Origin of the sequence: Pseudomonas nitroreducens (genome assembly GCF_014204515.1) — a bacterium.
Lineage (GTDB): Bacteria > Pseudomonadota > Gammaproteobacteria > Pseudomonadales > Pseudomonadaceae > Pseudomonas > Pseudomonas nitritireducens_A.
Genome location: NZ_JACHLI010000002.1, coordinates 336511 through 391952, shown reverse-complemented (window position 1 = coordinate 391952; position 55442 = coordinate 336511). Strand labels below are relative to the sequence as shown.

Sequence of the window (55442 nt, the reverse complement as noted above, 5' to 3'; positions counted from 1 at the left end):
CACCGTCACGGTAGTCCGCCTCAACTTTCACCAGACCGCCTTCGATGCGCGGCTGGATGCCATAAATCAACGAGTTCTCGAGCAAGGGCTGCAGCGTCAGCTGGGGAATCGGCACGCCATCGGGCACGTCGCTCACCTGCCAGTCCATCTGCAACCGGTCGCCAAGACGGAACTGCTCTATGGAAAGATAGCGTCTGGCCAGCTCAAGTTCCTCTCCCCAGGAAATTAATGTTCCAGGTTTGGCCAGGCTGGCGCGAAAAAGATCCGAAAGATTCAGCACCGCCAGCTCGGCCTTGCCCGGATCGATCTCGATCAGGCTGGCGATGCTGTTCAGGCTGTTGAACAGGAAATGCGGGCGGATGCGTGCCTGCAGCGACTCGATCCGCGCCCGCAGCTCAGCCTGTTCCTGGCGTCGCCATTGGCTCTGGAGATAAAAGTAGCGTAGCAACAGCGTAGACATGATGAGCGCAATCAGCGCATGGCGCAGGTACAGGTTGACCTCGCCGGTACGCGACATCGGCCCGCCGAGGGAGAAGTAATCCGCCACCCAGGTGCAGGCGAGGGTCAGCAGGACCACCAGCGCGCAGCTCAGCAGCCCGGAGAGCCACGCCGGCCAGCGCGCCATGAAGGGGCGCAGCTGACACAGCAGGCCGGCCGAGAGCAGCACGATCCACTGCACGAACAGCGAGGACAGCGCCAGGCGCACCCAGTTGAAGCTGGGCGTCATCGGCTCGGCGAGCACCAGCACCAGCACCAGCAGCTCGGCGAGCAGCACCAGGCTGAACAGCGCCTCGGGCTGGCACAGTTCGGGGATGAAGAAATCGTCGTTGGGCGCCGGCTGGTCGCCGGTCTTCGTCAGTCTGGGCATCGACGCAGTTTCCGCAAGCGCCCGCGCGGCGGCAAGCGCCGCATGCGAGCAAAAGCCTGGAAATGTCGGGCAGCGCAAAGAACGGCCGCGGTCCCTGCGACGATCCACCGCCGCTCCCCTGCCGCCACCCGCCAAAGCGCCGCCGGTTTTGTCCTTCAGCCTGCTATTATCGTCGCACTTTGCCCTTCATGCAGGCCGCGCGCCGCGCCTGCCCGTTTCCGGAAGAGAGATCCATGAGCGTAGAGAAGACCAACCAGTCCTGGGGCGGCCGCTTCAGCGAACCCGTCGACGCCTTTGTCGCCCGCTTCACCGCCTCCGTCGACTTCGACAAGCGCCTCTACCGCCACGACATCATGGGCTCCATGGCCCACGCGACCATGCTGGCCAAGGTCGGCGTGCTCACCGATAGCGAGCGCGACACCATCATCGATGGCCTCAAGCAGATCCAGAGCGAGATCGAGGCCGGCACCTTCGACTGGCGCGTCGACCTGGAAGACGTGCACATGAACATCGAGGCGCGCCTCACCGACCGCATCGGCGTCACCGGCAAGAAGCTGCACACCGGCCGTTCGCGCAACGACCAGGTAGCCACCGACATCCGCCTGTGGCTGCGCGACGAGATCGACCTGATCCTCGCCGAGATCACCCGCCTGCAGCAGGGCCTGCTGGGCCTGGCCGAAGCCGAAGCGGACACCATCATGCCCGGGTTCACCCACCTGCAGACCGCACAACCGGTGACCTTCGGCCACCACCTGCTGGCCTGGTTCGAAATGCTCAGCCGCGACTACGAGCGCCTGGTCGACTGCCGCAAGCGCGCCAACCGCATGCCCCTGGGCAGCGCCGCGCTGGCCGGCACCACCTACCCGATCGACCGGACCATCACCTGCGAACTGCTGGGATTCGAAGCGATCTCCGGCAACTCGCTGGATGGCGTATCCGACCGTGACTTCGCCATCGAATTCTGCGCCGCCGCCGCCGTGGCGATGATGCACCTGTCGCGCTTCTCCGAAGAGCTGGTGCTGTGGACCAGCGCGCAGTTCCAGTTCATCGACCTGCCCGACCGCTTCTGCACCGGCTCCTCGATCATGCCGCAGAAGAAGAACCCCGACGTGCCCGAGCTGGTGCGTGGCAAGTCCGGCCGCGTGTTCGGCCACCTCGCCGGCCTGCTGACCCTGATGAAGGGCCAGCCGCTGGCGTACAACAAGGACAACCAGGAAGACAAGGAACCGCTGTTCGACGCCGCCGACACCCTGCGCGACAGCCTGCGCGCCTTCGCCGACATGGTGCCGGCGATCAAGCCCAAGCGCGAGATCATGCGCGAAGCGGCGCGCCGCGGCTTCTCCACTGCCACCGATCTGGCCGACTACCTGGTGCGTCGTGGCCTGCCGTTCCGCGACTGCCACGAGATCGTCGGCCACGCCGTGAAATACGGCGTGGACAGCGGCAAGGACCTCGCGGAGATGAGCCTGGCCGAGCTGCGCCAGTTCAGCGACCAGATCGACGACGACGTGTTCGCCGTGCTGACCCTGGAAGGCTCGGTGAATGCCCGCGACCACATCGGCGGCACCGCGCCGAACCAGGTCCGCGCCGCCGTGGCGCGCGGCAAGGAACTGCTGGCTGCGCGCTGAGCGCAGCGCTGCATGCACTACTGGAACCAGGACAACTTCGAAGGACTGGAGCGGCTCGCCGATGAACTGGCGAGCCGGCCCGGCCTGCAAGCGCTGGCGGACTACGCCCGTGCCCGCAGCCGCGGCCTGCGCCGCGAGGCATTCGCCAACCTCGATGATTTCCTGCGCAATGCCCCTGCTCCGGATACCCTGCCCGCTCGCGAACTGGCCCTGCAGATCGTCGAACTGCACGCCCAGACCCGCGAAGCCCATCAGTTCCTCGCCCAGCCGCTGCTGGCGCACTTCCTGTTCCCCACGCTGCGCGCCTGGATCGACAGCGAACCGACGGCCCATGGGCCGCTGCGCTGGCTGGGCCTGCTGCAGAGCGATGGCGATCTCCTGCGCCGGGCCCTGGCGGCCTGTCCGGAGGATGTCGCGGTGCGCCACCGATTGATCGGTTTCGCCCTGGGCGCAGCGGACTACGCCATGCACCATCTGGACGAAGGCTTCTTCATCGGTGAACCGGCTGAGGCGCGCGAAGCGCTTGACCTCGCGACCCGACTGATCAGCGAAGCTCCCGACACCAGCCCGTTTACCCGGCAAGTCGAGGAAGGCGCGCAGCTATCAGCCATGCTGGACGACTGGCAGCACTACTCGGCACAACCCGAAGGCACTTTCCTCGACTGGTGCAGCGCACGCCAGCGCCCTTACGCCTGGGCGCGGAAGTACTACTACGATCCGTCCTGAACCGTCAGGACCGGCCGAGGAAACCCAACTGTGCCGGCGTCAGGCGCAGCATGCGCGCGGCCTTGTGTTCGGCGAGACCGGGCAGCTGATCTTCCGGCAGACGCGCCGCACTGGCGGCCAGATTGACGATCAGTGCCTCGCGACTGAACACGCCGTTGTCGATGGCGTAGGCCGCAGCGATCAGGTTGCGCAGCTCCAGCGGCAGGCGCCAACGGGTACGCAACGCCGAGCCAAAGCCGGCGCCGTAGTCCTTCAGCGCCTTGTCCACCTCCGCCTCGTCCAGCGCGCCGCCCGCGCTGTGCCAATCCTGCAGGCTGCGCAGCAACGCCAGGTCGCCCAGGCAATGCAGCAGGCCGGCGGTGAAGCAGCGATCGGCGTCAGCGCTGAGGGATTCGGCCAGGGCGAAGGCGCCGTCGGCAGTGTGCCGGGAAAGCTCCCAGAAGCGCTCGGCGCGCTCCTTGAGCAAGGGATCATTGAGGGTGGCAGCGCGCTGCAGCGCCACCGCCAGCATCAGGTTCAGCGCCTGCGCCACACCCAGGCGCGACAGCGCCTGCATCAGTGTCTGGCAAGGCATGCCGACGTGCCGCGCAGCGCTGTTGGCGGCGGAGATCAGGCAGGCAGTGATCTGCGGATCATGGCCGAACTCCTGTTCGAGCATCTCCAGGTTGATGTCGCTGGCTTCCATGCAGCGGCTCACCGCCGCGCCGACCTCACCCATCAGCGGGGCGCCCTCGGTGGCGTCGCGTTCGGTCGGCAGGAAGCGCTCCAGCGACAGGCTCTGCTCCAGGGTCGGCAGTTCGCAGACGACGTTTTCGCCCGGCGCCAGCAGCAGCGCGCGCAGGCGTTCGCGCAGGTTCTCGGCGTTGAAGGGTTTGACCAGGTAGGCCGTGGGCGCCAGCGGCAGGGCGGCGCGCACGCTGGCAGCGTCAGCCTTGGAGCTGATCAGGATGAACGCCTGGGCGACCGACCCGCGGCGGCGCATGCGCACGTGGCGCAACAGCTCCAGGCCGTCGCTGCCGGGAAGCTCGCGTTCGGCCAGGATCAGGGTGAAGGGATTCCGGCGGCAGGCCTCGATGGCCGTGTCACCGTCCTCGCAGAATTCGACGTTGGCGTCGCAGCGCACGCTCAGCACCAGTTGGCCGAGCAGCTCGCGGCTCCAGGGATCGCTGGCGGCGACCAGCACGCCGGGAGAAACGCTCATGGATCACACCTCGTTCGGGACGGACACCGTCGCGTGCGGAAACAACCGATCCAGAGCCTTTCCTGCCGAATGCCCGGTCCTTCGGATGCCGCCGGCCAACGGCCTTCGGATACAGCGCAGCGTAGCCCAAAGCCCACGGGCTTTCCCCTGCGCGCCATCAACTTCGGCGGACAATTCTCATAAAAAAATAAGCACACAAAAAGAAAGGCCCGCTTGCGCGGGCCTTTCTTCGAACGGGTTAGAGCAACGAGGCTCAGGCCAGTTCGTCGAAGCACTCAGCCAGGATGGCCAGGCCTTTTTCCAGCTGCGCGTCCGGAATGGTGACGGGCATCAGGAAGCGGATCACGTTGTAGTAGGTACCGCAGGAGAGCAGGATCAGACCTTTCTCACGGGCACGAACCACGATCTTGCTGACCAGTTCAGCGGCCGGCTTGTTGTGATCGCCGCCTTCGAACAGCTCGATGGCGATCATCGAACCCAGGCCACGAACGTCGCCGATCACCTTGTGCTTGGCCTGGATGTCGCGCAGACCCGCTTTCAGGCTCTCACCAACGGCTTGCGAACGCTCCAGCAGCTTCTCTTCGTCGAACACTTTCAGCACGGCCAGGGCCGCGGCGCAAGCGATCGGGCTACCGGCGTAGGTGCCGCCCAGGCCGCCGGGAGCGATGGCGTCCATGATTTCGGCTTTACCGGAAACACCGGAGATCGGGAAACCACCGCCAACGGACTTGGCGAAGGTGGTCAGGTCCGGAACGATGCCCAGTTGCTCGGTGGCGAAGAAGGTGCCGGTACGGCCAGCGCCGGTCTGCACTTCGTCAGCGATCAGCAGGATGCCGTGCTCGTCGCACAGGGCGCGCAGGCGCTGCATGAAGGCCTTGGAGTTGACATAGAAGCCACCTTCGCCCTGAACCGGCTCGATGATGATGGCAGCGATGTCACGCGGCTGGGCGTCGTTCTTGAAGATGCGCTCGATGCTGGCGATCGACTCGTCTTCGCTCACGCCGTGCAGCTCGCACGGAGCCAGGGCGCGGAAGATGCCGCCCGGCATCAGGCCCATGCCAGCGGAGTACGGCACGACCTTGCCGGTCAGGCCCAGGGTCATCATGGTACGGCCGTGGTAGGCGCCGGTGAAGGCGATCACGCCAGCGCGGCCGGTGGCGGCACGGGCGATCTTGACGGCGTTCTCAACGGCTTCGGAGCCGGAGGTGACCAGCAGGGTCTTCTTCGGGAAGTTGCCCGGAACGCGCTTGGCGATCTCTTCGGCCAGCTCGATGTAGGGCTCGTACGCCAGCACCTGGAAGCAGGTGTGGGTCAGCTTGGTCAGTTGCTCCTGAACGGCGGCAACCACTTTCGGATGCAGGTGGCCGGTGTTCAGTACGGCGATGCCGCCAGCGAAGTCGATGTATTCACGACCTTCGACGTCCCACACGGTGGAGTTCTCGGCGCGCTCGGCGACGACCGGGTGGATCTGGCCTACACCGCGCGGTACGGCGGCCTGACGACGTTGCAGCAGGGATTCGTTGGTTTTGCTCATAGCTTCCTCAGTGGCCGCTCATCGGGCGACCGGATCAAAGGATGAAAGCGGGGAGAAGCCACGCACGACAGCATACGATGATCGACTGTCGTGGCACTTGCGGCCCGCCGGACGGGTTGTCCGGTGCTACCACCGGAAAACGCCGACGCGAAGGTGGCTGTCAGCTCTTGCCTGCCACCCCGCGCCCACGGAAAGAACGGATCAGATACCGCCGAGGCAGAGGTATTTGACTTCGAGGTAGTCCTCGATGCCGTACTTCGAACCTTCACGGCCCAGGCCCGAGGCCTTGATGCCGCCGAACGGTGCGACTTCGTTGGAGATCAGGCCGGTGTTGATACCCACCATGCCGTATTCCAGCTGCTCGGCAACGCGGAACACGCGGGCCAGGTCGCGGGCATAGAAGTAGGAAGCCAGGCCGAACTCGGTGTCGTTGGACATGGCGATGACTTCGGCCTCGTCCTTGAAGCGGAACACCGGGGCCAGCGGGCCGAAGGTTTCGTCCTTGGACACCAGCGCGGACTTCGGCACGTCGACCAGGATGGTCGGCTCGAAGAAGGTGCCGCCCAGGCTGTGCGGCTTGCCGCCAGTGAGGACTTTCGCGCCCTTGGAGACGGCGTCGGCGATGTGCTCTTCGACCTTGGCAACCGCCTTGGAATCGATCAGCGGGCCGGTGGTGACGCCCTGCTCCAGGCCGTTGCCGATGTTCAGCTTGGCCACGGCGACCTTCAGCTTCTCGACGAAGGCGTCGTACACGCCGTCCTGTACGTACAGGCGGTTGGCGCAGACGCAGGTCTGGCCGTTGTTGCGGTACTTGGAGATCAGCGCGCCCTCGACGGCGGCATCCAGGTCGGCATCGTCGAAGACGATGAACGGAGCGTTACCGCCCAGTTCCAGGGACACTTTCTTGATGTCCTTGGCGCATTCGGCCATCAGCTGGCGACCGATCTCGGTGGAGCCGGTGAAGGTCAGCTTGCGCACGATCGGGTTGCTGGTCAGCTCACCGCCGACTTCGCCGGCGCTGCCGGTGACGACGCTGAACACGCCCTTCGGAATACCGGCGCGCTCGGCCAGCTCGGCCAGGGCCAGGGCGGAGTACGGGGTCTGCGAGGCGGGCTTGAGCACCATGGTGCAGCCAGCGGCCAGGGCCGGGCCGGCTTTACGGGTGATCATCGCGGACGGGAAGTTCCACGGGGTGATGGCCGCGGTCACGCCGATCGGCTGCTTGATCACGATGATGCGCTTGTCGGGCTGGTGACCCGGAATGGTGTCGCCGTAGATGCGCTTGGCTTCTTCGCCGAACCACTCGAGGAAGGAGGCGGCGTAGGCGATCTCGCCCTTGGCTTCGGCCAGCGGCTTGCCCTGCTCGATGGTCATCAGGCGGGCCAGGTCGTCCTGGTTGGCGATCATCAGGTCGAACCACTTGCGCAGCTTGTTGGCGCGCTCCTTGGCGGTCAGCGCACGCCAGGCCGGCAGGGCCTTGTCGGCCGCTTCGATGGCGCGACGGGTTTCGTCGGCGCCCATCTTCGGCACGGTGCCGATGATCTCGTTGGTAGCCGGGTTGTTCACGTTGATGGTCTTGCCGTTGTCGGCGTCGACCCAGGAACCGTCAATGTAAGCCTGTTGGCGGAACAGCTTGGCATCATTGAGTTGCATGACCTGTCTCCTTTCGAGGAAAGCCTGTGGACGGCGGGTCGACCTCGAGTCCCCGCCTGCCTTGTTGTCTGGATGGGAGAGACCGGAAGTCTCTGCCGTTCATTCGACCCGGCCGATCAGTATCGACGCTGGAGGCGAATGTCGCCTGTTCATGAGGCGACGCCAGGCGAACGGCTCTTAGTTCGCCCGGCATGCGGACACGAAAAAACGCAGACCGGGGTCATTGCCCGGTCTGGTTGAACTCGTTCACGCACAGATTCCCGGGCTGGGCCCAGGAGTACGACTGCCCTACAACCTTCCGGTACGCTGATCGACGGAAGCCGCACGGAGACCTGTCACAAGGGACATGCGGTGGGTGCAACGGAAGACTGTCATCCCGCAGGCTGATGGCCGGCTGGTGTGATGCGAATGCTCCGGTCTCCTGTTGTTGTGATGGGGAGGCGTTTGAAATCTCAAACGAATCCTAGGGCCCCCGACTGCAAAGGGCAATAGCTCGTTCGACAAAACCCACGAAGGTATCAGGATGCCGGGCGTTTTCGCCGGGTTTCTACCGACAGGCGGCTGTTTTCGTTCGATATCATGAACGAGCGTACCTGCATTGGACGCCTGCACGGGAGATGCGTATGATTGCCGCCTGCCGCGCCAGCCGCGGCATTACGCACCAGTAGCTCAGCTGGATAGAGTACTGCCCTCCGAAGGCAGGGGTCGTGGGTTCGAATCCCGCCTGGTGCGCCATCTTCCTCGTTCCGAGCTGCCCACGGCAGCCGGCGAAACCACCCGAAAGCCCGCCTTGAGCGGGCTTTCCTGTTTCTGGCGACAAGCTATGCAAACGTCCCGCGATTCCGCTTCGCCAGCCGAGACTGTATAAGCCTTGCGCCATCGCGCGAGAAAAGGACTCACCGCCCATGTTTCGGCTCCTGCTGCCGGCCCTGCTCCTGGCCCTTGCCGGGTGCGCCACCAAGCCACCCGCGAACCCCGAGAACCTCTGCGAAATCTTCCGCGAGAAGCCGAAATGGCACGAAGCGGCGCTGCAGGTACAGAAGCGCTGGGGCGGGACCGTCCAGGTGCCGATGGCGATGATGTACCAGGAGTCTTCCTTCCGCCACGACGCCCTGCCACCGCGCTACTACTTCCTCGGCTTCATCCCCTGGGGCCGGGTCAGTTCCGCCTACGGCTACGCCCAGGCCAAGGACGAGACCTGGGCCGACTACAAGAAGGAAGCGGGAAGCTGGGGCGCCGACCGTGACGATTTCGCCGACGCGCTGGACTTCATGGGCTGGTACATGAACAAGAGCTACAGCGTGAACGGCGTGTCCAAGTGGGACGCCTACGGCCAGTACCTGAACTACCACGAGGGCTGGGGCGGCTATCGCCAGCGCAGCTACGACGCCAAGCCGTGGCTGAAGACCGTGTCGCAGAAGGTGCAGGCGCGCGCCTACCTGTACGGCGCGCAATACAAGAGCTGCCAGCAGGAACTGTCGGGCGGCGGCTGGTTCTAGCCGCCGCCCATCACCTCACGGCAGGGCGCGCGCTCAGCGCCCCATGATCCGCCGGTACTCGTCGCGATACTCCTCGTACGGCAGGTTGCGCCGCTGCAACTCCATCAGCTGCTGTTCCTGGGTCAGCGGACGGGAGACGTGGGCGACGGTTTCCGCGGCGGCCGGCGCGACCGGCTGCGGCACCGCTTCGGGCGGCTGCACCGGGGTGGTTGGCGGGCGTGACAGCGGCCGGCTGCCGCCAGGGCGGGCGACCAGCAGGGCGCCGGTGATCTCGTCGACGATCTGCTCGGACACCGCACTGACCTCGGACGAGCCCATGGAGCTGAACAGGTCGCCATCGGCCTCGCTGTCATAGCGGCGCGAGGCGAGTAGCTGGCCGGTCAGGCCGTCGTGGTAGCGCACGGTGGAAGTGATCCACTCCTCGCCATCGCTGCCCACGCGATTGTTCGCGCTGTGGCCGGCGCCGACCTCGATCACCACCAGGGTGGACAGGGTATCGGTGGCGCGCGGTTCGCCGTCCTGCACGCTGAGCTGGTAATCGGCCGAATCCGCCTCGTCGCGCAGCGCCTCGCGCCAGCTGGCCTGCAGCGCACTCCAGCGCGGATTGGCGGCTACGCTGGCATCGGGCTGGAAGTTCACCACCAGGACGTGGCGGGTATCGCGGTAGAGCGCGATGGGCGCGGTGCGATCGTCCCTGCGCACGGCCGAGGAGCAGCCGCAGAGCAGGGTGATGGCCAGGGCGAGCGTGACGTAGCGCATGGTGCCTTCTCTTTATTGATCTGCCGGCATTCTGCCAGCGCCGGATGACACCTGCCTATCGTCCGCGGGTCAGTCTTCTTCCCAGTCTTCGTCGTCCAGGCCGGGCTGGAACTCCTCGGCGTCCTCGTCATCCTCCTCGTGGTCACCGGGCAGGTCCTCGAAGAAGGCGGCATCCTCCTCCAGCAGGCCATCCAGATCGTCGTCGAGATCGAGCAGGTGGTCGTGTTCGGGCTCGTGGAGGTCGCGGTCGTCGTCAGTCATGGCCGGTCTTTCGTGGGGGGAAAAAGAAGCAGGAAGCTGAGTATAAGTCGCCCCGGCGGTCGATGGCGCTTTCGGTACGCACGACGCCGCTTTCCGGCCTTGCCGGATCGCGATTCGTCCACGATTCTCTATGGACCACGGGCCTCGCGCCGTGAGACGACGAACAGGGGGTAGGAATGAAGACTGTGGCTCAGCTGTTGAACGCCAAGGCGGACCAGCAGGTTTACACCATCGCCCCGGATGCGCTGGTGATCGATGCATTGCGCCTGATGGCGGACAAGAACCTCGGCGGCCTGCCGGTGGTGGAAGCCAACCAGCTGGTCGGCTTCTTCAGTGAGCGCGACTATGCCCGGCGCCTGGCGCTCAAGGGGCGCAACTCGGAGAACACGCCGATCAGCGCGGTGATGACCGCCCCGGTGATCACCGTGGACACCCACCTCAACGTCGACAAGTGCATGGGCATCATGACCGAGCGCCACCTGCGCCACCTGCCGGTGGTGGAGAACGGCGAGCTGCTCGGGCTGCTGTCCATCGGCGACCTGGTGAAGGCGGCCATCGCCGAACAGGCCGAGCTGATCCAGCAACTGGAACAGTACATCCGCGGCGAGTGATCGCCCGGCGGCCGCTCAGCGCGCGGCCGCCGCTTCCACCTCACCACTTTGCAGGTCGACGATGCTCAGGCAGCCGTCGGCGTAGCCGCTGCCCGTGTCGATGTAATGGGTGTTGCCCAGTCGGCGGACATCCTTGTGTGCGGTATGGCCGACATACAGGCGCTCCAGCCCGGCGATGGGCGTGGCGTCTTCCTTTTCGATCCGCGTGCGTGCCCACATGGCCAGGCCGACGGCATTGCGCCGAGCGGTTTCACCCAGCTCGCCGGCCAGCGCGGCGACGCCGCTGTCCCAGTCGGGGAAGGCTGGTGACACCGGCGCCTCGGCGTGGACGATACCGACGCGACGGCCCTCCCCCAGTTCGACCTCGATCACCAGCGGCAACTGCTGCAGGCGTCGGGCGATGCGTTCGCGGGTCACCGGCGTGAGCTTGTACAGCCAGGCGCCGCCGTTGCGGAAGTGCAGGTCGCGGTCATCGCCGGCCAGCACCACGTCGATCACCAGTTGCTCATGGTTGCCGCGCACCGAGGCGAACCAGGGTTTGGCCAGCCAATCGAGCACCTGCGGCGAATAGGGGCCGCGATCCACCAGGTCGCCGGCGCCGAACAGGCGATCGGCGGACGAGTCGAAGCCGACCCGGTCGAGCAGGCGCTGCAGCAGTTCGAAATGGCCGTGCACATCCCCCACGACGAAATCGCGTCCACGCAGGTTGCGCGGGAAACGCTTGAGGGGTTGCTCCGGCAAGAGGGTATTCATTGCCAACTCCAGGACATTCAGGTGAGCAGCTTATCAGTTGCCCATGGCGTTCCCGTGGCCGTTCGACGAAAGCCTCGGACGCTTGCTGGCCGGCTGCTGCCCAGGCAGCGGCGGCTGGGCATGGACTGCTGCCCCAGCAGCAACGCATCGGCAACTGGCGAAAAAAATCCTTTCAGATCATAGCGTTGAGAAATCGGTACGGAAGTTGCGATGTCCCCTGCAAGCCTTCCGGCCTTCATCACGCGTGAGCCAACACAAGAGCAACGCAACAAAAGCTAGATGCCTTGCGGCGACGACCGAGCACCACAGAGCCAGCCGTCCTTTCGCCGCCCCCTGGGGACACCATGTTCAAACGCACCACCCTTTCCCTTGCCATCCTGGCGAGCCTGGCCAGCGTCGCCGGGCACGCGGCCGATGGCGATACACAGAGCACCGATACACAGAGCACCGATGCTCAGAACACTGCTGCTCATAACACTGAAGAAGGCAGCACCGCGCCGACCCTCGGCAAGGTGGTGGTCACCGCGCAGAAACGCGAGGAGTCGGTGCAGGAAGTACCGGCGCCGATCACCGTGCTGAGCGGCGAGAAGATCCGCGACGCCTCCCTGCAATCGGCCAACGAAGTCACCCGCTACACCCCCAACGCCTCCGCCGGCACCACCGACGGCCACGGCCGCCCGCGCTGGTGGATCCGCGGCCTGGGCACCGGCGATCAGGGCGCCAACACGGTCAGCCCGATCGGCATCTACGTCGACGACGTGTACATCGCCAACATCAGCGCCACCGGCTTCCCGCTGTTCGACCAGGAACGCGTGGAAGTGCTGCGCGGCCCGCAGGGCACGCTGTGGGGCAAGAACACCACGGGCGGCGCGATCAACTTCATCTCGCGCAAGCCGACCTTCAGCCCCGAGGGCTACTTCAAGGTCGACCTGGGCAACTACGCCAACCGCATCGTCGAAGGCGCGGTGAGCGACGCACTGGTGGACGACAAGCTGGCCGGGCGCCTGTCCTTCCACCACCAGGGTCGCGACGGCTACACCGAGAACCAGAACGACGGCAACGACCAGGGCGCGCTGGAAGACGACGCCGTGCGCCTGCAACTGGCGGCGCGGGTGAACGACAACCTCGACGCCAACCTCAACGTCCACGCCCGCCACTATCACGACACCGCCAGCTACAACACGGTGAGCTACGGCACCCGACCGGACGGCACCAACCAGTTCGGCTATGCCATCGACCCGAAGCTGGGCAAGGCCAACTTCAACGCCAAGTACCAGGCCGAGATCGACCAGGCCGGCAGCAACCTCAACCTGGTCTGGCAACTGGGCGACCTGGAGCTGACCTCCATCACCGCCTTCGAGCACTTCAGCCGCGACGGCTGGACCGACAGCGACAACACCCCGCTGGAACTGCAGCGCAGCTACAGCTATGCCGACAGCCAGCAGTGGTCGCAGGAACTGCGCCTGGCCTCGCCGCGTACTGACCGGCTGAACTGGGTGCTGGGCTTCCACTACTTCAACGAAGACCTGCAGTCGAAGAACGCCAACGCCGCGTTGCCCAACGTCTACGTCCCCAGCTACTACAACAACGTCAGCTACGACCAGAAGACCGAGAGCTACGCCATCTTCGGCAGCACCACCTACAACTTCACCGACGACTTCAGCCTCACCGCCGGCCTGCGCTGGACCCGCGAGACCAAGGACATCGACCTCGAACGCCTGGTCAACCGCGGCGCCGCCAGCTTCGGCGACGGCCACTGGTGGCAGCCGGGCAACGTCGCCTCGCCGCTGATCGTCAACGCCACCCAGGACGAGAGCAACACCTGGAGCGACTACAGCTGGGACCTGACACCCGAGTACCGCATCTCCGATAACGCCCGTGCCTACTTCCGCTACGCCCGTGGCTTCCGCTCCGGCGGCTACAACGCCGGCGTCACCAGCCAGGCCACCGTGGCCAAGGTCGACCCGGAATACCTCACTTCCTACGAGCTGGGCCTGAAGTCGGAATGGTTCGACGGCCGCCTGAACGCCAACGCCAGCGTGTTCTACTACGACTACAAGGACATCCAGCTCAACATCGTCACCGCGGTGAACAACCAGACCGTCTCGCGCCTGGCCAACGGCGCCCAGGGCGAGGCCTACGGCGCCGAGTTCGAACTCGAGGCCATCCCGGTGCAGAACCTCCACGTCAACTTCGGCCTGGGCCTGCTGCACACCGAGTTCACCGACTACACCTCGGGCAGCGACGACTTCTCCGGCAACCACTTCGTCCGCGCGCCCAGCGTCTCGGCGGTGATCGGCGCCGACTACCGCATCCCGCTGAACGTCGGCGGCGCGGTGATCCTCGGCACCGACTGGAACACCCGCAGCCGCCAGTACTTCTTCACCAACGACCAGAGCGCCAACATGCGCAGCGGCGGCTACACCCTGGGCAACGCACGGGTGACCTACGAGCTGCCGGGGGAAACCACCCGCGTCACCGCCTACGTCAACAACCTGGCCGACCGCGAGTACCGCAACCACACCCTGCCGGGCGGCTACCAGACCGCCGCCGTGATGTATGGCGACCCGCGCACCTTCGGCGTCTCGGTCACCACCGACTTCTGAGCGAGGTAATTCCCATGAACCTTCTGCATCGCGTACTGCGCCGACTGCTGCCTGCCGCCGTGCTGCTCGCAGGCGGCGCCCTGGCCGCCGAGCAGCCCACCACCCTGCGCATCGCCACCGTGGCCTACGCCAACGCCGGGCAGATCACCTTCAACGGCCCGTCCTACGTCATCGACCGCGACAAGTGGCTGGAGCAGCAACTGGCCCAGCGCGGCATCAAGCTGGAATGGGTGCCGGCCGCCACCGGCTCGGTGGGCACCTTCGTCAACGAGGAGTTCGCCAACAAACGTATCGACTTCGCCTTCTACGGCGACCTGCCGTCGATCATCGCCAACGCCTCGGGGGTGCAGACCCAGCTGATCGTCCCCGGCGGCATCGGCAACAACGTCTACCTGGTGGTGCCGCCGGGCTCCACGGCGAAATCCATCGCCGACCTCAAGGGCAAGCGCATCGCCCTGCACCGCGGCCGGCCGTGGGAACTGTCGTTCGCCAAGCTGCTGGAAGCCAACCACCTGGGCTTCGAGGACTTCCGCATCTTCAACCTCAACCCCCAGGCCGGCGCCGCCGCCTTGAGCGCCGGGCGGGTGGATGCCTTCTTCACCCTGAGCGACGCCTTCCTGCTGGAAGACAAGCAGGTCGGCCGCATCATCTGGTCGAGCAAGGAAGCGCCGGCGGACTGGAAGATGCGCGCCGAAGTCTGGGGCGCGAAGGACTTCGTGAAGGAGCATCCCGACCTCACCCAACTGGTGGTGGACGCCTACCTGAAGGCCGCCTGGTGGGTCTCCCAGGACGCCAACCAGGCGGCTTACCAGGACGCCCAGGCGCGCTCCGGGGTGCCGGTGAGCGTACTGCAGCGCGAGGTTTCCGGCGAACCCTGGCCGGCGCACTTCTCCCCGCTCTACGACGATGCCCTGCGCCAGCACTACACCGACGGCATCGCCTACAGCCTGAAGGCGAAGCTGATCCGCAACGAGGTGAAGGTGGATGACCTGCTGGAGCCGAAGTTCGTCGAGCAGGGATTGAAGAACCAGCAACTCCAGGGCTTCTGGAAAGAACAGGCGAAAACCGTCGCCAGCCAGCCCTGAACTTCCGAGTCTCCGAACTTCCGAACTTCCGAACTTCCGAACTTCGTTGCAGCAGATTCGCTGGAACATTTCTTCAACAACAAAAAGAGCCCCGTTATCGGGGCTCTTTGGTTTTAACGGAAAAACTTCCCAGCGCACTGTTCATGACAAGTAGCTGCCCCAGCAGCACTGTAAAAGCAGTTGCTGCAGCAACAGCAGAAAAACACCGGAAATCCGCCTGAAACCGCTCTAAAACGCATGGCACAGTGCTTGCTCTGGCTCACTCATAACTTATTAAAAGCCCCCGAGTGACTGCCATGAAGCATGCAAGAGAGTTTCACCTGACGCCTTTGGCCATTGCACTTTCCAGTGCACTTTTACTGGCGCCGGAAATTGCACTGTCCAGCGAAACAAAAGCCCAGCAGGACATTACCCTGAGCACGGTCACCGTGCAGGGACAAAGCCAGGAAACCCAGGTCGGCGACGCCCGCAAGGAAGTGGCGCCAGTATCCAAGGGCACACTGACCAAATCCCAGCTGGAGAAATTCGTCGGCCTCGACAGCGCCGTCACCGGCGCCCTCAAGTACCTGCCCGGCGTGCACGTCAGCGGCGGTGACAACAGCGGCATCACCGAAGGCGGCTTGAACATCCGCGGCTTCTCCCAGGACCAGATCGGCTTCGTCCGCGACGGCATCCCGCTCAACGATCCGCAGTTCCTCACGCCCCACGCCGACTTCATGGGCGACCCGGAAAACTACGAGTCGGTGTCGGTGCTCTACGGCTCCTCCTCGATCAACGCGCCGACCCTCACCGCCAGCGGCGGCAGCGTGCTGATCAGGTCCGTGGCGCCAACCAAGGAAAGCGGCCTGCTGGTCAAGCAGAACGTCGGCAGCGACAACCTGTTCCGCACCTTCGCGCGAGTGAATACCGGCGAAGTGGACGGCTTCTCCGCCTGGCTCTCGGCCTCGCGCACCACCGCCGACCTCTGGGACAACAGTGGCGGCGAGCTGTCCTCCAACCGCTACGAGGGCAACCTGCAGTACGAATGGGGCAACGGCAACCGCATCAACGGCCTGTTCTCCAGCTTCCTGATGCGCACCAACAGCTACAACCACCCGACACTCGCCGAGTACCGCGCCAACAAGTACGACCAGGGCTACCCGCGGGACATCTATCCCACCAAAGGCAACGGCACCAACGGCGTCCCCGACGTCACCGTTCCCGGCCAGAGCGCAGCGGCCTCGCGCGCCGACTTCAAGATCCAGACCTACGCGCTCAACGGGCTGTTCAACCTGTCCGACAAGGTCCAGCTGAAGGTCGACCCGTACTTCGTCCGCGTCACCGACGGCACCGCCGCCGTGGCCGTGGTGCCGGTCAACGAGAACAACGTCAACGCCGACCTCAATCGCGATGGCGACCAGATCGACCCGCTGGTGACCGGCGCGCTGAGCGTCTACCCGACGCAGTACCGCATCGGCTCCACCAACACCCTGGACTTCCTGATCAACGACGACCACACCCTGCAGCTGGGCCTGTGGACCGACTACACCCACGCGCGCAACCAGTTCCCGGTGGTCGAGATCAAGGGCAACGGCAAGCCCGCCGGCATCGACGGCAGCCACAAGCTGCGCGACGGCGACGGCAACGCCATCTACTTCACCGACCAGCGCAACGAGATCACCACCCAGAAGCTCTGGCTGCAGGACACCTGGGACATCACCTCGCAGCTCGTCCTCACCGGCGGCCTGGCCTGGCAGCACACCGAAAACAAGGGTGACGACCGCCTGACCGGCTTCAAGGGCAGCGCCGACTACAACCGCTTCCTGCCCAGCCTGAGCCTGAGCTACCAGCTCGATGGGCAGCAGCAGCTCTACTACAACACCACCTCGAACATGCGCACCCCGGCGGTGGCCTCGGTCTATGGCCGGGCCGATGGCGGCGACAAGCAGAAGCCGGAAGTCACCTGGAACCAGGAGATCGGCTGGCGCTACAGCACCGACGACGTACTGCTCAGCGCCGCACTGTTCTACGACCGGTTCAAGGACCGCCAGGCGGCGTTCGAGGAAGTCTCCGGCGTCACCTCCTACTTCAACGCCGGCGACGTCACCACCAAGGGCCTGGAACTCTCGCTCAACGGCCTGCTGCCTTCGAACTTCAACTACTTCGCCTCCTGGACCTACCTGCGCTCCACCCAGGACGACGACTACAGCGCCGGCGGCGCCAGCCTCGACACCAAGGGCAACCAGCTCTACGACACCCCGCGCAACCTGTTCAGCGCCGGCATCGGCTACGACAACCAGACCTTCTACGCCAACTTCCTCGGCCGCCACACCGGCAGCTTCTACGGCGACCTGGCGAACAACGAGAAGATCGGCGGCTACACCGTGTTCGACGCCAACCTGGGCTACCGCCTCAAGGACCTGGGCAGCGCGCTGAAGGAAACCACCCTGACGCTCAACCTCAACAACGTCTTCGACAAGCACTACCTGTCGGGCGTGAACTCGGGGACGGTCTCCGCCGACCCGGCCGACGGCGACTTCTACGGCGCGCCCAAGTACTACAAGGGCGCCCCGCGCGCCCTGGTCGCCGGCATCTCCGTCGGCTTCTGATCACCCTGCGCGTGCCCGGCGCGGGAGCGTCGGGCCGGGAGACAACATGACCACCAACCATTACAACCATCTCATCGTTGGCGGCGGCAGCGCCGGCAGCGTGCTCGCCAGCCGGCTGTCTGCCGACCCGCGGCGCCGCGTCCTGCTCATCGAAGCCGGGCCGGACACCCCGCCGCAAGCCACGCCAGCGGAAATCCTCGACGGCCACAATCCCTTCCGCCTGCGCCTGGAATTGCGCGAGCGCTACTTCTGGCCGGACCTGAGCGTGCGCCACGGCGCGCAGCCCGCAGGCGTCGAGCGCCCCGAGCGCTACCTCGAACAGGCCCGCGTGCTCGGCGGCGGCTCCAGCGTCAACGTGCTGGTGGCCAACCGCGGCCTGCCGCGCGACTACGACCAGTGGGCGGCGCTGGGCGCCGCAGGCTGGGGCTGGGACGACGTGCTGCCCTACTTCCGCAAGCTCGAACGCGACACCGACTACGCCGGCCCGCTGCATGGCCACAACGGGCCGATCCCGATCAGCCGTGTCGCCACCGGCGACTGGACCCCCTTCACCCGCTCCGTGGTCTCCGCGCTGCAAGCCGAAGGCCTACGCGACATCGGCGACCAGAACGGCGTGTTCGACGACGGCTACTTCGCCCCGGCGGTGAACCTCGAACATGGCCAGCGCGTCTCCGCTGCCCGCGGCTACCTCAACGAACAGGTGCGCGCACGGCCCAACCTGACGCTGTGGACCGACAGCCAGGTGCTCGGCCTGCAGCGCGACGGCCAGCGCATCACCGGCGTCGAACTGCTGCGCGATGGCGAGCGCATCACCGTCCAGGCCGGCGAAGTCATCCTCGCCGCCGGCGCCCTGCACTCCCCGGCCATCCTGCTGCGCAGCGGCATCGGCCCGGCCAGCCAGTTGCAGGAACTGGGCATCGAGGTGCTCGCCGATCGCCCCGGCGTCGGCGGCAACCTGTGGGAGCACAGCTCGCTGGGCACCTTCGCCACGCTCAGCGACGCGGCCCGTTCCGATGCCGTGCTGGCGCGCCCCGGCACCTCGCACCAGCTCGGCATCCGCGTGTCGTCGGGCGTCGATCCGCAGACGCCATCGGACCTCTACCTGGCGGTCGGCGCAGACGCCGAGCGCGGCGTCGCCCACGCGCTGTTCTGGATCAACAAGCCCAGCTCCAGCGGCCGCCTGACCCTGCGTGACCGCGACCCGGCAAGCCCGCCCCAGGTCGACTTCAACCTGCTCTCCGATCCGCGCGACCTGCAACGCGCCCGCGTAGCGCTGCGCATCATCCAGCGGCTGTTCAAGCATCCGGTGCTGGCGCGCTACGAGCTGCAACTGGCGCTCACTCCCTTTGCCGTGCCTCAGCCGGGCGGGCCGAAACTCGATGCGCTGCTCAATGACGACGTCGCCCTGGAGGCCTACCTGCGCCGGAACATCGGTGGCGTCTGGCACCCCAGCGGCACCTGCCGCATCGGCGCCGCCAACGATCCCCAAGCGGTGGTCGACAGCGCCGGCCGCGTCTACGGCGTCGAGGGCCTGCGGGTCGCCGACGCCTCGATCATCCCGGTGATTCCCACCGCCAACACCAACCTGCCGACCCTGATGCTCGCCGAGAAGATCGCCGACGCCATCCTGGGCGGTGCCTGAGGAGCCCGCCATGTCCCGTCATGAACTGTTGATCGATGGCCGCCCGCAGGCGGCCGCGCACTACGACCGGGTCATCGACCCGGCCAGCGAAGAACTGGTCGGCGAAGCCGCCCGCGCCAGCCTGGAACAGGTCGACCAGGCGGTGGCAGCCGCAAGCCGGGCCTTCCCGGCCTGGGCCGCCGACTTCGATGGCCGCCGCCAGAGCCTGGCGCGCGCCGCCGAGCGCGTGCGCGAGAACGCCCAGGCGCTGGCCGAACTGATCACCCGCGAACAGGGCCGTCCACTGCGCTCGACCCTGGAGGAAGTGGCCGGCGTCGCCGCCACCTTCGAGCACCACGCGCACCTCGACCTGCCTGCCGACACGGAGCTGCGCGACGACGGCGAGCGACTGGTGAAGATCAGCCGCCGGCCGCTGGGCGTGGTCGCCGCCATCACCCCGTGGAACGTCCCGCTGATCCTGCTGGTGCTGAAGATCGCGCCGGCCCTGCACGCGGGCAACACCGTGGTGGCCAAGCCGTCCGAACACACGCCGCTGTCCACGCTGCTGCTGGCGCGTCTGCTGGCCGATGTGTTCCCCGCTGGCGTGCTCAACGTGATCGCCGGCGCCGGCGAGGTCGGCGAGCACCTGGCGCGCCATCCGGCCGTGCGCCACGTGACTTTCACCGGCAGCGTCGCCACCGGCAAGCGCCTGTATGCCCGCGCGGCCGACGACCTCAAGCGCCTGACCCTGGAGCTGGGCGGCAACGACGCGGCACTGGTGCTGGAGGACGCCGATCTCGACGCCATCGTCGAGCCGCTGTTCTGGGGCGCTTTCTGGAACAGCGGCCAGGTGTGCTTCGCGATCAAGCGCCTGTACGTCCACACCAGTCTGTTCGAGCTGCTGCTGGCCGCCCTGGCTGAACGCGCACAGCGCACCCGCCTCGGCCACGGCCTGGACCCGCAGACCGAGCTCGGCCCGCTGACCAATCCGCAGCAACTGGAGCGGGTCATCGCCCTGGTGGAAGACGCCAGAGCACGTGGCGCGCGCATCCACAGCGGCGGCGCACAAGCGGATGGTCCCGGCTACTTCTACCCGCCGACCCTGGTCAGCGGCATCGCTGCCGGCGTCGCGCTGGTGGACGAGGAACAGTTCGGCCCGGTGCTGCCGGTCATCCCGTTCGACGATGTGGAAGACGCCATCGCCCAGGCCAATGCCAGCCCATACGGCCTCGGCGCCTCGGTGTGGACCCGCGACCTGGCGCACGGCGAAGCCATCGCCGCACGACTGGAAGCGGGTCTGGCCTGGGTCAACCAGCACGGCCATATCCAGCCCGGCGCGCCCAAGGGCGGGCACAAGTGGAGCGGCCTCGGCTACGAGGGCGGCCAGCGCGGCTACGAAGCCTTCAGCGAACTCCAGGTCCTGAACATTTCGCGGCGCTGAGGCGCCGCTTCCCCCTTCAAGAGGATTTCCCGATGCGTGCCGGAAGCTGGCCCTCGATCCTGCTCACCCTGGCCTTCGCCGTGATCATCGCGGCGTGCCACGGCAAGACCATCCTGCTGGTCGCCGACGTCGCCAACGCCTTCTCGGTCAGCCCTTCGCGGGCCAGCTGGGTGGTGTCGGCGGTGGCGGTGGTCGCCGCCCTCGCCTCGCCCCTGGTCAACTGGATCGTGGCGCGGGTCGGCGAACGCCGCGCCATCGTCTTCGGCCTGTTGCTGGCGGCAGCGTGCAGCTACCTGGCCAGCCGCAGCGAAGACTTCGCCACGTTGATTGCCCTGCGCGTGGTCGAAGGCGCCGGCTACATCAGCGTGGTGCTCGCCGCGCTGGCGCTGCTGGTACACACCACCGAAGGCCGTCGTCGCACCACGGCGCTGGCGTTCTGGTCGGTGGCGTCGCCGCTGGGCGGTGCCATCGCCATCTTCGCCGTGGCGCCCTATGTCGGCGGCCAGCACGGCGAATGGCGCACCGCCTTCAGCGGCCATGCGGCGGTGCTGCTGGTGCTCCTGCTGGCCACCCCGCTGCTGCCGGCGGTCAACCTCGCCAGCCGCAGCGAACGCCACTCCCTGCGCCAGACCCTGCGCCTGTATGCCGAACCCTCGGTGCTGCGCCTGGCGCTGGCGGTGGGCGCGCCACTGACCGTTGCCCTGGGCCTGGTGACCATCACCCCGGACTACTTCATCCACGGCCTGGGGGTGGCGCCCGCGACCATCGGCGTGATCTCCACCATCGGCATCCTCTCCAGCGTGCTGGCCGGGTTGCTGGCCGGCTTCGTGCTCAACCTGCGCTTCCTCGGCCCGCTGGCGGTGGTCGGCGGCGCGCTGATCGGCGTGGTACTGGAGGTCGTGGTGTTCATCCCCGGCATCGCGCCGAGCACCGCCATCGTGGCGAAGATCGTCCAGGGCTTCTTCGGCAGCTTCGTGGTCGCCTGGGTGTTCACCAGCATCCCGCGCATGAGCCGTGGCGGCGACGTGATGGGTGCCGGCGGCGTGGCCGAACAGGCGCTGTACCTGTCGATGTTCCTCGGCCCGGTGCTGCTGTTCCCGCTGTTCAGCCTGCCCTCGCGCCTGCCGTTCTTCGCCGTGCTGATCGTCGCCAGCCTGCTGCCGCTGTTCCTGCTGCCCCTGGGGTTGCGCTGGCGCGCGGCAGAGCCGCCGGTCACCGCCTGAACCCACAGGAAGCCACACTCATGCTTTTCGCAGGATGGGTGGAGCTTGCGATACCCATCAGCCGTGGCCGGGCAAAACACGATGGGTATCGCTTCGCTCCACGCCATCCTACGAAGGCGCGCCGGAAAGCCTGGAGTATAGGTCTGTGCAGGAGCGAGCTTTCTCCCACGAAAGCATCCGAGGCGGCCGGCCCACCCCGAGGAAATGACAACCACTCGGTGCTATCATATTGAGATAGCATTTTTGGATGCAGAACCACCACCGCAAAACCCTCGCCATGATCTTTCGCACGCCAACCAGTGCGTCGATAGTCTTTACCGACATCGAAGCCCTGGTCGTGCATCTGGGCGGCAGCGTGGAAGAGCGTGAAGGGTCGCGAGTACGGCTGGTTCTGCAAGGGCAGACCTGGCGCTGCCATCGCCCGCATCCGGGCAAGGAAGCCAAGCGTTACCAGGTCGAGGAAGCCCGCGAATTCCTGCGCCGGGCTGGAGTGAAAGCATGAGCCGCATGACCTACAAGGGCTACACCGCCCGCATCGAGTTCGACGAGCGCGACGACCTGTTCGTGGGTCGGTTGCTGGGGGTGCACGACATCATCAGCTTCCACGCCGACAGTGTTGGCGGCTTGCATGCCGCCTTGCAGGAAGCGGTGGAAGACTACCTCAGCGATTGCGCGGAGCGCGGTGTCGAGCCGGAAAAGCCTGCGTCGGGCAAGATCATGCTGCGCATCCGCCCAGAGGTTCACGCTGCCGCCGCCATTGCGGCAAAGGCCTCCGGCAAGAGCCTGAACCAGTGGGCGGAAAGTGTTTTCGAACGTGCGGCCCGCAGGCGCACCAGCGGCTGAGTGCGGATTTGTAGGAGCGATCTTGCTCGCGAACAAACCCCGCTGCGGAATCTGTTCGCGAGCAAGCTCGCCCCTGCGAAAAGACCACCCATTCGCAGCCATGAAAAAGCCCTCGCAAGAGGGCTTTTTCATGCCGTGAAGAAACTCAGGCCGCCGCACCCAGCAGCTTCTGGCCCTGCTCCCAGAGGCCGGTCATCTTCCACTGTTGCTCCAGCACGCCGGGGCCGAATTCCTTCGAGCCGCCGAGGCTTTCGGCGAGGCCCTGGAAGTAGGCGCCCTCCTCCAGCAGCAGGATCAGCTTGGACGCCTTGATCAGGTCGTCGCCCCAGAAGGTCGCGCCGCCGTTGGCTTCGAGGATGGCCGGGGTGTGCGGGTTCTCGGCCAGCCTGTCGAGGATGAACAGCGGCTCGGGCTGGCGGCGGTCGATGTAGATCGGCAGCTCGCGGGCCAGGGTCACGCGCTGGGAGGCGGCGTAACGGATCGGCAGCAGGCGGTGGGCGCTGGCCCAGCCGCCGAGGTAGGCGGTGTGCACGTGGATCACCACGTTCACCTCCGGGCGCGCCTGGAAGATCGCCGCGTAGCGCTTGCCGTTGCCGCCGGCGCCCCGACCGCTGAGCGGGGTCGCGCCGGGGATGCTTTCGTCGAGGATCACCTCGCCGTCATAGGTGGCGACCACCGCGCGGATTTCCTGGTCGTCGGCCCAGGGGTTGGGCGCGTGGACGGCGATCACCTGGTCACTGTCCGGCACCCGCACGTAGGCCTGGTAGGTGTTGGTGGCGGTAAGGGTGCGGCTTTCCTTGAGCACGCGGAAGGCCTTGGCGAAGTCGCGGCGGACCTGTTCGAGCTGGCTGGCGAGTCGGGGATCGAGGGTGGACATGGAGTGCCTCCTGGCAGTCGGGGATGGATGAACCGCATGGCGGTGTTCCACTGCCTGAGCAGGACTTGTGCCAGTAAAAAATAGCCATACCAATCAACTACTTGCTCACGAAAGGCAGCAGAAATCCAGGCCGGACAGGCGAAATTGCTGCCCGCCCAGCATCCCCTGCTGACCCACTGCTGCTGTACAGACAAACGCCCTGCTGCCACAGCAGCACGCCAGCTCGAAAGCCGCGCCCCGCCTGGCCTGCAGGCTTTGGGCACAGCCCTTGCTCAAGACCCTGCACGAGCAGCACGACGCTGCCCCGCCATGCAAAGGAGCAAGCCCATGAGCACCGAATTCTTCTGGCGACTGCCGCTGGGCAGCGACGGTCCCTATCTCGCCTCGGACAAGAACAACCGTGGCAGCCACATCGAACGGCCCGGCAACATCGCCCCGGGCCGCCTGCCCAACGGCGAGCCGGACGGTTTCACCTACATCGACTACATCGCCCAGGTCGCCAAGGCCGCCGAGATCGCCGGCTTCGAGGGCGCGCTGCTGCCCACCGGGCCGGAGCCGTGGATCGCCGCCGCCGCGTTGGCCCGCGAGACCCGCCGGATCAAGTTCCTCATCGCCTTCCAGGCTGCCTGGACCCTGCCGGCCTACGCCGCCCAGCAGGCCGCGATCCTCCAGCACCTGTCCCGCGACCGCCTGGAGTGGAACATCATCACCGGCGGCAACCCCGCCAGCCAGCGCGCCAACGGCGACTTCCTCGAGCACGACAAGCGCTACCAGCGCACCGGCGAGTTCCTCGACATCATCGACGGCCTGTGGAAGAACGAGCAGTTCTCCTACCAGGGCGACATCTACCAGCTGGAGAACGGTTCGTTGCCGATCGCGCTGCGCAACGTGCGTAAACCGGGCGTGTACTTCTCCGGCTTCTCCGACCCCGCACTGGACGTCGCAGCCAAGCACGCCGACGTCTACCTCAACTGGGCCGAGCCCATCGACAAGCTCAAGCCGCACCTGGAGCGCGTGCGCGAGCTGGCCGACAAGCAGGGCCGCGAGATCCGCTTCGGCATCCGCATCGACCTGTTCGCCCGCGAGACCGAAGAGGCCGCCTGGAGCGAGCTGCGCCGCCAGTACGAGCGCATCGATGCGCGCACCAGCGCCTTCATCAAGAACTTCGCCACCGGCTCGGATTCCGTCGGTGCCGCGCGGCAGACCGCCTACCACCAGAACGTCGAGCGCTTCGACGACCTGATCCTCGGCCCCAACCTCTGGGCCGGCTTCGGCAAGGCCAAACCGGGGCCGACCATCGGCCTGGTGGGCAGCCACGAGAACGTCGCCGAGCGCCTCGCCGAATACCGCGACGCCGGCTTCTCCACCTTCATCCTCGCCGGCAATCCGCACCTGGAAGAAGCCCTGCGCATCGGCCAGGAAGTCCTGCCGCTGGTGCAGGGCAAACGCGCCGACGTCCACGAACTCAAGGCCCGCGCCTGACCCACAAGGAGCTGCACATGTCCCGTCCCCTCGATACCCTCTGGTACACCCGTTGCCCGGTCCCCACCGGCCTTGGCATCGCCGTGCAGAAAGGCTGGCTGGAAGAATCCCTCGCCGAGCAGGGCACGCAGATCAAGTCGCTGCGCGAGTCCGCCGACCAGGCGGTGCGCGAGTCGCACTTCGACCACACCCTGCAGAACTCGGTGCGTCACGGCGGCAATATCCCGGCCATCTGGGCCCGCGCCAGCGGCCGCGAGACCCGCGTGATCGGCCTGTCCTGGGCCGATGAGGCGCAGCTGATCCTGACCACCGCCGAGAGCGGCATCCGCACCGTGCGCGACCTCAATGGCCGGCGCTTCGGCCTGCCGGACTGGAGCGGTGCACAGATCGACTTCACCCGCGCCCAGGCCATCCGCGGCCTGGAGAACGCCCTGCGCCTGGAAGGCCTGGAAGTGCGCGACCTGGAGCTGGTGGACTTCGGCCTGAAGGGCACCTTCAGCGACGAGGCGCCGGGCAACATCGTCGGCATCACCGGCCACGGCGGCAGCCGTCGGCGCAGCCAGAACCCGGAACTGGTCGGGCTGCTGCGCGGCGAGGTGGACGCGATCTTCCTCAAGGGCGCCCACGCCGTGCAGCTGGCGCAGCAGTTCGGCCTGCACACGGTGATCGACACCGGCGCGCACCCCGAGCCGCTGATCCGCGCCAACAACGGCACGCCGCGCACCCTGAGCGTCGACCTCAACCTGCTGGAGCAGCACCCCGACGCCGCCACCGCGATCCTCGCCTCGGTCCTGCGCGCCGAGGACTGGGCGCACCAGCACCCGGACGACACCCGCCGCTACCTGGCGCGGGAAACCAACAGCAGCGAGTTCTGGGTCGCCACCGCCTATGGCGAGGACGCCCACCTGCGCCTGCGCACCAACCTCGACGAAGGCTCGATCCTCGCCCTGCAGGACTTCACCGACTTCCTGCAGCGCTGGAACTTCATCCCGGCGCGCTTCGACGTGCGCGAGTGGATCGACCCGCGCCCGCTGGAAGCCCTGCGCAGCCGCCTCGCGCAGAAAACCGGCTGATCAACGTCACGAGGGCGCTTCCCTCTGTTTCCCGACCTGGCCCCCGCGCGACGGCGCGGGGGCTTTCCTCCCCGACGGACACCCATGAGCACACCGCTGGAAACCCTCTGGTACACCCACAGCCCCGTTCCCACGGGCCTCGGCATCGCCGTCGAATCCGGGCGCCTGGCCCAGGCCTTCCGCCCGTTCGGCACGCGCATCCAGTCGCTGCGCGAGTCCTCCGAGCGCGAGGTGCGCGAGGCGCACTTCGACCACCACCTGCCCTACTCCGTGCGCCACGGCGGCAACATCCCGGCCATCTGGGCCCGCGCCAGCGGCGCGCGCACGCGGGTGATCGGCTTGTCGTGGAGCGACGAGGTGCAGCTCATCGTCAGCGCGCCGGACAGCGGCGTGCGCAGCATCCGCGACCTGCGCCATCGGCGCTTCGGCCTGCCGAAGTGGGCCAACGTGCAGATCGACTTCACCCGCGCCCAGTCCCTGCGCGGCCTGGAAAACGCCCTGCGCCTGGAAGGCCTGGAAGTGCGCGACGTCGAACTGGTGGACTACCCCTACGGCGGCACCTTCAGCGACGACCCTGTGCGCCATGTGTTCGGCGCCCAGGTGGCACTCAAGGGCAACCGCGTGGTGCAGCGCAACAACGAGCTGATCGGCCTGCTGCGCGGCGACATCGACGCCATCTTCCTCAAGGGCGCCCACGGCCTGCAGTTGGCCCACGAGTTCGGCCTGCATGTGGTGCTGGACGTCGGCTCGCACCCCGAGCCGCTGGTGCGTTCCAACATCGGCACGCCGCGCACCCTGACCGTCGACCAGCAACTGCTGGACGAACACTTCGATGCCGCCGTGCTGGTGCTCGACACGGTACTGCGCGCCGAGCAATGGGCCTGGGCGCACCCGGAGGAGACCCGCCGCTTCCTCGCCCGCGAGCTGAACACCAGCGAGTTCTGGGTAGCCAGCGCCTACGGCGAGGACGCGCACCTGCGCCTGCAGACCAACCTGGCAGAGCGCTCGCTCAACGCCCTGCGCGACCTCACGCAGTTCCTGCAACGCTGGGAATTCATCGGCGAGCACTTCGACGTCGACCACTGGATCGACCCGCGCCCGCTGGAAGCCCTGCTGGGGAAGATCGATGTCGCCATCTAGCCCGGCGCGGCCCGCCGCCTTCCTCCTCAACTTCATGCTGCTGGCGGCGTTCAGCGGCGCCACCATCGGCATGGCGAAGATCGTCACCACGCTCTACGCCATCAGCATCGGCGCCAACGCCATGCAGATCGGCATCATCTCGGCCATGGAAGCGCTCGGCATGGTGATCCTCACCCTGCCCGCCGGCTTCGTCATCGCCCGCTTCGGTGCGCGCCGGATGTACTTCCTCGCCAGCCTCGGGCCGATGCTGCTGAACCTGGCCATCCCGCTGCTGGGCGGCTGGCTGTGGCTGGCCTTTGCCCGCCTGCTGATCGGCCTGTGCATCCCGTTCCGCATCGTCGCCATGAACAGCGCCTTCCTCCGTCAGCTCAAGCGCATCGGCAACGACAAGGCCGGCTGGTACCGCGGCTCGCTGACCTTGGGCATGGGCCTGCTCGGACCGCTGCTGGGCAACTGGCTGAGCGCTGCGGCGAGCTTCACCTGGGGCTTTGCCGCCATCGGCCTGTGCTTCGGCCTGATGGCCTTCTACAGCCTCGGCTTCTGGGAAGGCGAAGCACCCAGCGACGATGTGCCGGTGGCCGCCGCCACCGGAGGATTGCTGCAACAGGTCGGCGCCATGCTGGCCAATGTCGAGATCGCCGAGAGCTGCCTGATCGAACTGCTCAGCGCCGCCACCAGCGCGCTGTTCGGCACCTTCATCCTGCTGCTGGCGATGGAAGTCGCCGGCCTCTCCCAAGGCCAGGCAGTGAGCCTGGTGATGATCCAGGGGCTGGCCTCGGTGCTTGGGCTGTTCGGCTTCGGCTACCTGATCGAACGCAGCGGCCGGCGCCTGGCCTACATCGGCAGCCTGTCAGCCGCACTGGCCGCCCTGCTGCTGCTCGGCATCGCGCGTGACTACTGGCTGCTGGCCCTGGGTGGGGTGCTGCTCAGTGCGGCGGCCGCGCTGATCCATCTGGTGAACATGGCCCAGCTGGGCGAGCACGCCATGGACAAGAGCAAGATTTCCGGGCTGTTCAACCTCGCCTCCATGTCCGGCAGTTTTTCCGGCGCGCTGCTGGGCGGGGCGATCAGCCACTTCGTCGGGCTGGGCAACCTGTTCCTCTGCTGGATTCCCCTGGTGCTGCTGGCCGCGCTGTTCTGCTGGCAACGCAAGCTGCGCCGTCAGAGCGCCGAGCCGTTGCTCGGCCAGGAGGGCTGAGCCATGAGCCGCACACTCGATCGCCTGAGCTGGTTCGCCTCGCCGCTGCTCCTGCTGCTGGCCTGGTTCGTCGCCGCCCGCGCCGGCTGGTTCCCGCCGCAGCTGCTGGTGCCGCCGGCGGAAGTCTGGCTCAGCTTCCAGGACCTGCTGGCCAGCGGCGAGCTGCGCGAGCACGTGACCAACAGTCTGTCGCGGCTGGCCATCGGCTTCTCCATCGGCGCCATCGGCGGGCTGCTGTTCGGCACCGCCATGGCCCTGTCGAAGACCGTGGAAGCCTACTGCGCGCCGCTGTTCCACACCCTGCGCCAGGTGCCGTCGATCGCGCTGATCCCGATGTTCATCCTGTTCTTCGGCGTGGAAGAGACCTTCAAGATCCTCATCGTCACCAAGGCCGCCTTCTTCCCCGTGGCGCTGGCCGCCAGCGAGGGCGTGAAGGGTATCCCGCGTGGCTATTTCGAGGTCGCCAGCGTGTACCGCCTGCCGCTGTGGAGCCTGCTGCGCGACGTCGCCTTCCCCGCCGCCGCGCCGCCCATCGTCACCGGCCTGCGCATCAGCCTGAGCCGCGCCTGGATGGTGCTGGTGGCCGCCGAACTGCTCGCCGCCGACAGCGGTCTGGGGCAGATGATCGAGCTGAGCCGGCAGATGCTGCGCATCGACATCGTGATGGTCGGCGTGGTGGTCACCGGGGCCATCGGCTTCGTCCTCGATTTCGCCTTCCGCCTGCTGGAGAAGCGCCTGCTGCGCTGGAGACCGACACCATGATCCGACACCTCAGCAAGCTGCGCGGGCTGCTGCTGCCGGCGCTGCTGATCGCCGCCTGGCACTGGCAGTCGCAACAGGGCGCCAGCGCTGCCTATGCCTTCGTGCCGCTGGAGCGCATCGGCGCCGGCTTCGTCGAGCTGATCCGTACTGGTGAGTTGTGGCTGAGCGTCAGCGCCAGCCTGCAACGCACCTGCCTCGGCCTGCTGCTGGGCGTGCTCGCCGGCTTCGCGCTGGGCGCCGGCATGGCGCTGTCGAAGCCCCTGGAGCGGCTATTCGCGCCGCTCTACCACACGATCCGCCAGGTGCCGATTCTCGGCCTGATCCCGCTGATCGCCCTGTGGTTCGGCAGCGGCGAGCCGTCCAAGGTACTGATCGTCAGCCTCGCCGCCTTCTACCCGATGACGCTGAACGCCTTCGAGGGCTTCCGCGACGTGGAGAAGCGCTACCGCGAAGTCGGCCGGCTGTATGCCTTCGGCCCCTGGCAGCAGTTCCGCGAAGTGCTGCTGCCCGGCGCGCTGCCGAGCCTGAGCAACGGCGTGCTGCACGCGCTGGCCTTCGCCTGGGTCAGTTCGGTGGGCTGCGAGCTGTTCCTCTCCACCGGCATGGGCCTGGGCAACCTGATGATGAACGCCGAGACCGGCTCGCGCATGGAGATCGTGGTGATCGGCGTGCTCAGCATCGGCCTGCTCGGCTACGCCATGAACCAGCTGTTCGCCCGCGCCGCGCGCCACCTGCTGCGCTGGCGCAACCTGCGCTGACCCCTTTGCCATGAGTGCCCAGACCATGAACGCGATCCTCGATCCCGCCCTCCTTCCGGCCCAGCAGGCGCAACACGGCGCACTGGCCATCCAGGGCCTGAGCAAGGCCTATTCCATCGACGGCCGCAGCCTGCCGGTGCTGCAGAACATCGATCTGGCGGTGCGCCCCGGCGAGTTCGTCAGCATCGTCGGCGCCAGCGGCTGCGGCAAATCCTCGCTGCTGCGGCTGATCGTCGGCCTGGAAAACGACTACAGCGGGCGCATCCTGCTCGACGGCCAGACGGTGACCGGCACGGGCCTGGAACGCGGCATCGTGTTCCAGGACCACCGCCTGTTCCCCTGGAAGACCGTGGAGCAGAACGTCGCCCTGGCATTGAAGAAACAGAAGCTGACTCGCGCCGAGAAGCGCGAACTGGTCGCCGACCACCTGGAACTGGTGGGGCTGACCGGCTTCGAGCAGGCCTACCCGCACCAGCTCTCCGGCGGCATGGCCCAGCGCGCCGCCATCGCCCGCGCGCTGATCACCCGGCCCAAGGTGCTGCTGCTGGACGAGCCCTTCGGCGCCCTCGACGCCCTCACCCGCGTGCGCCTGCAACACGAGCTGCAACGCATCTGGGTGCAGCAGCGCAGCACCATGATCATGGTGACCCACGACGTGGAAGAGGCGCTGTACCTGGGCGACCGGGTGATCGTCATGGACGCGCGGCCGGGGCGGATTCGCCATGAGGTCCGCGTGGACCTGCCGCATCCGCGGGAGCGTGGGCATTCGCGGCTGACGACATTGAAAGAAGAGTTGCTGGCGGAGCTGATGCAGGGGTGATCCTGTTGTAGGGCGCATAACCCGGAACGGGTTATCCGCCATCGGCGGATAACGCCAGGGGCGTTATGCGCCCTACGGGACTGATCGATGCGTAGGAGCGGACTCCGTCCGCGATCGGCATCCGGCGCGTTGCGAAGCTATCGCGGACGGAGTCCGCTCCTACGTCGCCTGTTAGTACGCCGCGGTGGCTTTTCTCTCCCTGGACCAGCCCTGCGCAATGACGGAGCGCCACGAGAATGTCGACGTAGGATGGCGTGGAGCGCAGCGATACCCATCATTTCTGCGCAGCAACAGCATGGGTATCGCAAGCTCCACCCATCCTACGTCCGTGATTCGCCGGCAGCCTCGGCGCTGGCAGCGGACAACGCCGCCGGGAAATCCGGGTGATACCCCGCGCCGATCTCCTCCAGCACCCCCGCCTTGCGCAGCTTGCCCAGCACCCGTGCATTGGCCTCGCACAGGCGCACCTCGATGCCGCGCCGCTGCAGCTGTTCGATCACTTCCTGCAGCGTCTGCAGACCGGTGATATCCATGAACGGCACATGGCGCAGGCGGATGATCAGTACCTTGGGGTCGGTGTGGGTCTTGGCCAGGGCGCGCTCGAAGGTTTCCGCCGCGCCGAAGAACAGCGGCCCCTCGATGCTGTAGACCAGCACGCCGGGCGGCAGCTCACCGAGGCCGCGGCCACGCAGTTCGACGTCCAGCTCCGGGCCGTCGTCGGCGTGGACTTCCACCGAGGACGCCATGCGCCGCAGGAAGTGCAGCATGGCGAGGATCACGCCGATGTTCACCGCGATCACCAGGTCGCTGAACACGGTGAGCAGGAAGGTCACCAGCAGGATGGCCACGTCGGCGCGCGGCGCACGCTTGAGCATGAACAGGAAGTGCCGCGCCTCGCTCATGTTCCAGGCCACCACGAAGAGGATCGCCGCCAGTGCGCAGAGCGGGATGTTCGACGCCAGCGGCGCGAGGAACAGCAGGATCAGCACCAGGGTCGCGGCGTGGGTGACGCCGGCCAGCGGGCTGTTGCCGCCGTTGCGGATGTTGGTCGCGGTACGGGCGATGGCGCCGGTGGCGGCGATGCCGCCGAACAGCGGGGTGACCAGGTTGGCGATGCCCTGGCCGATCAGCTCCTGGTTGGAGTCGTGGCGGGTGCCGGCCATGCCGTCGGCGACCACCGCCGAGAGCAGCGACTCGATGGCGCCGAGCATGGCGATGGCGAAGGCCGGGCCGATCAGTTCGAGCACGCGCGGCAGAGTCACTTGCGGCAGGCTGAAGCTCGGCAGGCCCTGGGGGATACCGCCGAAAGCGCTGCCGATGGTAGCCACGCCATCGAAATGGAACAGCGACTGGATGGCCGTCACCACCACCATCGCCACCAGCGGGCCGGGCACCCGGCTCAGGCCCTTGATGCGCGGCGAGAACAGCACCAGCGCCAGGCTCAGCGATGCCAGCAGCGTCGTCGCGATGTGCAGTTGCGGCAACGCCTGGAGCAGATGCCAGAGCTTCTGGTGGAAATGCTCGCCGGTCACCGCCGGCAGGCCGAAGAAGTCCTTCCACTGGCCGACCCAGATGATCACCCCGATGCCGGCGGTGAAGCCGACGATCACCGGCGCGGGAATGAAGCGGATGATGCTGCCCAGGCGGCTGACGCCCAGCAGCACGAGGATCGCCCCGGCCATCAGCGTGGCAATCTGCAGGCCGTCGACGCCGTACTTGGCGGTGACTCCGGCGAGGATGACGATGAACGCGCCGGTGGGCCCGGCGATCTGCACGCGGCTGCCACCCAGCAGCGAGACCAGCACGCCGGCAAAGATCGCCGTGTAGATGCCCTGCTCGGGCTTCACTCCGCTGGCGATGGCGAAGGCCATGGCCAATGGCAGCGCCACCACCCCGACTATGACCCCGGCCACCAGGTTGCGCGTCCAGTGCTCGCGGCCGAACAGTCCGGCCTTCCAGGCTTCTCGCAGGGCGATCATCACAGTCTCCGACGGGATATCGATGCTCGATGCTAGCAGGCCGCAGACCGGAATGGCCTGGCGCAGGTCATGCCTGTGGCGTGCTGTCGCAGGAGAAACAGAGTGAACAAGATATTGCACAACCCAGAGAGCACGCAGGGTCCAGCAGGGTTGCAAAGCGCCTGTTCATGGGCGTTCATGACGAAAATCAACCGGGTTGATTTGCCAGTGAAGCGGAAAAAAGGCACAATATGTTCATTATGTTGAACATCAAGGCTCTACCTCTCCCCACTTCCCGCCTGGTTTCGCGCGAGCGTCACTGGACCGGCGACCTCTAGCTCCTCCCTTCGGCAACCACCTGTTGGTGGCGCCCAGCGCAGCGATTCCGTTGCCCGAGTCGGCCCACCGAACCCGAACCGAAAACCGCCGCAAGGATGCTCTTAGCGAGACTGCGCGCGGCTGCCCGTGGGAGGGCTTTACCATGCGTTCCTGGATCTACCTGTTTGCCGCCATCGGCTTCGAAGTCGTCGGCACCACCTCGATGAAATTCACCCACACGCTGTTCCCGGTCGCCGGGCTGCTGCTGATGTACCTGATGATCGGCCTGTCGTACTACTTCCTGTCGCTGGCCATCAAGCGCGTGCCGGTCGGCGTGGCCTACGCCCTGTGGGAAGGCATCGGCATCGTGCTGATCACCCTGGTCAGCGCCTTCTTCCTCGGCGAGCACCTGAGCCTGGACAAGGCCCTGGGCCTGGCCGTGATGATCGCCGGCATCCTGCTGGTGAAATCCGGTACCCGTACCGGCCAGCGTGAAGACAGCCGCGCTCTGAATGGGGAGGCCGTGACATGCTGAACCATGACCTGATTCCGATGGCCTGGCTGGGCCTGGCCATCGTCCTGGAAGTGATCGCCAACCTGCTGCTGAAGTACTCCGACGGCTTCCGCAAGCGCCTGATCGGCGCAGCGTCGATCCTCTGCGTACTGGGCGCGTTCACCGCGCTTGCGCAAGCAGTACGCGGCATCGAGCTGTCGGTGGCCTACGCCATCTGGGGCGGCTTCGGCATCCTCGCCACCGTCGCCATGGGTTGGGCCCTGTTCGGCCAGCGCCTGGTGTGGCGCGGCTGGGTCGGCCTGGCGATGCTGGTGCTGGGCATGGGGCTGCTGAAGCTGGCGTGATCGGCCCCGATGAGAATACAAAAGGCGGAGCTGGGCTCCGCCTTTTTGTTGTTTTTAGAAAAGCCATCTTGCAAGCACGGTGCTGGCCTTTCCCCTCACCCCAGCCCTGGCTGCGCGCCCCGCTCCAGAGGGAGAGGGAGCTGTCCGTGCCGGCTGACGCTGTGGTTTCCTCCTGCACCGAACGGTCCCCTCTCCCTCCGGGAGAGGGTTAGGCCTGTAGGGCGCATAACCTGGAACAGGTTATCCGCCGCAAACCGCGCGGCGGATAACGCTGGCGCGTTATGCGCCCTACCAGAGCCGCACATGGCTGATCACGCAGCACTCACGCCAGCAGGCTGACCACCGCGAAGCGGCTGAGATTGGCCTGGGCCACCACCGTTTGCGCTGCCGCACTGTAGTGCGTGGCACTGCGCCCCATGCGATCGAGCATGGACGCGGCGAAGGTATGCGCCCATTCGCGCTCATCCTCGCTGGCGTGGCGGTCGAGGAAGTCGCGGATGTCGTCCTGGCGATGGCGCAGCTGGTCGCGCAGGCCGCCGATGCGATCCAGCGCCGACACCACCGAGTCGAGCAGCTGGCGCTGTTCACGGAAGGCATCGGTCTTGACCTCGGTGGGGAACGCCAGCAGCCCTTCTTCCTGGCTTTTCAGCCGGGTGTTCCTGCCCTTGGCGAACAGCTTGCCCTCGCCCTGCACCGCCAGCTGGCCCTTGAGCTGCTGCCAGTCGGCCTCGGGGGCGGAGAACTTCAGCGCGCCGTCGCTATCGAGTTCGGCGCGAATTCCGGCCTGGCCCAGCGTGGCGTTGAAGCGGCGCAGCACCTGCTCGGTGCTCATGCCGTCGTCCAGTACCACCGCGGCCGGTTCGGCGAGCTGGCGGCCGGCGCTGAACAGCAGGGTTTCCTTGCCCGAGCGCTGGATGGCTTCCAGCGACTCCAGGCCTTCGAGGCTGAAGCGGCTGCGCACCGGCTCGTTGAGGCGCAGGCGGAAGTTGGCGTCGAGGCTGCCGTCCGAGCGCTGGGCGCGCTGTTCCAGCAGCTCGTTGACCTGCCGGGTGGCCTGGCGCACGCCTTCGCGGTCCTGGGACTGCGGCGCGCTCAGCTCGCGGCTGAGGTTGAGCTTGAGGCCGCCGAGGCGGTCCTGCAGGTCGCCCAGGTAGCTGTCGGCCGACTGTATGGAGGACAGCTGCTGATTCAGCTGCAGGTTGAAACTGCCGCTCTTCTGCGCGCCGCGCGCCATCTGTGCGGCGTTCTCCCCCTTGTCCTCGCCTTTGCGCAGGGCGTTCTGCCGTTCCCCGCTGGGCGGCAGGATGACGTCGCGGCGGGCGCTGGGATCGAACACGGCAGCGGCCGGCAGTTGCTTGATGACCTTCATGGTGACCTCTGCACCGGATGTGCTTCCGCCCGGCACGGGCCGGGCGGAAGCGGGATAAAAAGTAGAGGAGCCGGACGATGCGTCGCCGATTGGCGTCCAGACCTCCTTGCGGCGCGGCCCGGCTCCCCTACGAAGAAACTTACAGGCGGCTGAACAGCGACAGGTCGTTGAGCTTCAGGTAGGTCTTCTGCGTGGCCTGCAGGGCCAGCTGGTAGGTGTTCAGGTCGATGCTCGCGCCGGCGTAGTCCAGCTGCGACAGCTCGCCGTTGATCTTCTGGTTCACCAGCGACACCTCCTCGTTGCTCGAATTGAGCATGGTCAGGGTGTTCTGCCGGCCGCCCAGCTCGGTAATGGCGCCGAGTACGCCGTCGTGGGCGCTGTCGAGGCTGTCGATGGTCGCCGCGATCTGCGCGTGGACAGCTGGGTCGGTCACGTCCAGTGCCGGGTCCTTGAGCATCTTCACCGTGGCATGCAGCTGGTTGAGGAAGTCCATGCCGTTGCCGAACATGCCCAGCGCGGTGACGTTCTCTTCCACCTGCACGCCGTTGGCCACGGCAGCCTGGCGCGACTTGTCGTTGCCGGTGGCGACGTAGCTGTCGGTCAGCGGTTCGTAGGTCACCGCGGCGGTGTCGCTGAGGGTGCCGGAGAACAGGTAGCGGCCTTCCTCGTCGCGCACGTTGACGAAACTGACGATGGTCTTCTCGATGTTCTCCAGCTCCCCGGCCATGGCGCCGAGATCGCCGCCGGTGTTGGAGCCGTTGGCCGCCCAGAGCAGCAGATCGCGCACGTTGAGCATGGCGTCGGAGGTGGACTGCAGGTTGGTTTCCTGGGTCGACAGGTTGCCCGAGACGTTGCCGATGTTGGTGCGGTACTGCGCCAGGCTCGCTTCCTCGCGCTGAATGCGCAGCATGCGCACGCTGGCGATGGGATCGTCGGACGGCTGGAGGATGCGCTGGCCGCTGGACATCTGCTGCATCAGCTTGCCCAGGGCCGCCGAGTTGCTGTTCATCGAACCGCCCATCAGCGCGGTGATCTGTGCGTTGGTAATGCGCATGCTGCTTTCCTTAGCCAGGGCCCTAGAAGGCCGCGAGCATCGAGTCGAACAGCTCCTTGGCGGTGCTGATGACTTTCATGTTGGCCTGGTAGGCCTGCTGGTAGGTGATCAGGTTGACCGCCTCTTCATCCAGGCTCACCGCGCTGACGCTGTCGCGCGCGGCCTGCGCCTGGGTGGCCACGGTGGTGGCGGTCTTCTGGTCGGCCTGGTTCTGCCGGCTGGCGCTGGCGACCTTGCCGAGCAGGCCGGCGAAGGCGTCGTTGAGGGTTACCTGGCTGCCGTCGAGGGTGATCGACTGGCTCTTGAGGTCCAGCAGCTTGAGCAGGTTGACGTTGTTGCCGGACTCGCCGGCAGTGTCCGACAGCGCCAGTTGCTCGGGCTTGAGGTCGTTCAGGCTGAGCATCGCCGTGGTGCTGCCGGCGTTGTAGGTGAGCAGCGCCTGGCCGGGGTTGCCGTTGAGGTCGAAACCGTTGGCCAGGGTGTCGTTGACCATCTGCGCGAACTGCCCGGCCATCTCGTGCAGGGCGGTCTGGTTCGGCCGCAGGGAATCGTACTCGGTGTCGTACAGCGCGCCGAGGGAACCGCCCATGCCGTCCTGGGCCAGCGGGAAGCTGGTGCCGGCGAAGGTCAGGGCGATGTCCTGCTCGCCGCTGGCGCTGCGGCTGATCGCCAGTTGCCCGGCGGAGTTGCCGGCCACCAGCGGCTGGCCGTTGGCCAGGGAGACGGTGAGCGAGCCGTCGGCCACTTCGTTGACGCGGATCGAGGCGTACTTCGAGAGGTCCTGCACCAGGCTCTCGCGATGGTCGCGCAGCGCGGTGGTGTCGCCACCGGTGGAGTTGACCTCGACGATCTGCTTGTTCAGCGCCGCGAGGTTGGCAGTCAGCCCGTTGATCTCGCCGACCATCGAGCCGCGCTGCTCCTGCAGGGCGCGCAGCTGGCTGTCGATGTTGCCGGACAGGCCATTGAAGCGCTGGGCGAGGTTCTTCGTCTCGTTGATGATCTGCTGGCGCAGGGCGACCGAACCGGGAGTGGCAGTGGCCTCGCTGAGCGCGGCGAAGAAGTTGTCCAGGCCGACGCTGATGCTCGAGCCTTCGCCGCCCATCAGGCCTTCCAGCGCCGACAGGTACTGCTGGCCGCTGTCGTAGTAGCTCTGCTCGGTGGTAGCGCGCCACAGCTGCTGGTTCTGGAAGTCATTGGCCATGCGGCGGATGCTGGTCACCGTCACGCCGCCACCGACGTTCAGCCCGCCCTCGCCGGCCAGCGAGGCGAGCACCGGGCTCAGCCGGCTGAAGCCGGGGGTGTTGACGTTGGCGACGTTCTGCCCGGAGGTGGCCAGGGCGATCTGTGCCGCGCGCAGGCCGCTGTAGCCGATCTGGCTCAATTGACTCAAGAGGCACTCTCCTTCGACTCGAGGCGGATCGGCTGGGCAAACGCCGCCGAGGCCGGTCGGGATACAAATTCAGGCTGTTGTCCCTGATAGGCGACAGAATCGGCGTGGCGCTTAAATCCTTCCTGCGGTGCGTGCTTCAGGCCGCTCGCCGGCGACAGGCCGCTGCCGGGAATGCGCGCCGGCGCCTGGGCCTCACGCACGCGTCGGAGCACACCCAGGGTGTAGTCGCGGGTCTCGTCGTAGGGAATGCTGCGCACCCAGTCGGCCATGCCGATCTGCCCGTTGCGCGGGTCGCCGTTGCTCTTCAGCCACTCGTCCACCTTGCCCGGGCCGGCGTTGTAGGCGGCCAGGGCGAGCACGTGCTGGCCGTCGTAGCGGTCGAGCAGCTTGCCCAGGTAGGCGCTGCCCAGGGCCTTGTTGTAGGCCGCATCGCTGGTCAGGCGCTGTTCGTCGTAGGGCAGTCCGAGTTCACCGGCAACTTCGCGGGCGGTGTCGGGCATCAGCTGCATCAGGCCGCGCGCGCCCTTGGGCGAGACGGCGGCAGCGTTGCCGCCGGACTCCTGGCCGATCACGCTGTCCACCAGGGTGCGGAAACCCGCCGTGCCCTGCTGCCAGGCATGGGCGAGGCGATCCACGCCACGCTGCCAGGTATCCACCAGCGGGTTGCGGCTGGACACCGAGGGACGGCGCAAGGCTTCACCCTCATCGGCGAGGGCAACCGCTTGGGAGGTGTCGGTGGGTTCGGCGGAAAGCTGGCGCACCAGCAGGTCGGCGATGCCGGTCTGCTTGCGCGAGGCCAGGTGCTCCGCCAGCGCTTCGTCGTAGAAGTCGCGCATCGTATCGAGGTCGCGGCTGCGCAGCGGGCTGCCGGCGGAAAGCACGTCGCCAGCCTTGCGCATCTGCTTGAGGATCTGCTGCAGGAACATCGCCTCGAACTGTTCGGAGGCGGCCTGCAATTGTTCGCGGCGCACCTGCTCGGGCGACTCGCCAGGCTGGCCGGCGGGTACGATGGGGCGATTGAGCGAGGTGATGCTCATCAGATCACCACCAGCTCGGCGTTCAGCGCGCCGGCCTGTTCCAGCGCCTGGAGGATGCTCATCACGTCATCGGGCGTGGCGCCCAGGCTGTTCACCGTGTTGATGATGCTTTCCAGGCTGGTGCCCTCGGGCCACTTGAACATCGGCTTCTTGTCCTGGCTGACCGAGACGTCCGATTGCGGGGTGACCGCCGTGGTGCCGTTGGAGAAAGGTCCCGGCTGGCTGACCTGGGGGTTCTCGCTGATGGTCACGGTGAGCGTGCCGTGGGCGACGGCGGCGGCCTTCACGCGTACGCCCTGGCCGACCACCACGGTGCCGGTGCGGCTGTTGAACACCACCTTGGGCCGGGTACGGCCTTCCTGCACTTCCATGGCTTCGAGCATGGCCATGAAGCTGGTGCGCTGGGCCAGGCTGACCGGCGCACGGACGGAAACCTTGGTGCCGTCCAGCGCGGTGGCGGTTCCGGAACCGAAGCGTTCGTTGACCGCGTTCATCACCTGGGTGGCGGTCTGGAAGCTCGGCTTGCGCACGTTGAGCATCACATCCGGGCGCTGGGCGAAGTCGCTGGGGATCATCCGCTCGATGGTCGCGCCGTTGGGAATCAGGCCGCTGTTGGCGCTGTTGATCGACACGCTGGAGCCGCTCTGGCCCTGCGCGTGCAGGCCGCCGACGACGAGATTGCCCTGGGCCAGTGCATAGACTTCGCCATCGACGCCCTGCAGCGGCGTCATCAGCAACAGCCCGCCGCGCAGGCTCTTGGCATCGCCCAGCGAGGACACGGTGACGTCGATGGTCTGCCCGGCGCTGTAGGACGGCGGCACGCTGGCAGTGACGCTGACCGCGGCGACGTTCTTCAGCTTCGGGTCGACGTTCGGCGGCAGGTTCACGCCGAACTGCTTGAGCATGTTGGCCACCGACTGGTTGGTGAACTTCACCTGGTTCTTGTCGCCGGTGCCGTCCAGGCCGACGACCAGGCCGTAGCCGATCAGCTGGTTCTCGCGCACGCCTTCGATGTCCACGAGGTCCAGCAGCGGAATGGCCAGCGCCTGCGCCTGCCAGGACAGGCAGAGCAGCGCCAGCAGGCGGGTAAGGTTTCTACGCATGAGCGTTCTACGCATGGACGGCTCGCCTGCTTACATCGGGAACAGCGGATGGGTGAAGAAGCGCGTCAGCCAGCCGGCGGAGTTGCTGTCGTTGAGCACGCCGCGCCCGGCGTAGGAAATCTTCGCGTTGGCAACGTTCTGCGAGGACACCTGGTTGGAGCGGTTGATGTCGTCGATGCGCACCAGGCCGGTCAGGCGGATGAACTCGTCACCCTGGTTCAGGCGCAGGGATTTCTCGCCCTTCACCAGCAGCACGCCGCCGGGCAGCACCTTGTGTACGGTCACCGCGATGGAACCGGTCAGCGTGTTCTGCTGGGAGCTCTTCGCCGAACCATTGAAGTCGCGGTTGGCGGTGGCGGAGGTTTCCAGGCCGCCGTAGTCCTTGGTCAGGATGGTCGGCACCGGCACGTCCAGGCTGGATTTCTTGCCGAAGCTGGTGCCCGCGCTCTTGCTCGACTGGGTGGACTCGCTGAGCACCACGGTGACGATGTCGCCGACGCCGATGGCGCGCTTGTCGCGCAGCAGCGAACCGCCATAGCCGGAACGGAACAGGCCGCCGCTGGTGGTCGGCGGCTGGCTGTAATCCAGCTCCGGCGGCTGGTAGGCCGAGGAATCCTCGTCCGGCAGCATCTCGTCGAAGCTCTGGCAGCCGGCGAGCAGTGCCAGGGCGAGCAGCAGGGCAAGGCGCGTCATGGTCAGACCGTCTGGTTGAGGAACTGCTGCATGCCCGACGCGGCGTCGAGCACCTTGGCGTTGGCCTCGTAGGCACGCTGGATGGCGATCATGTTCACCATCGCTTCCACCACCTGCACATTGGAGCCTTCCAGCACGCCCTGCTTGAGGGTGCCCAGGCCTTCCTCGCCCGGCGTGCCCTCCTGCGGCTCGCCGCTGGCGGCGGTCTCCTTGTAGAGGTTGCCGCCGAGGGCCTCCAGGCCCGCCGGGTTGGTGAAGTTGACCAGGGTGATCTGGCCCAGCTCGGTGGGCAGGGTCTCGCCCGGCAGCACCGCGGTGACGATGCCGTCGCTGCCGACGGTGAAGCGGCTGGCGCCGGCCGGCACTTCGATGTTCGGCGTCAGCGGCAGGCCCTGGGCGTTGACCACGATGCCTTCGTTGTTCAGTTGCAGCTGGCCGTTCTCGGTGTAGTAGGTGTCGCCGTTGGGCGCCTCGACCTGGAAGAAGCCGGCGCCGACGATGGCCAGGTCCATGGGCTGGCCGGTGGTCTGCATGCTGCCTTCGGTGAACACCTTCTGCGTGCCGACGACGCGCACGCCGCTGCCCAGCTGGATGCCCGAGGGCACGGTGTTGACCTGGTCAGCCTGGGCGCCGGGTTGCAGCTGCACCTGGTAGAACAGGTCCTCGAAGACCGCGCGGTCGCTCTTGAAGCCGACGGTGTTGACGTTGGCCAGGTTGTTGGCCACGGTGGACATCGCGGTGTCCTGGGCTGCCAGGCCGGTCTTGCTGACCCAAAGTGCCGAACTCATGTTGTGCTCCTGTCTGCGCGCTGCGCGTTACGCGCCACGGATCATGCGGTCGCCGGCCTCGGCGAGATCCGAGGCGGCCTTCATCATCTTCACCTGGGTCTCGAATCGCCGGTTCAGGCTCATGGTCCCCACCAGCTGGTCGATGGCCGAAACGTTGCTCTGCTCCAGGTGCCCGGAAACCAGGCGTACGTCTTCGCTGGCAGCGACGTTCTGGCCGTCCTTGCTGACCAGCAGGCCCTGGGCGTTCTTCACCAGGGAGGCAGCCGGGGCGTCGACCAATTTCAGGCGGTCGACGTCGGTCATCATGAAATCGCCGCGCGGCATGACCGAAATGGTGCCGTCGTTGCCGATGGCGATGGCGTCGTACTCGGGCAGGGTGATCGGGCCGCCTTCGCCGAGCACGGCGCGGCCGTTGATCATCAGCTGGCGATCGGCATCGATCTCCAGGTTGCCCGCGCGGGTGTAGGCCTCGCCGTTGCCGTTCTGCACGGCGAGCAGCCCGGCGCCCTGGATGGCGACGTCGAGGTCACGCCCGGTGGCCATCAGGGTGCCGGCGCTCATGTCCACGCCGCTGCTTTCGATGCGCGCCAGGTGGCGGCTGTCATAGCCGGCGCCGGAGAGGTCGACGGCAGTGGCGTGTTCCAGGTCGGCGCGAAAGCCGGGGGTGTTGACGTTGGCCAGGTTGTTGGCGCGGATGTCCAGGGCGGACATGCTGCGGCTGGCAGCGGTCATTGCGGTGTAGCCGAGGCGATCCATGACGAGTCCTTAGATGGCCGAGAACAGCACCTGGGTGAGTTCCTTGTCGGTGGTCATCACCTTGGTGTTTGCCTGGTAGTTGCGCTGGCCTTCCATGAGGCCCACCAGTTGCTGGGTGATGTCGACGTTGGAGCCTTCCAGGTTGCCGGCCGACAGCGCGCCGAACTGGCCGATGCCGGGCACGCCGATCAGCGGAGCGCCGGAGGCGGAGGTCTCGGTCCAGGCGGTGCCGCTCTGGTTCTGCAGGCCGCCGCTGTTGACGAAGTTGGCCAGGGCGACCTGGCCCTGCAGCATGCGCTGGCCGTTGCTGTAATTGACGTAGACCTTGCCGTCGTTCTCCACCGCGATGCCGGTCTGCTCGCCGGCGGCATAGCCGGTGGTGCGGTTGGTGGTGACGACAAAGTCCGAGCCGTACTGGCTGGTGCCGGTGTAGTCCAGGGCGATGTTCATCGGGTCGACGCCCGGCAGGTTGAAGCTCACCGGCACCGAGGCGATCGGCGAGGACAGCGAGCCATCCGGGGCGAAGCTCAGCGCCTGGGTGGCGCCGACCGCGTTGCCGTCCACCGCGTAGTGCGCGTCCCAGGTGTTGGTGCCGGTCAGCACGAAGTACTGGGTCAGGGTGTGTTCCTTGCCCTGGGAGTCGTAGATCTTGCTGGTGTAGGTGGAGTTGTAGGTTTCCACCTTCTGCGGGTCGAACGGCGAGATGGCCGGCACCTTCTCGTTGGAGTCGAGGTTGGCGACGAACTCCAGCTTGTCGGTGGCCTTGGCCGGCAGGTTCGCGGTCTTCACCTGCAGGTCGGAGACGGTGCCCACCAGCAGGTTACCGGCGGCGTCGGTCGGGTAGCCCTGCAGGCGCTGGCCGGTGGCGTTGATCAGGTAGTTGGCGTTGTCCTGGCTGAACACCCCGGCGCGGGTGTACTGGGTGTCGCCGTTGCCGCTCTTGACCACGAAGAAGCCGCCGCCGGAAATGGCCAGGTCCAGCGCGCGGTTGGTGGACACCAGCGAACCACCCTGGCTGATGCTCTGGGTGGTGCCGGTGACTTCCACGCCCATGCCCTTGCTGTCGGCGTAGACGCTGCCGAACTCGGTGCGCGAGGACTTGAAGCCGACGGTGCCGGAGTTGGCGATGTTGTTGCTGATGGTGTCCAGCTGCTGGGTGACGGCGTTCAGGCCGGTCAGGGCGATGTTGAAGCTCATGGCGTTATCTCATCCTAAGAGGGGAAATGCAGGCGCTCAGGCGGCCTGGCCCTGACTGAATTCGACGATCTTGTAGAAGGGCACCGAGCCTGCGCCCTCGACTTCCAGCACCGGGCCGTCGGCGCTGACGCGGACGTTGTGCACCAGGCCGGAGACCTCGATGCCCGGCGTCTCGCCGCTCTCGGTCTTCACCGCCAGGCTGTACTTGCCCGGCTTCAGACCCAGCGCTTGCGGGTCAACGGTGAACGGCACGGCACCGGCTTCCTGCGGGCCGAGGGTGATGTCGGTGCGTACGCCGTTGGCGTCGGTGAGCTGCAGCACGGTGGTGGCCGAGGCATGCTCCAGGGTGATCTGCCCGCTCACCTGGTCGCCGTCCAGCTGCAGGCTGTCGGCGCTGACCTTCACCTGCTGGCCGACCAGACCGGCGGCCGTGAGCGTCTGCAGGTTGTCCATCAGCACCAGGTTGTTCTGCTGCAGGGTGGTCATGTTCTGCATGCTCTTGACCTGCGCCATGGCCGAGTACTGATTGATGAACTCGGTGCTGTCCACCGGCTTGGTCGGGTCCTGGTACTGCACCTGGGCGACCAGCAGGGTGATGAAGCTGTTCTCCATGTCGGTCATCTCGCCGAGGTTCACCGCCTGCTTTGGGGTGTCCGAAGAGGTGCCATTGGTGCTGCTGCCGCTGGTGTCGTTGTTCACCGTGCTCATCACGCGTCTCCCAGTTTCAGCAGGCTGGACTGCATGCTCTTCACCCGGTTGAGCACTTCCACGCCGGTCTCGAAGCTGCGGGTGGCGGACATCATGTCGGTCATCTCCTCGATCTCGTTGACGTCAGGGTAGTAGACGTAGCCGGTGGCATCGGCCAGCGGGCTGCCGGGCTCGTAGCGGCGCTGCGGCGCGCGGCCGGAAGTCACCACGTCGAGCACCTGCACATGGGCGCCGCCCATGCCGGCGCCACGGGTGAGCTGGTCGTTCTCGTAGACCGCGGCGAACATCGGCTTGCGCGCCTGGTACACGGCGTCCGGGCTGTTGGCGGCGGAATCGGCGTTGGCCAGGTTGCTGGCCACGGTGTTCAGGCGCACGGTCTGCGCGTTCATCGACGAGCCGGCGATGCGGTAGATGGAATCGAATGCCATGGCGTCAGCGTCCTTCGATGGCCTGCTTGAGGCCGCGGAATTTCATCGTGAGAAAGGTCAGGCTGGTCTGGAAGTCCATCGCGTTGCGCGAGAACTCCGCCTGCTCGGTGGCCAGCTCGACGCTGTTGCCGTCCTGGGAGGGCTGGTTGGGGATGCGGTATTTCAGGTCCGGGCTCGCCGGGCGGGTACTTGCCAGCAGCACGCTGGAGCTGTCCTGGCGCTGCATCTCGGCGGCGAAGTCGATGTCCCGCGCCTTGAAGCCGGGGGTGTCTTCGTTGGCCAGGTTGGAGGCGAGGATTTCGCTGCGCTGCATGTGCAGCGAGAGGGCTCTCTCGTGGATACCCAGGGTCTCGTCAAACCGTATACTCATCGCGCAACCCGCTCCCGTCGTTCGGCCATCTTTCGGCGTGCGCAGCGACAGAGCACAAAGCATGCCCACCCCGGAATATCGCTTCATGTCGTTGATTTATCAGGCTTTACGCGCCGTTGCCGGCAGCGTGCGCAACGCCGCTTTTCCGCTTTCGACGCACCGCGGCGCAGGATGCGGAAAGGCCCTTTCCGCCTGTTTCCTCCTGCTGCTTCCCGTCCTGGCACAAGCCCAGGATGCCCGCACGCAACTCGAAGAAGCGGCGCAGCGGCAGGTGGCTGCCGAGCTGAAGGAAGCCGCGCGCAAGGCCGGCTGGAAAGGCATGACGTTCACCCTGGACAACAACCTGCCCAACAGCCTGGGCAAGCTCGCCGCCTGCCCGAACGCACCGCAGCTGCGGCTGCTCGAAACACCCGCCACGGTCAGCGCGCGGTGGCGCTTCGAAGCCTCCTGCGCGGGGCAATCCGGGTGGCCGGTGAGCTTCATCAGCCAGCCCAGGGTGTACCTGCCCGGCGTGGTCGCCCGTGGCGTGATCGAGCGCGGCCAGACGCTGGAAGCGACCCAGCTCAGGCTCGCGCCCCTGGAGATCGGCAAGGGTTCGCGGAGTTATTTCACCAACATCGCCGAGGTGACCGGCAAGACCGCCCGCCGCCGCATCCGCGCCGACCAGCCGCTGACCCCGGCGCTGCTCGACGGTGCCCTGCTGGTGCGTCGCGGGCAGCAGGTGAAGATGATCGCCAGCCAGGACGGCATCCAGGCCAGCGCCGTCGGCGAAGCCCTGGCCAACGGCAGGCAGGACGAGGTGATCCGGGTGAAGAACCTGCGCAGCCAGAAGATCATCGAGGCGAAGGTGACGGCGTCAGGCGAGGTCAGCAGCCTCTTCTGAATGCCGCGGAGCAGCTTTACGTAGGATGGGTGGAGCTTGCGATACCCATCGGCTCCTGTGCCGGAATATCGATGGGTATCGCTTCGCTCCACGCCATCCTACGAAATGCCCGTCGGGCGAATAACGCGCCAGCGTTATCCGCCGTGCAGCGCCCCGACGCGGCGTATCAGGTCCACCAATAGCGCACGCAGTGGAAGAACACCGGCGCCGCGAAGCACACCGAATCCAGGCGGTCGAGCATGCCGCCGTGGCCTTCGATCATGTGGCCCCAGTCCTTCACTCCGCGGTCGCGCTTGATCGCCGACATCACCAGCCCGCCGAAGAAGCCGAGGATGTTGATCATCAGCGCGCAGGACAGCGCCTGCCAGAAGGTGAACGGGGTGATCCACCACAGCGAGCCACCGATCAGCGTGGCCAGCGTCACGCCGCCGATGAAGCCTTCCACGGTCTTGGACGGCGACAGGTTCGGCGCGATCTTGCGCTTGCCCATCAGCTTGCCGCAGACGTACTGCAGCACGTCCGACAACTGCACGACGATGACCAGGAAGGCGATCAGCAGCAGGTTGCGGCCCTCGTAGCCGGCGATTTCCAGGGTCAGCAGCGCCGGCACGTAGGAGATGCAGAACACCGCCAGCATCAGCCCCCACTGCACCTTCGAGGCCCGTTCGAGGAAGTGCTTGGAGTCGCCGCCCAGCGAGGCGAGGATCGGCAGCAGGAGGAACACGTAGACCGGGATGAAGATGGAGAACAGCCCGTACCAGCCGATGCCGATCAGCAGGTACTGCATCGGCAGCACGAAGTAGAACGCCGCCACCAGCGCCGGGTAGTCGCTGCGGCGGGTCGGCATCAGCGTGAGGAACTCGCGCAGGGCGTAGAAGGACACGCCGTAGAACAGCAGGATCACCGCCCAGTAGCCGAGGGCGAAGGCGCAGCCGATCACCGCCACCATCACCCACCAGGCGTTGATCCGCGCGTTGAGGTTGTCGATCACCGCGTGCGGTCCGGCCGGCGCCTTCCAGCGCAGCACCGCACCGACCAGCGAGGCGAGGACGAGGATGGCGCCGATGCCGCCGAACAGCAGCCAGGTCTGGTTCATCTCAGCGGCCCTCCGTGGCGGCGAGGTTGAGCAGCGCCTCGCGGGCGCGTTCGAGGAAGGCTTCCTTGGCCTCGCCCTCCTGCACCGCCAGCGGCGCGCCGAAGCTCAGGGTACACAGCAGCGGCAATGGCAACGCACGGCCCTTGGGCATCACGCGGTTGAGGTTGTCCAGCCACACCGGTACCAGCTCCACCTGCGGATGGGCCTTGGCCAGGTGGTAGATGCCGCTCTTGAACGGCAGCAGGCGCACTTCCTCGTCGAGGTTGCGGGTGCCTTCGGGGAACAGGATCAGCGAGTCGCCGTCGGCCAGCGCGCGCTCCACCGGCTCCAGCGGATTGCCGCCCTCGGCGCCACGCGAGCGGTCGATCAGCACGCCATTGAACACGCGGTTGATGATGAAGCCGCGCAGGCCGCCCTTGCCCCAGTAGTCCATGCCGGCAACCGGGCGCGTGCGGGCGCGCAGTTGCGGCGGCAACGAGGCCCAGAGCAGCACGAAATCGCCGTGGCTGCTGTGGTTGGCGTAATAGATGCGCTGCACCGGGATCGGCGTGGTGCCGATCCACAGGCTGCGCAGGCCGGTCACCGCGCGGGCGCCGGCGATGATGGCGTAGGCGAAGAGTCGTTCCAGCATTCCGGGTACGTTCCTCAGGATTGGAAGGTGAGGGTGATCAGGATCAGCAGCGCGAGCAGCCACTGCGCCGCGCAGAGCAGCGCCTGCCGACGCAGCAGGGCGAGGGCGCCGCGGCTGCGCTCGCTCCACGGGCGCCCGGCCTTGGCGGCCGGTACGCCGGCGTAGGTGGCGAGGGCATCGTCCAGCTGGCGGGTCTTCTCCGCCAGCGCGTCGCCGGCGTTGGCCATGGCCTGGAACAGGTCGGCGTCCAGCGCCACGCGCATGGCGTAGAACTTCTGCGCCAGGCCCAGCAGCACCAGCAGCGCCATGCCCAGGCTGAACGCCAGGGTGGCGCTGGCCATCAGCACGCCGTAGAAACCCAGTGCCAGGGCCAGCACGGTCAGCGCGGAAGACAGGCCGTTGAGGCTGCTGCCGCGACGCAGCAGGCTGGCCACCAGGATCAGGCCAGGATCAGCCGGCATGGCTCACCTCCTCCGGCAGATGCGGCTGGCCGGCGATCTGCGCCAGCACCGCCCGTTGTTCGGCCTTGAGCACCACCTGCGGGCGTGCCTGGCGGATCAGCGCCAGCGCCTCCTCCACCGTGGCACTGCGCCCGGAAATCAGCAGCCACGCCGCCACCAGGGTGGCACTGCGCGAATAGCCCAGCGCACAGCAGACCAGCAACGGACCGTCGCGGTGCAACTGGTCGATCAGCTCGGCCCCCTGCCGGCATTGCTCGGCACTGGGTGCAACCAGATCCAGCCAGGGCAGGCAGTCGTAGCGACGGGTCAGGGCGGTGCAGGGCAGTTCGGCACAGAGGTCGAGGATCGCCAGGCTCGGCAGGTGCCACGGCTTGTACCAGTCCGGCAGGCGGCCGAGCCAGAGGCCGGGCAGCACTTCGTCCGGCTGCGGATGGTGGCGGGTCCACCAGCGCGCGTTGAGCCACGCGCCCAGCCAGTAGGGCGCCAGCAGCCAGGCGACCGCCGTCGAATGGCGGCCGTCCAGGCGCTTCTGGAAGCCCACCGGGCCGATCCCCAGGTAGCACAGCACGACCAGCGCCAGGGATACCGCCGGCCAGCACAGCCAGAGCCACGGGCCGCCGCCTGCCAGCGCCAGCACCAGGCACAGCAGCGACCCGGCAGCGTACAGACCCGCCAGGCGCCGACGCTGCGGATTGTCGCTGAGGCTCCAGGCCTGCCATGGCGAGCGCACTTCGCGGGGCCACAGCCAGACGCAGAAGAAGCCCAGCAGCGCGCCCGTGGGCACGTCGATGAAATGGTGCTGCCAGGTGGTCAGCACCGATAGGCCGATCAGGGCGAACCAGCCGTGCAGCAGCCAGCGCGTGAAGCCTTGGGCGTAGCGCCCGTAGGCCACCCAGAGGATCACCAGCAGCGCGATGTGCAGCGACGGCGCCTGGTTGAACGGCTTGTCGAAGCCCATCAGCAGGTCGAACAGCAGGCCGAAGAAGCCATCGAGCATGGGCCGCTCGAAGCTGAAGCGCAGCGGGAACAGCAGGAAGCAGGCGACCGCCACGACCTGCGCGGTGAGCAGGCGCAGCGCATGGCAGTCCAGCCCGCGGCGGGTGCGCGGGAGCAGGAAGGACAGGCCGTAGAGCAGGTCGATGGACCAGTACGGAATGATCGTCCAGGGCCACAGCGGCATGCCGCGCTCCCAGTCGAACACCAGCACGCCCACCGACTCGCGCTGCCCGGCCACCCAGTTGGCGAAGCCGTAGCTGAGGAAGAAGAACGGCCCGAGGCACAGCAGCCAGATCACCGCGCGACGCAGGACGCCGGGTTCGCGCAGTGGCAAGGATGCCATCAGCTGCGCTCCCGGCGGGCCAGGGAGACGGTGAAGATGCCGTCCTCGTCGATGCGCTGGGCCAGCTTGCGGAAGCCGGCGGCGGCCACCAGCCGGTCCATCTCCAGCTGCGTGCGGCGGCGCATCACCCAGGCCTGGCCGGCGCGGTGGCTGGTCAGCGCGCGGGCAATCAGTTCCAGCTGCGGGTGCCAGGGCTGACCGGTGTAGATCAGGTAGCCGCCCTCCTCCACCGCCTCGCCCAGCCCGGCCAGCGAACCGCTGACCATGGCGTTGTCGGCGAACAGCTCATAGAGACCGGAAACCACCGCCAGGGTCGGTTTCGGCTCGACGGCGGCAAGGTCCGCGCCATCGAAGGCATCGCCCTGGACGAAGCGCGCGCGCTCCTGCAGGCCCAGGCGCTCGATCAGCGCCGAGCCTTCGCGCACGTTCAGTTCGCTGTAGTCGCGCAGCAGCACGCTTTCCGGCAGCGGCTGGACGCCCTGCAGCGCTTCGAGGATGTAGCGCCCGTGGCCGGCGGCGATGTCGAGAATGCGTACCTCGCGGCCCTGCGCGCGCAGCTCGGCCATGGCCTGGCGCAGCAGCTCCTCGATGTTCACCTTGCGTTGGCGGATGCCGCGCCAGCCGGCGGATTCCAGGTAGGTACGGTCGATCATCCGGCCGACCGGGCCGGCGCCCTTGGGCTGGTTGCGGTAGACGTAGTCCAGGGTGCTGCCCGAATCGAAGCCGGTCTGGAAGCCGAGGTTGATGCCGTCGGACAGCAACCGGCCGAGGCGCATGTTGGCGCGGGTGGCGCGCCAGTAGAGGTCGCGCACCGACCAGGCCGGCAGCGGCGTGGCCAGGGCTTCGGCCTCGGCGCAGGTATAGCCGAAGCAGTCGGCATCGCGCAGGTCCGTGCGCTCCGGCTCGCGGGCGAAGCATTCGAGGATGAAGCGCCGCGCGCGCTGGGTCGCCTGCTCGCGCTTCAGCTCGCCGAGGGTGTCGTGGAAGAAGCCGGGCAGCACGTGGAGTTCCTTGCGCGCCGTGCCCAGGTTGTCGAAGAAGCGCTGTTGCGGCTTGCGGTGCACCACGAAGTCGGAGCCGGAGATCAGCAGCTGGGTCGGCACCTGGATCGCCTGGGCGTCGGCCACCACGCGATCGGCGGCTTCGTAGAGGCCCAGCAGAACGTTCACCGAGATGGCCTTGGCGATCAGCGGGTCGCTGTCGTAGGAGGCGATGCGCTCGGGGTCGTGGCTGAGGAATTTCGCCTTCACGTAGCTGTTGACGAAGAAGTTGCCGCGCCACCAGCGCGCCAGCTTCAGGCCCGGCCGGGCGAGGGGCACGTAGAGCTTGACCTTGAACGCCGGCGAGGCGAGCACCAGGCTGCGGATCGGCGGCGCGTAGTCGTGCACCCAGGTGGAGGCGACCACCGCACCGACGCTCTGGGCGACCACGGCCATGTCCTCGACGGCGACGCCGTGAGTCGCGGCGAGGTGCTCGACGAAGGTCTGCACGTCGCGCACGCTGGTGCCGAAACTCGGGCTGTCGCCGCGCGCGCCGGGCGACTGGCCGTGGCCGCGGGCGTCCCAGGCGAACACGTCGAAGCCGGGCAGGTCCAGTTCGTCGGCGAGGTGGCCGATGCGCCCGGAATGCTCGTGGCCACGGTGGAACAGCAGCACCGCACGGCGCGGCTCAGCGCTGCCGGCAGCAGCCGGCCAGTGGCGGTAGAACAGCTCGACGCCGTCATGGGTGACGAAATGGTGAGTCGTGGATTCGCGCATAACTTCCTCTGTTCGAAGGCTATCGGGGACTTTCCCGTCCCCACCCGAAGGGGTTCTACCGGCGTTCAGCCGGCTCGTTCTTGCGGTGGTTCCGCCAGGCCGCGGCGCACCCGGTTGACGATAGTCAGCAGCAGCAACAGCGCCACCACGCCCAGCAGCGGGTCCAGCCAGGTGAGCGGCAGCAGCCCGCTGGCCACCCCGGCGCCGAACACGCCGAAGCACAGCGCGCGGTCGCTCTTGCCCATGGGGCCGTCGTAGCGCCGCGAAGCGCCGACCATCACGCCGAGCACGCCGCTGTATTCGCTGATCAGCGCCAGCAGGACCACCAGCACCAGCAGCGCCGGCGTCACCCCCGGCAGCAGGGCGAAAGGCAGGTACAGCGCGCTGTCGGCGATCACGTCGGTGAGTTCGTTGAGGTAGGCGCCCAGCTTCGACTGCTGGCCGAATTCACGGGCGAGCATGCCGTCCATGGCGTTGAGGGCCATGCGCAGGAACATCCACAGCGGGATCAGCAGGAACACCCAGGCATGGCTGGCCAGCAGCGCGACGACCAGGGCCACCAGCAGCGACAGGCCGCAGGCCGCCAGCGTCACCTGGTTGGCCGTGACGCCGCGCTCGAACAGGCGGGTGACGAGGGGGCGCAACAGGTTCTGGAAGCGTGACTTGAGTTGGTAGACGGAGATCATGAAGTTCCTTCTCAGCGTTCGATGCGAACTGCCCACAGCCTTGCGGACCCGACGAGCTTAGCGGCACGCCCGCTCCAGGGCTGTAAGACACGTCTCAACACCATAGATGACCTATCCGAGGGGAAAAGACACAGATTCGCCAGCTCCGCCCTCCTCACCTCGCAGCCGAAGGCTCTGGTCCGCCACTTTGCGCCGTAGGACGAACATTCCGCCGGCGGCTGCAAGCCGCGCAGGGCAGCGCCGGAATCCCCACGCCAATTATTTTTCCTACGCCCTTAATCCTTCCCCGCGAACTGTCGCCTTACCCCTTCAGCAGGCACAACGCCGGCTTCATCCAGCTCATACAGGAAGTCCACCATGGCCTTGTCGATTCAAACCAACTACTCCTCCCTGATCACCCAGAGCAACCTGGGCAAGACCAACAACCTGCTGGCCACCAACCAGCAGCGCCTGGGCACCGGCCTGCGGATCAACTCCGCCGCCGACGACGCCGCCGGCCTGCAGATCGCCACCCGCCTGAATGCCCAGTCCCGCGGCATGGACGTGGCCATGCGCAACACCAGCGACGCCATCTCCCTGATGCAGACCGCCGACGGCTCCTTCAGCGAGCTGACCGACATCACCCAGCGCATGAAGGACCTGTCCACCCAGGCCGCCAACGGCACCAACACCACCGACGACGGCAAGGCGCTGTCCGCCGAGTTCAACGAACTGGGCAAGGAACTGAAGAACATCATCGCCAACACCAAGTTCGGCGGCGATGCACTGTTCGGCGTCGACGGCGCCAGCGGCAAGTTCGGCACCACCGGTGGCGTGACCTTCCAGATCGGTTCGGACAAGGCCGAGACCCTCAACGTCGACGTTTCCACCGAGCTCAAGGCCGTGACCGACGCCTTCGGCGCCCTGACCAAGCAGTTCGCCGCCACCTCGGCTGATGGCACCGAACTGGAGACCATCTCCGGCGCCAACGACTCCATCGACCTGGCCAACGATGCCCTGGACGCCATCGGCGCCCTGCGCGCGCAGTTCGGTGCGAACATCAACCGCCTGCAGCACACCTCCAACAACCTGGCCAACATGAAGGACAACACCGACCTGTCCAAGGGCCGCATCATGGACGCCGACTTCGCCGTCGAGAGCGCCAACATGAGCAAGAACTCCATGCTCATGCAGTCGGGCATCTCCATGCTCAAGCAAGCCGGCCAGATGCCCAGCATGATCATGGGCCTGCTGGGCTAAGGCCCGGTCCGCGCGGGGCCCTCGCCTCGCGCAGCCACCGCAGCAGCGCCCCGCCCCGGCGGGGCGCTGTGCTGTCTGCGGGTCCGCTGACAGACGGTCGTGCGACCGCGGGTCGCAGAGCGGCCTGTCTGCGCCGGTGGTTTCGTGGCTTGTGTGAAAATTGCAAGCACGGGTGTGCAAAATTCAGAACTTGCACCCACATTTTTCTGACGTCAAAATAATGCCTCTGCCTCCACCACCCGTGGAGATTCCCCGCGACCGTCCAGGGAGCGGCTCGCAAGGGCAAGATGAGCACATTCACTTCAACGCCTGCGGACAGTCGGCCTGCCGTCGCCTGCCTGACCCTCCGTACCGGCCGTTCCGACTGCACCGCGCAGTTCTACCCGGCGCTCTATCAACTCGACCTCGACCGTGACGGCCAGGTGGAGCGCATCGACCTGGGATTTTCCGGCAGCCGCGTGCTCGAACGACTGCTGCAGAGCCCGGGAGACGTGGTGGCGCGCGACGAGCTGCTGACCCATGCGTGGTCCGACCGGGTGGTCGGCCAGGGCAGCCTCAACCAGCAGATCTACACCCTGCGCCAGGTGCTGGCGGACGAGAAGCAGCGACAGATCATCCAGACCCTGCCGCGCCGCGGCTACATGTTCAACCCGCAGTACCTGGTGACCGCCGCGCCGCAGAATGACGCCGAAGAGGCCGACGCCGAGCCGGAGGTCATCCCGCTGCCGGTCCCCCGGCAATCGCCGACGGCGCCCAATCCCCGGCGCCTTAAAATCGTCGCCGGCAGCCTGTGCCTGTTCGGCCTGCTGGTGCTCTGCGCCGCCTTCTACTACACCCAGCTGCGCAGCCCGGTCCTCACCGCCCAGGAGCAGGTCGGCGCGCTGCAGATCACCTACGTCGAGGAAGACCAGCAGGAACTGCAACGGCTGATCCGCACGACCCGGCCCCTGGCGCACCAGCTGGCCGCACTGGGTAGCCGGCCGATCTCGCTGCTGCTGCACATGACCTCGGGCTTCTACGAGCTGGTCTGCGTGCAGCCCGAAGGCAATTCCAACTGGCTGCTGATCCACGAGAGCCAGGTCGCCCGGATTCCCCAGGAGCAACTGCGCAAGTGCCTGAACTGAACCTGCGCGGCCAGCTCGGTGTGGCGCGCCGCTGCCTGCTCATCTCGCTGCTGGGCGTGATCTGCCTGGCGCTGGCCCTGGGCATGCTGTGGAAGCACGGCAAGAGTAGCTCGCCCATCGATGGCCGCTACGCCTCGTCCGGGCAGGTGGTGCTGGGCAACGGCCGGGTGCTGGACATCGCCCAGACCACCATGGTCCATGAGGGGCGCTTCTACTCGATGATCCAGCAGGACGCCAACATCCTCGAAGTCTCCGGCAACGTCGGCAGCGACCTGGGCGGGCGCTACCAGCTGCAGGTCGAGGAGAACAGCATCAGCAACTTGCAGGCCGACAGCGGCCTGGACAGCGAGCTGATCTTCAACCTGCTGTACGGCCGCCAGCGCGGCGCGCACATCACCCTCGAACCCCTCGGTGGCTGCCTGTATGGCGTGGAAACCCGCCAGGTGTTCTGCCCGCGCCGGCAACCCGGCCGCTGAATTCCTCAAGGCGCTGCCGCCGGAGCAGCCGGCGTCGCTTCCGTTGAGCCAGGCGCCGGTTCGACCCTGGGTGCCACCAGCCGCGCCCCCGACTCCGAGTAGTGCACCTGTGCATAACTCTCGCCGAAGATTTCCCGGTACAGGCTCTCCGCACGCTGGGTCAGCAACAGGATTTCAATGCGCCGGTTGGCGCCGTTCTCCGGGTCCTCCGGACGCAGCGGCATGACGTCGGCCTGGGCCGCCACCTGCAGCACGTGCGCCGCCGGCAGGCCGCTGTCGACCATCACGTTGCGCGCGCGCAGGGCGCGGTCGCCGGAGAGGTTCCAGTTGTTGTAGCCATCGGCCCGGCGGTACTGCACGGCGTCGGTATGGCCACTGAGGATCAGCTTGTTCTGCACCTTGGCCAGTACGCCGGACAGCGCGCCGAGCAGGGTCTGGAAATGCGGGTCGAGGGTGGCCTGACCACGGGCGAACATGAAGCGCTGCTGGTCGTCCTTGATCAGGATGCGCAGGCCCTGCGGCACCACGCTCACCTCGATGTTGGCCAGCGCATCGACCTGGCCGGAGACCTGGCGGATCAGCTCGGCCAGCTCGCGCAGGTCCTCGCGGCTGTCGTACTGGCGGCCTGTGCCGTCCTGCTGCACGCTGGAGTCCTGCGCCTGCTCGCCGGCCTTGCCCGGCTTGCCGGCATCCAGCGCCAGCTGCGGCGCGGG

General features: G+C 66.9%; 53 protein-coding genes and 1 tRNA gene (2 of these 54 only partly in view). 26 read left to right on the top strand and 28 right to left on the bottom strand.

The annotated features are described in order from the left end of the window. Window positions 1-868, bottom strand: the 5' portion of a protein-coding gene (locus HNP46_RS04600; protein ID WP_184586364.1) for a sensor histidine kinase. Its footprint begins 203 nt before the window's first position; 868 of the gene's 1071 nt are visible here — the first part of the coding sequence; it begins with the start codon at window positions 866-868; its stop codon lies beyond the left edge, outside the window. Between the two features lie 233 nt (window positions 869-1101). On the opposite strand from HNP46_RS04600, the gene argH reads away from it, so the two are divergent. After that, window positions 1102-2496 (top strand): argininosuccinate lyase, encoded by a 1395-nt coding sequence (gene argH / locus HNP46_RS04595; RefSeq protein WP_184586320.1) that lies wholly within the window; start codon window positions 1102-1104, stop codon window positions 2494-2496. A gap of 12 nt (window positions 2497-2508) precedes the next feature. Next, window positions 2509-3222: a hypothetical protein gene (locus HNP46_RS04590; RefSeq protein ID WP_184586319.1), complete on the top strand. Its 714-nt coding sequence runs from the start codon at window positions 2509-2511 to the stop codon at window positions 3220-3222. Window positions 3223-3226: 4 nt separating this feature from the next. Here HNP46_RS04590 and HNP46_RS04585 read toward each other — a convergent pair whose 3' ends face one another. The 3 genes from HNP46_RS04585 to gabD all read right to left on the bottom strand — a co-directional run bounded on the left by HNP46_RS04585 (window position 3227) and on the right by gabD (window position 7610). Beyond that, window positions 3227-4423: an HDOD domain-containing protein gene (locus tag HNP46_RS04585; RefSeq protein WP_184586318.1), complete on the bottom strand. Its 1197-nt coding sequence runs from the start codon at window positions 4421-4423 to the stop codon at window positions 3227-3229. A gap of 253 nt (window positions 4424-4676) precedes the next feature. Further along, window positions 4677-5957, bottom strand: coding sequence for a 4-aminobutyrate--2-oxoglutarate transaminase (gabT, locus tag HNP46_RS04580; protein WP_045213232.1), 1281 nt, complete (start codon window positions 5955-5957; stop codon window positions 4677-4679). Window positions 5958-6158: 201 nt separating this feature from the next. Continuing rightward, complete coding sequence (gene gabD / locus HNP46_RS04575; protein ID WP_184586317.1) at window positions 6159-7610, bottom strand: NADP-dependent succinate-semialdehyde dehydrogenase; 1452 nt, start codon at window positions 7608-7610, stop codon at window positions 6159-6161. Window positions 7611-8268: 658 nt separating this feature from the next. On the opposite strand from gabD, the gene HNP46_RS04570 reads away from it, so the two are divergent. Then, a tRNA-Arg gene (locus HNP46_RS04570) sits at window positions 8269-8345 on the top strand. Window positions 8346-8515: 170 nt separating this feature from the next. Then, window positions 8516-9109, top strand: a complete 594-nt coding sequence (locus HNP46_RS04565) for a hypothetical protein (RefSeq protein ID WP_184586316.1) — start codon at window positions 8516-8518, stop codon at window positions 9107-9109. Window positions 9110-9142: 33 nt separating this feature from the next. Here the strand turns inward: HNP46_RS04565 and HNP46_RS04560 are convergent, their stop codons facing one another. Together HNP46_RS04560 and HNP46_RS04555 are read right to left on the bottom strand one after the other, a co-directional pair. After that, the gene (locus tag HNP46_RS04560) at window positions 9143-9868 is read right to left on the bottom strand and encodes a hypothetical protein (protein ID WP_184586315.1); all 726 of its coding nucleotides are present in this window, start codon (window positions 9866-9868) and stop codon (window positions 9143-9145) included. Window positions 9869-9937: 69 nt separating this feature from the next. Continuing rightward, on the bottom strand, window positions 9938-10129 hold the full coding sequence (locus HNP46_RS04555) for a hypothetical protein (protein WP_184586314.1): 192 nt from the start codon (window positions 10127-10129) through the stop codon (window positions 9938-9940). A gap of 176 nt (window positions 10130-10305) precedes the next feature. Here HNP46_RS04555 and HNP46_RS04550 point away from each other — a divergent pair, with 176 nt between their 5' ends. Then, on the top strand, window positions 10306-10740 hold the full coding sequence (locus tag HNP46_RS04550; protein ID WP_184586313.1) for a CBS domain-containing protein: 435 nt from the start codon (window positions 10306-10308) through the stop codon (window positions 10738-10740). A gap of 15 nt (window positions 10741-10755) precedes the next feature. On the opposite strand, the gene HNP46_RS04545 is transcribed toward HNP46_RS04550, so the two are convergent. Continuing rightward, on the bottom strand, window positions 10756-11493 hold the full coding sequence (locus tag HNP46_RS04545; RefSeq protein WP_184586312.1) for a metallophosphoesterase: 738 nt from the start codon (window positions 11491-11493) through the stop codon (window positions 10756-10758). A 344-nt stretch (window positions 11494-11837) separates the two neighbouring features. Here HNP46_RS04545 and HNP46_RS04540 point away from each other — a divergent pair, with 344 nt between their 5' ends. From HNP46_RS04540 to HNP46_RS04505, 8 genes are all read left to right on the top strand, one after another. Beyond that, window positions 11838-14099, top strand: a complete 2262-nt coding sequence (locus HNP46_RS04540; protein ID WP_184586311.1) for a TonB-dependent receptor — start codon at window positions 11838-11840, stop codon at window positions 14097-14099. Between the two features lie 14 nt (window positions 14100-14113). Then, window positions 14114-15184, top strand: a complete 1071-nt coding sequence (locus tag HNP46_RS04535; RefSeq protein ID WP_184586310.1) for an ABC transporter substrate-binding protein — start codon at window positions 14114-14116, stop codon at window positions 15182-15184. 296 nt (window positions 15185-15480) lie between these two features. Then, window positions 15481-17772, top strand: a complete 2292-nt coding sequence (locus tag HNP46_RS04530) for a TonB-dependent receptor family protein (protein WP_184586309.1) — start codon at window positions 15481-15483, stop codon at window positions 17770-17772. A 46-nt stretch (window positions 17773-17818) separates the two neighbouring features. Next, a complete protein-coding gene (locus HNP46_RS04525) occupies window positions 17819-19414 on the top strand; it encodes a GMC family oxidoreductase (protein ID WP_184586308.1) in 1596 nt (531 codons plus the stop codon). Window positions 19415-19424: 10 nt separating this feature from the next. Further along, on the top strand, window positions 19425-20834 hold the full coding sequence (locus tag HNP46_RS04520) for an aldehyde dehydrogenase family protein (RefSeq protein ID WP_184586307.1): 1410 nt from the start codon (window positions 19425-19427) through the stop codon (window positions 20832-20834). A gap of 32 nt (window positions 20835-20866) precedes the next feature. Next, window positions 20867-22057 (top strand): MFS transporter, encoded by a 1191-nt coding sequence (locus tag HNP46_RS04515; protein WP_184586306.1) that lies wholly within the window; start codon window positions 20867-20869, stop codon window positions 22055-22057. Between the two features lie 247 nt (window positions 22058-22304). Beyond that, window positions 22305-22559, top strand: coding sequence for a type II toxin-antitoxin system HicA family toxin (locus tag HNP46_RS04510; protein WP_184586305.1), 255 nt, complete (start codon window positions 22305-22307; stop codon window positions 22557-22559). Continuing rightward, window positions 22556-22900 (top strand): type II toxin-antitoxin system HicB family antitoxin, encoded by a 345-nt coding sequence (locus HNP46_RS04505; protein WP_184586304.1) that lies wholly within the window; start codon window positions 22556-22558, stop codon window positions 22898-22900. Before HNP46_RS04510 ends, HNP46_RS04505 begins: the two co-directional genes overlap by 4 nt. Before the next feature lie 145 nt (window positions 22901-23045). Here HNP46_RS04505 and HNP46_RS04500 read toward each other — a convergent pair whose 3' ends face one another. Continuing rightward, the gene (locus HNP46_RS04500; protein ID WP_184586303.1) at window positions 23046-23777 is read right to left on the bottom strand and encodes a class II aldolase/adducin family protein; all 732 of its coding nucleotides are present in this window, start codon (window positions 23775-23777) and stop codon (window positions 23046-23048) included. 327 nt (window positions 23778-24104) lie between these two features. Here HNP46_RS04500 and HNP46_RS04495 point away from each other — a divergent pair, with 327 nt between their 5' ends. The 7 genes from HNP46_RS04495 (at window position 24105) to HNP46_RS04465 (ending at window position 31010) form a co-directional block, all read left to right on the top strand. Further along, window positions 24105-25259: an LLM class flavin-dependent oxidoreductase gene (locus HNP46_RS04495; protein ID WP_045213251.1), complete on the top strand. Its 1155-nt coding sequence runs from the start codon at window positions 24105-24107 to the stop codon at window positions 25257-25259. Window positions 25260-25276: 17 nt separating this feature from the next. After that, complete coding sequence (locus tag HNP46_RS04490) at window positions 25277-26332, top strand: ABC transporter substrate-binding protein (protein WP_184586302.1); 1056 nt, start codon at window positions 25277-25279, stop codon at window positions 26330-26332. A gap of 84 nt (window positions 26333-26416) precedes the next feature. After that, window positions 26417-27472 (top strand): ABC transporter substrate-binding protein, encoded by a 1056-nt coding sequence (locus HNP46_RS04485; protein WP_184586301.1) that lies wholly within the window; start codon window positions 26417-26419, stop codon window positions 27470-27472. Continuing rightward, on the top strand, window positions 27459-28670 hold the full coding sequence (locus HNP46_RS04480) for an MFS transporter (protein WP_184586300.1): 1212 nt from the start codon (window positions 27459-27461) through the stop codon (window positions 28668-28670). The genes HNP46_RS04485 and HNP46_RS04480 overlap by 14 nt, the downstream gene beginning before the upstream one ends. Window positions 28671-28673: 3 nt before the next feature. After that, window positions 28674-29432 (top strand): ABC transporter permease, encoded by a 759-nt coding sequence (locus HNP46_RS04475; RefSeq protein ID WP_184586299.1) that lies wholly within the window; start codon window positions 28674-28676, stop codon window positions 29430-29432. Beyond that, complete coding sequence (locus HNP46_RS04470; protein ID WP_184586298.1) at window positions 29429-30190, top strand: ABC transporter permease; 762 nt, start codon at window positions 29429-29431, stop codon at window positions 30188-30190. Before HNP46_RS04475 ends, HNP46_RS04470 begins: the two co-directional genes overlap by 4 nt. Window positions 30191-30215: 25 nt before the next feature. Beyond that, window positions 30216-31010: an ABC transporter ATP-binding protein gene (locus HNP46_RS04465; protein ID WP_184586363.1), complete on the top strand. Its 795-nt coding sequence runs from the start codon at window positions 30216-30218 to the stop codon at window positions 31008-31010. A gap of 320 nt (window positions 31011-31330) precedes the next feature. Here the strand turns inward: HNP46_RS04465 and HNP46_RS04460 are convergent, their stop codons facing one another. Then, window positions 31331-32989: a SulP family inorganic anion transporter gene (locus HNP46_RS04460; protein WP_184586297.1), complete on the bottom strand. Its 1659-nt coding sequence runs from the start codon at window positions 32987-32989 to the stop codon at window positions 31331-31333. A gap of 460 nt (window positions 32990-33449) precedes the next feature. Between HNP46_RS04460 and HNP46_RS04455 the strand changes: the two genes are divergently transcribed. Continuing rightward, complete coding sequence (locus tag HNP46_RS04455) at window positions 33450-33821, top strand: SMR family transporter (protein WP_184586296.1); 372 nt, start codon at window positions 33450-33452, stop codon at window positions 33819-33821. Next, on the top strand, window positions 33815-34144 hold the full coding sequence (gene mdtI / locus HNP46_RS04450; RefSeq protein ID WP_024766311.1) for a multidrug/spermidine efflux SMR transporter subunit MdtI: 330 nt from the start codon (window positions 33815-33817) through the stop codon (window positions 34142-34144). The genes HNP46_RS04455 and mdtI overlap by 7 nt, the downstream gene beginning before the upstream one ends. 322 nt (window positions 34145-34466) lie before the next feature. Here mdtI and HNP46_RS04445 read toward each other — a convergent pair whose 3' ends face one another. The 12 genes from HNP46_RS04445 to flgB all read right to left on the bottom strand — a co-directional run bounded on the left by HNP46_RS04445 (window position 34467) and on the right by flgB (window position 45037). After that, window positions 34467-35513 carry a hypothetical protein gene (locus HNP46_RS04445; protein WP_184586295.1) on the bottom strand — a complete coding sequence of 349 codons (1047 nt, stop codon included), beginning with the start codon at window positions 35511-35513 and terminating at the stop codon, window positions 34467-34469. A gap of 139 nt (window positions 35514-35652) precedes the next feature. Then, window positions 35653-36567: a flagellar hook-associated protein FlgL gene (gene flgL, locus HNP46_RS04440; RefSeq protein WP_184586294.1), complete on the bottom strand. Its 915-nt coding sequence runs from the start codon at window positions 36565-36567 to the stop codon at window positions 35653-35655. 22 nt (window positions 36568-36589) lie between these two features. After that, window positions 36590-37957: a flagellar hook-associated protein FlgK gene (flgK, locus tag HNP46_RS04435; RefSeq protein ID WP_184586293.1), complete on the bottom strand. Its 1368-nt coding sequence runs from the start codon at window positions 37955-37957 to the stop codon at window positions 36590-36592. After that, entirely contained in the window at window positions 37954-38994 is a 1041-nt protein-coding gene (locus HNP46_RS04430; RefSeq protein WP_184586292.1) for a lytic transglycosylase domain-containing protein, read from the bottom strand. The genes flgK and HNP46_RS04430 overlap by 4 nt, the downstream gene beginning before the upstream one ends. Further along, window positions 38994-40097 (bottom strand): flagellar basal body P-ring protein FlgI, encoded by a 1104-nt coding sequence (locus tag HNP46_RS04425; protein WP_184586291.1) that lies wholly within the window; start codon window positions 40095-40097, stop codon window positions 38994-38996. Before HNP46_RS04425 ends, HNP46_RS04430 begins: the two co-directional genes overlap by 1 nt. A gap of 30 nt (window positions 40098-40127) precedes the next feature. After that, complete coding sequence (gene flgH / locus HNP46_RS04420) at window positions 40128-40790, bottom strand: flagellar basal body L-ring protein FlgH (RefSeq protein WP_184586290.1); 663 nt, start codon at window positions 40788-40790, stop codon at window positions 40128-40130. A gap of 2 nt (window positions 40791-40792) precedes the next feature. Next, on the bottom strand, window positions 40793-41578 hold the full coding sequence (gene flgG / locus HNP46_RS04415) for a flagellar basal-body rod protein FlgG (protein WP_184586289.1): 786 nt from the start codon (window positions 41576-41578) through the stop codon (window positions 40793-40795). A 27-nt stretch (window positions 41579-41605) separates the two neighbouring features. Next, window positions 41606-42334 (bottom strand): flagellar basal body rod protein FlgF, encoded by a 729-nt coding sequence (locus HNP46_RS04410; protein WP_184586288.1) that lies wholly within the window; start codon window positions 42332-42334, stop codon window positions 41606-41608. Between the two features lie 9 nt (window positions 42335-42343). Continuing rightward, window positions 42344-43531 (bottom strand): flagellar hook protein FlgE, encoded by a 1188-nt coding sequence (flgE, locus tag HNP46_RS04405; protein ID WP_184586287.1) that lies wholly within the window; start codon window positions 43529-43531, stop codon window positions 42344-42346. A gap of 36 nt (window positions 43532-43567) precedes the next feature. After that, window positions 43568-44239 carry a flagellar hook capping FlgD N-terminal domain-containing protein gene (locus HNP46_RS04400; protein WP_184586286.1) on the bottom strand — a complete coding sequence of 224 codons (672 nt, stop codon included), beginning with the start codon at window positions 44237-44239 and terminating at the stop codon, window positions 43568-43570. Further along, window positions 44239-44667 carry a flagellar basal body rod protein FlgC gene (gene flgC / locus HNP46_RS04395; RefSeq protein WP_017521311.1) on the bottom strand — a complete coding sequence of 143 codons (429 nt, stop codon included), beginning with the start codon at window positions 44665-44667 and terminating at the stop codon, window positions 44239-44241. Before flgC ends, HNP46_RS04400 begins: the two co-directional genes overlap by 1 nt. Before the next feature lie 4 nt (window positions 44668-44671). Next, entirely contained in the window at window positions 44672-45037 is a 366-nt protein-coding gene (gene flgB, locus HNP46_RS04390; protein WP_184586285.1) for a flagellar basal body rod protein FlgB, read from the bottom strand. A gap of 85 nt (window positions 45038-45122) precedes the next feature. Between flgB and flgA the strand changes: the two genes are divergently transcribed. Then, window positions 45123-45920: a flagellar basal body P-ring formation chaperone FlgA gene (gene flgA, locus HNP46_RS04385; protein WP_184586284.1), complete on the top strand. Its 798-nt coding sequence runs from the start codon at window positions 45123-45125 to the stop codon at window positions 45918-45920. Between the two features lie 166 nt (window positions 45921-46086). Here flgA and HNP46_RS04380 read toward each other — a convergent pair whose 3' ends face one another. The 6 genes from HNP46_RS04380 to HNP46_RS04355 all read right to left on the bottom strand — a co-directional run bounded on the left by HNP46_RS04380 (window position 46087) and on the right by HNP46_RS04355 (window position 51890). Beyond that, complete coding sequence (locus HNP46_RS04380) at window positions 46087-47016, bottom strand: phosphatidate cytidylyltransferase (RefSeq protein WP_184586283.1); 930 nt, start codon at window positions 47014-47016, stop codon at window positions 46087-46089. Window position 47017: 1 nt separating this feature from the next. Further along, on the bottom strand, window positions 47018-47647 hold the full coding sequence (locus tag HNP46_RS04375; protein WP_184586282.1) for a lysophospholipid acyltransferase family protein: 630 nt from the start codon (window positions 47645-47647) through the stop codon (window positions 47018-47020). 14 nt (window positions 47648-47661) lie between these two features. Then, the gene (locus tag HNP46_RS04370; protein WP_184586281.1) at window positions 47662-48108 is read right to left on the bottom strand and encodes a hypothetical protein; all 447 of its coding nucleotides are present in this window, start codon (window positions 48106-48108) and stop codon (window positions 47662-47664) included. Then, entirely contained in the window at window positions 48098-49447 is a 1350-nt protein-coding gene (locus HNP46_RS04365) for a phosphatase PAP2/dual specificity phosphatase family protein (RefSeq protein WP_184586280.1), read from the bottom strand. Before HNP46_RS04365 ends, HNP46_RS04370 begins: the two co-directional genes overlap by 11 nt. After that, window positions 49447-51204 (bottom strand): bifunctional alpha/beta hydrolase/class I SAM-dependent methyltransferase, encoded by a 1758-nt coding sequence (locus tag HNP46_RS04360; protein WP_184586279.1) that lies wholly within the window; start codon window positions 51202-51204, stop codon window positions 49447-49449. The genes HNP46_RS04365 and HNP46_RS04360 overlap by 1 nt, the downstream gene beginning before the upstream one ends. Before the next feature lie 65 nt (window positions 51205-51269). Continuing rightward, window positions 51270-51890: a CDP-alcohol phosphatidyltransferase family protein gene (locus HNP46_RS04355; RefSeq protein ID WP_184586278.1), complete on the bottom strand. Its 621-nt coding sequence runs from the start codon at window positions 51888-51890 to the stop codon at window positions 51270-51272. 357 nt (window positions 51891-52247) lie between these two features. Between HNP46_RS04355 and lafA the strand changes: the two genes are divergently transcribed. The 3 genes from lafA (at window position 52248) to HNP46_RS04340 (ending at window position 54729) form a co-directional block, all read left to right on the top strand. Further along, window positions 52248-53129 (top strand): lateral flagellin LafA, encoded by an 882-nt coding sequence (lafA, locus tag HNP46_RS04350; RefSeq protein WP_184586277.1) that lies wholly within the window; start codon window positions 52248-52250, stop codon window positions 53127-53129. 287 nt (window positions 53130-53416) lie between these two features. Continuing rightward, window positions 53417-54253 carry a winged helix-turn-helix domain-containing protein gene (locus HNP46_RS04345; protein WP_184586276.1) on the top strand — a complete coding sequence of 279 codons (837 nt, stop codon included), beginning with the start codon at window positions 53417-53419 and terminating at the stop codon, window positions 54251-54253. Further along, window positions 54241-54729 (top strand): hypothetical protein, encoded by a 489-nt coding sequence (locus HNP46_RS04340; protein WP_184586275.1) that lies wholly within the window; start codon window positions 54241-54243, stop codon window positions 54727-54729. Before HNP46_RS04345 ends, HNP46_RS04340 begins: the two co-directional genes overlap by 13 nt. Window positions 54730-54734: 5 nt before the next feature. On the opposite strand, the gene HNP46_RS04335 is transcribed toward HNP46_RS04340, so the two are convergent. Then, window positions 54735-55442, bottom strand: the 3' portion of a protein-coding gene (locus HNP46_RS04335) for an OmpA family protein (RefSeq protein WP_184586274.1). It continues 297 nt past the right edge of the window; 708 of the gene's 1005 nt are visible here — the last part of the coding sequence; its start codon lies beyond the right edge, outside the window; the stop codon is at window positions 54735-54737.

Coding starts and splice junctions, on each gene's coding strand:
- argH (WP_184586320.1), top strand. CDS start 1,102: ATGAGCGTAGAGAAGACCAACCAGTCCTGGGGCGGCCGCTTCAGCGAA.
- HNP46_RS04590 (WP_184586319.1), top strand. CDS start 2,509: ATGCACTACTGGAACCAGGACAACTTCGAAGGACTGGAGCGGCTCGCC.
- HNP46_RS04585 (WP_184586318.1), bottom strand. CDS start 4,423: ATGAGCGTTTCTCCCGGCGTGCTGGTCGCCGCCAGCGATCCCTGGAGC.
- gabT (WP_045213232.1), bottom strand. CDS start 5,957: ATGAGCAAAACCAACGAATCCCTGCTGCAACGTCGTCAGGCCGCCGTA.
- gabD (WP_184586317.1), bottom strand. CDS start 7,610: ATGCAACTCAATGATGCCAAGCTGTTCCGCCAACAGGCTTACATTGAC.
- HNP46_RS04565 (WP_184586316.1), top strand. CDS start 8,516: ATGTTTCGGCTCCTGCTGCCGGCCCTGCTCCTGGCCCTTGCCGGGTGC.
- HNP46_RS04560 (WP_184586315.1), bottom strand. CDS start 9,868: ATGCGCTACGTCACGCTCGCCCTGGCCATCACCCTGCTCTGCGGCTGC.
- HNP46_RS04555 (WP_184586314.1), bottom strand. CDS start 10,129: ATGACTGACGACGACCGCGACCTCCACGAGCCCGAACACGACCACCTG.
- HNP46_RS04550 (WP_184586313.1), top strand. CDS start 10,306: ATGAAGACTGTGGCTCAGCTGTTGAACGCCAAGGCGGACCAGCAGGTT.
- HNP46_RS04545 (WP_184586312.1), bottom strand. CDS start 11,493: ATGAATACCCTCTTGCCGGAGCAACCCCTCAAGCGTTTCCCGCGCAAC.
- HNP46_RS04540 (WP_184586311.1), top strand. CDS start 11,838: ATGTTCAAACGCACCACCCTTTCCCTTGCCATCCTGGCGAGCCTGGCC.
- HNP46_RS04535 (WP_184586310.1), top strand. CDS start 14,114: ATGAACCTTCTGCATCGCGTACTGCGCCGACTGCTGCCTGCCGCCGTG.
- HNP46_RS04530 (WP_184586309.1), top strand. CDS start 15,481: ATGAAGCATGCAAGAGAGTTTCACCTGACGCCTTTGGCCATTGCACTT.
- HNP46_RS04525 (WP_184586308.1), top strand. CDS start 17,819: ATGACCACCAACCATTACAACCATCTCATCGTTGGCGGCGGCAGCGCC.
- HNP46_RS04520 (WP_184586307.1), top strand. CDS start 19,425: ATGTCCCGTCATGAACTGTTGATCGATGGCCGCCCGCAGGCGGCCGCG.
- HNP46_RS04515 (WP_184586306.1), top strand. CDS start 20,867: ATGCGTGCCGGAAGCTGGCCCTCGATCCTGCTCACCCTGGCCTTCGCC.
- HNP46_RS04510 (WP_184586305.1), top strand. CDS start 22,305: ATGCAGAACCACCACCGCAAAACCCTCGCCATGATCTTTCGCACGCCA.
- HNP46_RS04505 (WP_184586304.1), top strand. CDS start 22,556: ATGAGCCGCATGACCTACAAGGGCTACACCGCCCGCATCGAGTTCGAC.
- HNP46_RS04500 (WP_184586303.1), bottom strand. CDS start 23,777: ATGTCCACCCTCGATCCCCGACTCGCCAGCCAGCTCGAACAGGTCCGC.
- HNP46_RS04495 (WP_045213251.1), top strand. CDS start 24,105: ATGAGCACCGAATTCTTCTGGCGACTGCCGCTGGGCAGCGACGGTCCC.
- HNP46_RS04490 (WP_184586302.1), top strand. CDS start 25,277: ATGTCCCGTCCCCTCGATACCCTCTGGTACACCCGTTGCCCGGTCCCC.
- HNP46_RS04485 (WP_184586301.1), top strand. CDS start 26,417: ATGAGCACACCGCTGGAAACCCTCTGGTACACCCACAGCCCCGTTCCC.
- HNP46_RS04480 (WP_184586300.1), top strand. CDS start 27,459: ATGTCGCCATCTAGCCCGGCGCGGCCCGCCGCCTTCCTCCTCAACTTC.
- HNP46_RS04475 (WP_184586299.1), top strand. CDS start 28,674: ATGAGCCGCACACTCGATCGCCTGAGCTGGTTCGCCTCGCCGCTGCTC.
- HNP46_RS04470 (WP_184586298.1), top strand. CDS start 29,429: ATGATCCGACACCTCAGCAAGCTGCGCGGGCTGCTGCTGCCGGCGCTG.
- HNP46_RS04465 (WP_184586363.1), top strand. CDS start 30,216: ATGAACGCGATCCTCGATCCCGCCCTCCTTCCGGCCCAGCAGGCGCAA.
- HNP46_RS04460 (WP_184586297.1), bottom strand. CDS start 32,989: ATGATCGCCCTGCGAGAAGCCTGGAAGGCCGGACTGTTCGGCCGCGAG.
- HNP46_RS04455 (WP_184586296.1), top strand. CDS start 33,450: ATGCGTTCCTGGATCTACCTGTTTGCCGCCATCGGCTTCGAAGTCGTC.
- mdtI (WP_024766311.1), top strand. CDS start 33,815: ATGCTGAACCATGACCTGATTCCGATGGCCTGGCTGGGCCTGGCCATC.
- HNP46_RS04445 (WP_184586295.1), bottom strand. CDS start 35,513: ATGAAGGTCATCAAGCAACTGCCGGCCGCTGCCGTGTTCGATCCCAGC.
- flgL (WP_184586294.1), bottom strand. CDS start 36,567: ATGCGCATTACCAACGCACAGATCACCGCGCTGATGGGCGGTTCGATG.
- HNP46_RS04430 (WP_184586292.1), bottom strand. CDS start 38,994: ATGAGCATCACCTCGCTCAATCGCCCCATCGTACCCGCCGGCCAGCCT.
- HNP46_RS04425 (WP_184586291.1), bottom strand. CDS start 40,097: ATGCGTAGAAACCTTACCCGCCTGCTGGCGCTGCTCTGCCTGTCCTGG.
- flgH (WP_184586290.1), bottom strand. CDS start 40,790: ATGACGCGCCTTGCCCTGCTGCTCGCCCTGGCACTGCTCGCCGGCTGC.
- flgG (WP_184586289.1), bottom strand. CDS start 41,578: ATGAGTTCGGCACTTTGGGTCAGCAAGACCGGCCTGGCAGCCCAGGAC.
- HNP46_RS04410 (WP_184586288.1), bottom strand. CDS start 42,334: ATGGATCGCCTCGGCTACACCGCAATGACCGCTGCCAGCCGCAGCATG.
- flgE (WP_184586287.1), bottom strand. CDS start 43,531: ATGAGCTTCAACATCGCCCTGACCGGCCTGAACGCCGTCACCCAGCAG.
- HNP46_RS04400 (WP_184586286.1), bottom strand. CDS start 44,239: ATGAGCACGGTGAACAACGACACCAGCGGCAGCAGCACCAATGGCACC.
- flgC (WP_017521311.1), bottom strand. CDS start 44,667: ATGGCATTCGATTCCATCTACCGCATCGCCGGCTCGTCGATGAACGCG.
- flgB (WP_184586285.1), bottom strand. CDS start 45,037: ATGAGTATACGGTTTGACGAGACCCTGGGTATCCACGAGAGAGCCCTC.
- flgA (WP_184586284.1), top strand. CDS start 45,123: ATGTCGTTGATTTATCAGGCTTTACGCGCCGTTGCCGGCAGCGTGCGC.
- HNP46_RS04380 (WP_184586283.1), bottom strand. CDS start 47,016: ATGAACCAGACCTGGCTGCTGTTCGGCGGCATCGGCGCCATCCTCGTC.
- HNP46_RS04375 (WP_184586282.1), bottom strand. CDS start 47,647: ATGCTGGAACGACTCTTCGCCTACGCCATCATCGCCGGCGCCCGCGCG.
- HNP46_RS04370 (WP_184586281.1), bottom strand. CDS start 48,108: ATGCCGGCTGATCCTGGCCTGATCCTGGTGGCCAGCCTGCTGCGTCGC.
- HNP46_RS04365 (WP_184586280.1), bottom strand. CDS start 49,447: ATGGCATCCTTGCCACTGCGCGAACCCGGCGTCCTGCGTCGCGCGGTG.
- HNP46_RS04360 (WP_184586279.1), bottom strand. CDS start 51,204: ATGCGCGAATCCACGACTCACCATTTCGTCACCCATGACGGCGTCGAG.
- HNP46_RS04355 (WP_184586278.1), bottom strand. CDS start 51,890: ATGATCTCCGTCTACCAACTCAAGTCACGCTTCCAGAACCTGTTGCGC.
- lafA (WP_184586277.1), top strand. CDS start 52,248: ATGGCCTTGTCGATTCAAACCAACTACTCCTCCCTGATCACCCAGAGC.
- HNP46_RS04345 (WP_184586276.1), top strand. CDS start 53,417: ATGAGCACATTCACTTCAACGCCTGCGGACAGTCGGCCTGCCGTCGCC.